Source organism: Streptomyces sp. NPDC002888, assembly GCF_042888465.1.
In the GTDB taxonomy this organism is placed as follows: Bacteria; Actinomycetota; Actinomycetes; order Streptomycetales; family Streptomycetaceae; genus Streptomyces.
Map to the genome: position 1 here is coordinate 1 of NZ_JBIAPU010000038.1, position 56,185 is coordinate 56,185.

A 56,185-nucleotide genomic window follows, 5' to 3' on the forward strand; every position below is an offset into this window, starting at 1 on the left:
GAGAGCACGCTCCCCCACTCTCGGCTTCGCTCGAGCGGGAGGGACCCCCACGACGCCGCTCCTTGACGGGCAAACGTTGCCTGCCGGGGCACTAGAGCTGGAGGGACTTGGTCTGGAGGTATTCGGCGAGGCCGTGCGCGCCGAGTTCTCGGCCGACGCCCGACTGCTTGTAGCCGCCGAACGGGGCGAGGGGGTTGAAGCGTCCGCCGTTGATGTCCACCTGGCCGGTGTCCATACGGCGGGCGAAGGCCACCGCCTCGACCTCGTCCCCGGCCCAGACCGCACCGGCCAGCCCGTACACCGTGCCGTTGGCGATCCGCAGGGCGTCCTCCTCGTCCTCATAGCGCAGGATCGACAGGACGGGGCCGAAGATCTCCTCCTGCGCGATGGTCATGTCGGGGGTGACGTCGGCGAAGACCGTGGGGCTGATGAAGTAGCCCTGCTCGCGCGGAGATTCCGTGCCGCCCGCGACCAGACGGGCGCCCTCGGAGAGGCCCTTGTCGATGTAACTCAGCACCCGGGCCCGCTGCTTGGCGTTGACGACGGGGCCGATGCGCTCGCCGTACTTGGCGGCCGCGGCGGCGGCGATCCCGACCGCCTCCTCGTACTGGGAGGTGTGCACCAGCATGCGGGTCCAGGCGCTGCACGTCTGGCCCGAGTTGGACATGACGTTGGCGACGCCGACGTTGACCGCCTTCGCGAGGTCGGCGCTCGGCAGGATGACGTTGGCGGACTTGCCGCCCAGCTCCAGGGCCACCTTCTTGACGGCCGCGCCCGCGGTGGCGCCGATCTGCCGGCCGACGGCGGTGGAGCCGGTGAAGGAGACCAGGTCGACGCCGGGGTGTTCGGCGAGGGCCTGCCCGGCGATCGGACCGAGGCCGGTGACCAGGTTGAACACACCCGCCGGGACGCCCGCCTCGTGGACCGCCTCGGCGAAGAGCTGGGCGACGAGCGGGGTGTCCTCGGCCGGCTTCACCACGATCGTGCAGCCCGCGGCGAGCGCCGGGGCGACCTTCGCGACGATCTGGTGGAGCGGGTAGTTCCAGGGCGTGATCGCGCCGACCACGCCGATCGGCTCGTGCAGGACGGTCGAGTTGCCGACCTTCTCCTCGAACTCGTACGTCGCCGCCAGTTCGGCGTACGAGCCGGCGACCGCGATCGGCACACCCGCGTGCACCGCCTGCGCGAAGGGCAGCGGTGAGCCGAGTTCGGCGGCGACGGTCTCGGAGATCTCGTCCTTGCGGGCCACGAGGACGTCCCGCAGAGCGGCGAGGCGCGCGGCCCGCTCGGCGGGCGGGGTGGCGGCCCACGCCGGGAGGGCGGCACGGGCGGCCCGTACGGCGGTGTCGACGTCCATGGCGGTGCCGGCGGGGACCCGGCCGATCACCTGCTCGTCGACCGGGTTCACGACCTCGATGACCTCAGGGTCGGCGGCGGGGCGCCAGGCGCCGTCGATGTACATGCCGTCGTGTGCCTTCATCGTGTTCCTTCCGGCGTGGCTGCGTCGTCCGGCACACAAACTAGCGATGTTAGTTTTCCGGCGCCAGACGCTTCCCGCCAAGCTCACCCGGTCGTGGCAGGCGTCACTCCCCCAGGTCCGGCAGGTGCGCCGGGGCCGGGCAGATGCGTTCGCCGCGCTGGTCGAAGACGAAGAGGTGGGCGAGGTCGACGAGGAGGGGGACCTGCATGCCCTGGCGGAGCTCGATGTCGGGGTTGGTGCGCACGACGAGGTCGCCGGGCAGGCGCGCCTCGGAGGTCGCGGGTCGACGGTCGCCGTCGGCGGGTTCGTCCAGGACCGCCACCGGACCCCCGCGCAGCGCGCCCGCCCGCTCCCGAAGACGGTCGAGGACCGTTCCCGCACGGCGCGTCCGCACGCGCCGGGCCGCCCGGGCCCCCGGCCGCGGGGCCTCCAACTCGGGTACGACGGCGGGCCGGGAGCCGGTGTTGAAGTGCACGATGACCTCGTGGCCCTGGAACTCCAGGTGCTCCACCAGACCGGTGATCACCACCTCGCCGGGTCGAGCGGCGGCGGGCTTGGCGATGCGTACGGCCTCCGAACGCAGGCCGACGATGACCTCGCGGCCCTGCTGGACGCGGAGCAACTGGTGGTCCAGGGAGAGGGGTTCGGGCAGGCGCAGGGCCTGCTTGCCGAGGCTGATGGTCATCGCTCCGTCCAGCGGGGCCCTGACCACACCGCGGATCAGGTTGATGCGCGGGGTGCCGATGAAGGCGGCGACGAAGACGTTGCGCGGCAGCGCGTAGACGGCTCGCGGGGTGTCGACCTGCTGGAGGACACCGCCGCGCATGACGGCGACCCGGTCGCCGAGCGACATGGCCTCGGCCTGGTCGTGGGTGACGTACACCGTGGTGACGCCCAGCTCCCGGGTGAGGCGGGAGATCTCGGCGCGCAGGTGGCTGCGGAGCTTGGCGTCGAGGTTGGACAGCGGCTCGTCCATCAGGAAGACGGAGGGGTGGCGGGCGATGGCCCGGCCCATGGCGACGCGCTGGCGTTCGCCGCCGGAGAGCTGGGCGGGGAAGCGGTCGAGGAGGTCCTCGATGCCCAGCATGCGGGCGGTGGTGTCCACGCGCGGGCTCGGGTCCTCGCCCGGGGCCTCGATGCGCAGGGGGAAGCCGATGTTGTCGCGGCTCGTCATGTTCGGATAGAGGGCGAAGTTCTGGAAGACCATCGCGATGTCGCGGCCGGACGGCGGCAGATGGTTGGCGTACTCGCCGTCGAGCAGCAGCTCGCCCTCGTCGATCTCCTCCAGGCCGGCGATCATCCTGAGCACGGTGGACTTTCCGCAGCCGGAGGGCCCGAGGAGGACCAGGAACTCCCCGGGGGTGATGTCCACCGACAGCCGTTCCACCACGCGGACGCCCCGCGTGTAGGACTTGCTCACGTCGTGCAGAGAGATGGCGCGTGTCATGGCAGTGCCCCCGGGGGCTCACTCGGCGCTGGCGTTCCGCGGTTCGGAAGTCCCGTGCGGGTCGTACGGGGCTCGTGGGTCACGGAAGCTAACGGACGGTGTGCGGCCGGGGGAAGGGACCGGGCGGGACAGGGCGCTCCGGTCCACCTGGTGAGAAAGCGGACGGTCGGATTCAGTGGGCGCGGGAGCGTTTGTCCGGTTCGCGGATCTCCTTCAGGTGGGCGAAGACGACGACGTTGCCGGAGTAGCCGGTTCTGCGGTGGTAGTCACCGCCGCACGTGATGAGCCGTAGCTCGGGACGGCCGCGGGGGCCGTACACCTCCTTGTTGGGAAAGTGCGCCTTCTCGAACGTCCTGACGGCGTCGACGGTGTAGACGGCGGTACGGCCGTCCGCGCGCAGCACCTCCACGAGGACGCCCCGCTTCAACTCGGAGAGCCCAGCGAAGACGGCGGGCCCGCTGTCCGTGTCCAGATGCCCGACCGCCACAGCGGTCCCCCGCTCCCCCGGCGTCGGCCCGTCCGCGTTCCACCCCACGAGGTTCGCCCTGTCGTCGGGGGGCGCGGGCAGCCGCCGCTGCCGGTCGAGCCGGAGGTCCATGATCGGGGCCTTGAGACTCAGATACCGGATGAGGAGTGTGGTCGCCCGGGAACGCGGCAGGGGGCGGGGCCGTGGCTTGGCGGGCGGACGGCGAGGGGTGGCGGGAGGCGCGGGGCGACGGGACTGAGCGGTGTGGTTGTCGGGGCTGGCGGGGTGACGGGGTTGTGCGCCGGGAGCGGCGGGGCGGGGCCGCTGCGCGCCGGGCCCGGCAGGCCGAGGCGCGGGCCGCTGAGGCTGCGCCCTGCCCACGCCCGCACCGGGCTGGTGCGGGCGCGCCACGCCGGGCCTTTCGCCGGGCCCTGGGCGCTGCGGACGCGCACCGTCGGGGGCCGGACGGGCTCCGGGCCCCCGCGGCCGGGCCCCATCGGCACCAGTTCCGATCCGCTGCGGCCGCGCCGCGCCAGGACCCGCACCCGGCCCGGGCCGCCGCCCCTCAGCCCTGCCCGCGCCCGCAGCAGCTCCGGGCCGCTGAGGCCCAGCCACGCCAGGACCCGCACCGGGCCCCGGCCGCCGCCCCTCAGCCCTGCCCGCGCCGACAGCAGCTCCCGGCCGCAGCGACCGCGCGCCATCGGAACCCGGACGAGCTCCGGGCCCCTGCGACCCAGCCACGCCAGGACCCGCACCGGGCCCGGGCCGACGCGCCTCAGCCCTGCCCGCGCCGACAGCAGCTCCGGGCCGCTGCGGCTGAGCTCTGCCCGCGTCGGCGCGGGTGCCCGGTCGGCCCGGCTGCCCGCTTCCCGGCTGCTGCGGCAGCGCATCTCTCGCATCGGCACGGGCCCCGGGCCCGCCGGGCCGTGCCCGGCCGGGGTCGGTGGGGGCCCCCGGCCGACCCGGGTGCCCGGGGCGACCCGGCGGCACGCCGCCGCCGGCGGCGGCCCGGGCGCCGGGCGGCTCACTCCTCGCCTGATCCACGCTCACGCCAGGGCCGGGCCGACCCGGCTGTACGCCTCCCTTGCCGACCCTGGCGCCGGGCGGCTCACGCCCTGCGGCGGCCGCAGGCCCATCTGGTCGCGCCTCGCCCGCGCCGGCGCGGGCGCCTGACCCACCTGGCCGGGCTCGGCCCGCGCCCGCAGGGGCACCAGGCCCACCCGGACGTACGCCTCCGCCCGCGTTCGTCGCGGTTCCGGGCCCACCCGGACGTACGCCCCCGCCCGGCCGGGCTCCGCCCGCGTCCGTCGGGGTGCCGGGCCCACCCCGCCGTACGTCGCCCGCACCGGCGGACCGCTGCCCGGACCGTCCCGGCTCCACGGTGCCCGGCCTCCCGGTCGGCGCCCCCGCATCGGCCCCGGTCGGCCTCGTCTGCGCTCCGTTCTCGCCGCCGACGGCCCACGCGTCCCGCTCCGCCACCGCTCCCCGCGCGTCGACCCGAGCCCCCGAGGAGCCCGGCGGACCGGCGGTGGCCGGGCCCGGTGGCTCCTCGTCCTGGGCGCACCAGACGCCGCCCGCCACCAGGGAGGCGGCCAGTACGGCCGTTCTCGCGAGGCGGTAGGCGCGCGTCCGGTACCAGGGCCTGCGGGTTCGCCTACGCGGCGCCATGGGGACGGCGCCGGCGCCGGAACCAGACCGTTCCGCCGACCGCGGTCAGCCCCACCGCGGCCGCACCGGCGACCGGCGTGAAGGCGTCGGCGCGGGCGAGGCCGCCGCCGCCCGCGGGCGGACCGCCGTTGGGCACGCCGATCGAGTCGGGGCACGCCGACGTGAACGCCTTCTCCTTGGGCGCACCCGTGCCGCCGACGACCGTCCACTCGAGCCGGTACTGCCCCGCGGGCAGCATCATGTTCTCGGTCACCCCTTCGCCGTTGGCGAGCGTGATGACGCCCGAGAGCGTAGCCCCCGTACCCGCCTGTGCGGACTGCGGCTCGATGGTCCAGTTGACGCCCTGGGCGATGTCGAAGTTGAACGCGTCGAGGTAGAACCTGCAGACCTTGGGCTGGTTGGCCCGGGCCTCCACGGCGGTGCCCGCCATGTGGATCTTGATGTCTCCGTTGTCCCCGGGGGCGGCCACGGCGGCCGGGGCTCCGAGGAGCAGGGCTCCGCCGACGGTGAGAGCCGTGAGTGCGGCGGCTCTGCGCGGACGGGACGAGGTCGGCATACGAGACCCTCCGAATCAGGTGATTTTCATACAAATCCGACTGCACCTGATTCGATGTCACATTCCGCCCCGGGAGTGTGGGAGGAGCGCCCCGCAGTCCCTCAGATATCGCTCTTCCGGCGCAACGGCGGCCGGGACCGCCGCCCCCGCCCCGCCCCCACGGAGCCGTCCTCGGCTTCCGCGGGCTTCTCCGGCGACCGCAACGCGATCCCCGACGACAGCAGCAGCAGCGCCCCGAGCATCACGAACGGCGCCGCCACCCCCGCGACTCCGGCGACCAGCCCCGCCGCGGCCGGCGCGGCGACCTGGCCGAGCCGGTTGCCGGTCAGCCGCAGGGCGAGGGCCGTGGAACGGGCCCCGTCGGGAGCGGCCTGGACGACCGTCGTCATGGACAGCGGCTGGCCGACGCCGAGACAGAAGCCGAGGACGGCGAGCATCAGCCCGAGCCCCCACACCGGCACCGGCACCGCGATCCCCGCGCACAGCAGCGCCGCCAGCAGACAGGTCGCGGTCAGCAGCCACGCCCGCCCGAGCATCCGCAGCAGAGGCGTGAGCACCAGTCGGCAGGCGATGGTGGCCGCCGCCCGCAGGCTGAGCAGGACGCCGATCACGGACGGCGCGATACCACGGTGTTCGCCGACCACCGGCAGGTAGGCGGTGAGGATGTCGGTCGCCGACAGCACGGCGAGGCTGATGAAGATGCCGGCGGGCACACCCCGGGCCCGCAGGATGCGCCGCACCGGGACCCGCTCGCCGCGCCCCGTACGGGACTTGGCCGCCGTAGGGCTCTCTATCCGCCACAACGACGTGAACGCGACCGCCGCCCCCGCACCCGCGACGACGAGAGCCAGCGCGCTGGTGCCCGCCCGGTCGGGGCCGCCGATCACCGCGCCGGCCGCGATCGGGCCGACCAGTTGGCCGAGGGAGGCGCCGATGGTGAAGTGGCCGAAGTTGCGGTCCTGTTCGTCCGGGGCGGACTGGCGGGCCACGAGCGACTGGGCGCCGATCACGAAGCAGAGGTGCCCGAGGCCCATCACACCGCTCCACAGGGCCATCGCCCACAGGGAGCCCGCGAGGCCGCTGAGCGCGCAGCCGCCGGATATCAGCACCACGCCGACGGGCAGCAGGGGCGCGCAGCGGCCGTGGTCGGTACGGCGGCCCAGCGGGACGGCCGCGAAGAGGGGCAGCAGCGCGTACACGCCCGCGATGACACCGATCGCCCGCTCGTCCGCGCCCAGCGCGAGGGCCCGGTAGGAGACGGCGGGCCGGGCCATCGACACCGCCCCCTGCGCGAAGCCGAAGGCGATGACGAGGCGAAGCAGCCAGCCGCGGTTCCCACCGGGCCTCACGATGACGTCCTCCAAGACGGTGTCGTATTCAGATGATCCCGAGGGTCAGATCGTCTCGAGGATCAGATCGTCCCGAGGATCAGATGATCCCGAAGAGCATGCCCGACGCGAGGATCACCAGGCAGGTGAGCGCCGCCCACTTGACCACGAACCGGGTGTGGTCGCCGAACTCGACCTTGGCCATGCCGACGAGGACGTACACGGCGGGGACGAGCGGGCTCGACATGTGCAGCGGCTGTCCGACCAGCGAGGCGCGGGCGATCTCCAGCGAGCTCACGCCGTGCGCCTGACCGGCCTCGGCGAGGACCGGCAGGATGCCGAAGTAGAAGCCGTCGTTGGACATGAAGTAGGTGAGCGGCAGGCTCAGCAGGCCGGTCACGAACGCCATGTGCGGGCCCATGGAGTTGGGGATGACGTCGACCAGCCACTTGGCCATGTGGTCGACCATGCCGGTGCCCTGGAGGACGCCGGTGAAGACCGCGGCGGCGAAGACCATGCCGGAGACGTTGAGGACGTTGTCGGCGTGGGCCGCGAGACGGGCCTTCTGGTCCGGGATGCGCGGGAAGTTGACGGTCAGCGCGAGCGCAGCACCGATCAGGAAGAGCACCGGGATCGGCAGGTACTCCATGATCATCGCGGTGAGCAGGGCCACCGTGAGCAGCGCGTTGAACCAGTACAGCTTGGGGCGCAGCGTGGCACGGTTCGGGTCGAGGCCCTGCATGTCGTCGTCGGACTCGTCGTCACCGAGGGCGACGGCGCCGGCGCCGGTACCGCCGGTGCGGGCGGCACTCTTGTCGGAGCCGGAGGTGCCGGAGCCGCCGGCGCCCACGAGCACCGTCTCGGTCTCCTTCTCCTCGACCTCCTCCTTGGCGTGGCCCTCGACCAGCGCCTCGTCCAGCGTCAGCACGCCGAGCCGCTTGCGCTCGCGGCGGCCGAGGACGTACGAGAGGGCGATCACGAAGACCAGGCCGACGGCGAGGGCCGGGATCATCGGGACGAAGATGTCGCTGGCGTCGAGCTTCAGCGCGGTGGCGGCTCGGGCGGTCGGACCGCCCCACGGCAGGGTGTTCATCACGCCGTTGGCCATGGCGGCGACACCGGTCATCACGACCAGGCTCATCTTCAGGCGCTTGTACAGCGGGTACATCGCCGAGACCGTGATCATGAAAGTGGTCGAGCCGTCACCGTCGAGCGACACGATCGACGCGAGCAGGGCCGTGCCGACGACGATGCGCAGCGGGTCGGCCTTGCAGAACTTGAGGATGGCCCGAACGATCGGATCGAAGAGGCCGACGTCGATCATCACACCGAAGTAGACGATCGCGAACATGAGCATCGCCGCGGTGGGGGCGAGGCTGGTGACGCCGTCGATGACGTAGTCACCGAGCTTGGCGCCCTTGCCGACGAACACGCAGAACAGCGCGGGGATCAGCACGAGCGCCGCGATCGGCGACATCTTCTTCAGCATGATCAGGACCAGGAAGGTCGCGATCATGGCGAAGCCGAGGATGGTCAACATGAGTGGATACCTAACGTTCGCCCTTGAACTCCCACCAGGGCCGGCGGTTCGATGACGTTAGGTCCGTTCGTTTGGCGTTAACAAGACGTTGACGTGCGAGCAATAAGCGCAAAACTGCTGGTCACGGCTTTGCTCAGGTCAGCGGCATGACCATTTCGGCCACGGGACGCATATTTTTCACGTCACCGGGGCCAGTTCGACGGGTACGCCGTTGAGGACCGCGTTGCCCGACAGCGGGTCGAGGAGGCTGCCGTCGAGGAGCTGGTTGACGTTGACGCCGGGGTCGGTGGCCGCGTGGCTCATCCGGGTGCCGGGCCGGTCGTGACCCCAGCCGTGCGGCAGGCTGACCACGCCCGGGCGCACGCGGTCGGTGACCTCGGCCTTGACGATCACCTCTCCCCCGGCTCCCTTCACGCGCACCGGCGCCGCGGTGCGCACGCCGAGCCGTTCGGCGTCCTCGGGGTGGATGTGCAGGGTGCAGCGGTTGCTGCCGCCGGTGAGGGCGGGGACGTTGTGCATCCAGCTGTTGTTGGAGCGCAGGTGCCGGCGGCCGACGAGGACGAGTTCGGCGGGGCGCTGCGCCAACGCCTCGCGCAGTCGCGGCAGGTCGTCCGCGATCGGCCGCGGCAGCAGTTCGACCTTGCCGCTCGGGGTCTTGAGCGGCTGCGGCAGGCGGGGCCGCAGGGGCCCGAGGTCGATGCCGTGCGGATGGGCCAGCAGCTTCTCCAGGCTCAGCCCGTCCGGTCGTACGCCGAAGCCGTCGCCGTAGGGGCCGAGGCGCAGCATCATGTCGAGCCGCCGCTCGGGGCCGTTGTCGCCCGTGAGGAGGGAGGCCAGCTCGCGGGGATCGCGGCCGTGCACGGGTGAGTGGGGTTCCTTGACGGCCTTGCCGAGGGTCTGGTCGACGACGAGTGTGTCGACGGCGGACGGGTCCGCGCCGAGCATGCCCGTCGCCGCGAGGATCAGCCGGGCGAAGATCTCGGTCTCGGCCATCCGGCCGGGCTCCAGCGGGAGGGCGGGAGGGGTGTAGCGGACCTGGTTGCGCACGGCGAGGGTGTTGAAGGCGAAGTCGTGGTGGGGGCTCTGCGAGGGCGGGGGCGGGGGCAGGACGACGTCCGCGTGGCGCGAGGTCTCGTTGAGGTACGGGTCGACGCTGACCATGAAGTCCAGGGAGTCCAGCGCCTTGTCGAGGCGGTCGCCGTCGGGGGCGGAGAGCACCGGGTTGGCGGCGACCGCGATCAGCGCCCGGATCGGCTCGCCCTCCTCGGTGGCGGTGTCGATCTCCTCGGCGAGTACGGAGAGCGGCAACTCGCCCTTCGCCTCGGGGTGCCGGCCCACCCGGGAGTGCCAGCGCCCGAGCGCGAAGCCGCGGCCGGGTCCCGCGGGGCGGGGCGTCCTGTCGGTCGCGGCCAGTGGGAAGAGGGCGCCGCCGGGCCGGTCGAGGTTGCCGGTGAGGACGTTGAGGACGTCGACGAACCAGCTGGCGAGGGTACCGTGCGGGACCGTGCAGCTGCCGATGCGGCCGTATACGGCGGCGGTGGGTGCGGCGGCCAGTTCGCGGGCCAGGGCACGTGTCACAGGGGCCTCGACGTCACAGGCCTCGGCGACGGCTTCGGGCGTGAACTCCCGGACGGCGGCGCGGACTTCCTCGACGCCCTGGACGTTCGGGCCCAGATCACCGAGGTCGACCAGGCCTTCCTCGAACAGCACGTACGTCATCGCCGCGAGCAGCAGCGCGTCGGTGCCCGGCCGGATCGCGACGTGCCGGTCGGCGAGCTGAGCGGTGCGAGTGCGGCGCGGGTCGATGACGGTGAGGGTGCCGCCGCGGGCCTTGAGCGCCTTGAGCCTGCCGGGGAAGTCGGGCGCGGTGCACAGACTCCCGTTGGACTCCAGGGGGTTGGCGCCGATGAGGAGCAGGTGGTCGGTGTGGTCCAGGTCCGGTACGGGGATGGCGTTGGCATCGCCGAACAGCAGCCCGCTGGAGACGTGCTTGGGCATCTGGTCGAGCGTGGACGCGGTGAAGATGCTGCGGGTGCCGAGGCCGGCGAGGAGCACCGCCGGGTAGAGGCCGCCGGCCACGGTGTGCACGTTGGGGTTGCCGAGGACGACCCCGACGGAGTGCGGCCCGTACTGCTCGACGACCGGCCGGACGCCCGCCGCGACCGCGTCGAACGCCTCCTGCCAGCTCGCCTCCCGCAGCTCGCCGTCCCTGCGCACGAGCGGCGCCCGCAGCCGGTCGGGGTCGCTGTCGACGGCCCCGAAGGCGGCGCCCTTGGGGCAGATGAAGCCCTTGCTGAACACGTCGTCCCGGTCGCCGCGGGCGCCGGTGACCTTCGTCCCCTCGACAGTGAGCGTCAGCCCGCAGGTGGCCTCGCACAGTGGACAGATACGGAGAGCGGTGCGGGACACGGGTCCTCCCGGAGGGTGGCGGCGACGATGACGCACGGGCTGGGGCCGAGCATACCGACCGGTATGGACGGTGGGGAGGTCTCGCCCGAACCGAAACCGATGCCGCCGATGCCGCCGGGGCGGCCCGCGGGGTCCCTCAGTCCAGCACCCGCGCCAGATACGCCCGCAACAACTCCCGCGTCTCCCCGATGATCTTCTCGTCGCCCTCCGGGTCCACCCGGAAGGACAGGTGCACGAGGGTGTCCGCGGTTTCGACGGCGACGAGGAAGGTGCGCCGCACGTCCTCGTCGGGCTCGCGGCCGAGGTAGCCGGAGAGGAGATCGGTGAGTCGGTCGGCGACCCGGTGGTTGGGTTCGCCGTCCCGGGCGCCCACCGGGATCTGGTTGCCGAAGTCGACGAGGGAGAAGCCGGGCGCGGTGCGCTTCATCGCCAGGTACTCGTCGAGCACGGCGTCCATGGCGGCCCGCCAGCCTCCCCCGCCGCCGTCCCCCTTCAGGCGCTCGGCGACACGCTCGGTGTAGCGCTCCAGGTTGCGCTGGGCGAGCGCGTCGGCCATCGCGCGCTTGTTGCCGAAGAAGCGGTACACCGAGCCGATGGGGACACCGGCACGCAGCGCCACGGCACGCGTGCTCAGGGCGTCGTAGCCGACCTCGTCGAGGAGGTCGGCGCAGGCGTCGAGGATCCTGGTCAGACGTTCTGCGCTGCGCCGCTGCACGGGCGCACGGCGTAGCGATGTCGCGTGGGGCACGGGCTTCATGATGCCTCTCCGCCGCGGTCCGGTGAACCTCGCCCCCCAGTACGCGGCGAAGCGCTCCCGGCACTCACCGTGGGCGCGGGTTCGGGAGCCGACGCGGTGATGTCCGCCGTGCACTCGACCGGCTTGCCGTCGACGGCCCAGACCGTGTCGTCGTCGGCGTACAGGCGCGCGGTGACATGGTGGGTGCCGTGCGGGAGGTAGCCGGCCGCGAGGCGGTGGTCCGGGCCGCGCAGGGCGGCGACGGCGCGGCCGTCCACGAAGAGGCGGGCGACCCCCCGGCCGGCCACGGCCCGCGCCGCCGTACCGTCCGGTGAGAACCGGAAGCCGGTGACGGTCAACCGGACGTCCCAGCTGCCGTCGCTGTCGGGCGCGACCTCCATGGCGACCCGGGGTGCGCCCTCCTCGTCCACCTCCCGCAGGCGGTGCCCCTCCTGGTCGGTGTCACCGATGAGCTCACCCACGGGCGCGGACGACTCCCCGCCCCCACCCTGCCCGTACGCATCGCCCGAAGCGCAGCCCGCGGATCCGGTCAACAGCAGGACACAGACCGCCAGTGCGGCGACGAACCCCCTCTTCCACGACATGCCGGGGAGCGTAGAACAAACATCCGACAGTGCGGATCCCCCTGTGGTCGGGTTCTCAACCGCGCCCCCTCGTCCTCCGTGAGGAGGTCGCACGGGCCTCTTGCGCCGGAGAAACCGCAATCCTACGGTGATACATAGGAATCAGAACACAGGGAGCGATCATGGGCAGCGGGGACGCACGCAAGACCGCCGAGGGGCTGACCTACCTCTCCGGTTTCGGCAACGAGCACAGCTCCGAGGCCGTCCCGGGCGCCCTCCCCGAGGGCCGCAACGCACCCCAGCGCGCGCCCCTCGGCCTGTACGCGGAACAGCTCAGCGGCACGGCGTTCACCGAGCCCAGGGCCCACAACCGCCGCTCGTGGATGTACCGGATCCGCCCGTCGGCCGCCCACCCGGCGTTCACGCACACGCACAACGGCTGGATCCGCACCGCTCCCTTCACGGAGTCGGTCCCGGACCCGAACCGGCTGCGCTGGAACCCCCTGCCCGAGCCACCGGCCGGTACGGACTTCCTCGCCGGCCTGTGGACCCTCGGCGGCAACGGCGACGTCACCCAGCGCGCCGGCATGGCCGTGCACGTCTACCACGCCGACTCCTCGATGGACCGCGTCTTCAGCGACGCCGACGGCGAACTGCTGATCGTCCCCGAGCGCGGCGGTCTCCTGCTGCGCACGGAGTTCGGCCTGCTGCACGCCGAGCCGGGCGAGGTGGCCCTCGTCCCGCGCGGAGTCCGCTTCCGCGTCGAACTGCTCGACCCGGTGGCCCGCGGCTACGTCTGCGAGAACTACGGCGCCCCCTTCCGTCTCCCCGACCTCGGCCCGATCGGCGCCAACGGCCTCGCCAACCCCCGCGACTTCCGCGCGCCGGTCGCCGCGTACGAGGACGTCGAGGGCCCGGTGGAGGTGGTGAACAAGTTCTGCGGCAACCTCTGGACGGCCCATTACGACCACTCCCCGCTCGACGTCGTCGCCTGGCACGGCAACCACGTGCCGTACGTCTACGACCTGCGCCGCTTCAACGTGATCGGGACGATCTCCTACGACCACCCCGACCCGTCGATCTTCACGGTGCTGACGTCGCCCTCGGACACCCCCGGTCTGGCCGGCGTCGACTTCGTGGTCTTCGCGCCACGCTGGCTGGTGGGCGAGGACACCTTCCGGCCGCCGTACTTCCACCGGAACGTGATGAGCGAGTACATGGGCCTGATCGAGGGCGCCTACGACGCGAAGACGGCCGGAAAAGGGGGTTTCGTGCCGGGCGGCGGCTCGCTGCACAACATGATGTCGGCGCACGGACCGGACCGGGAGACCTTCGACCGGGCGAGCGCCGCCGAGCTGAGGCCCCAGAAGGTCGACGACGGCCTCGCGTTCATGTTCGAGACCCGCTGGCCGATCACGCTCACCTCGCACGCGGCCCGCGCGAACCACCTGCAACAGCACTACGACGACGTATGGCAGGGCCTTCAGCGCCATTTCCGCCCCTTGCCCTGAGGACCCCCTGCCGGTACGGATGACCCCCGTGACCTCCTTCGCCCCCGACTCGATCGTCCTCAACCGCAAGCTGCCGCTCTGGTACCAGGTGTCGCAGTCGCTGCGTGCCTCGATACTCGGCCGCTCACCCCGGGACCCGCTGCGCCTGCCGACGGAGGAGCAGTTGGCGGGCCACTACGGGGTGAGCGTGCTGACCATGCGGCAGGCGCTGAAGGAGCTGGAGGACGAGGGGCTGATCTCCCGCCACCGCAGGCGCGGCACGTTCATCGAGCCGGGCGTGCGACGCGGCGCCCCGGTACGGCTCCTCGGCTCGGTGGACGCGATCGTCGCCCAGCAGTCCGGCATGACGACGCGGCTCCTCGACCACGGCAGGGCCCCCGTCCCGACCGAGCTCGCCGAGTACTTCCCGGACCTCGCCGAGGTGGCGACGTACCACCGCCTGCGCAGCGACGAGAAGACCGGCGAGCCGACCAACCACGCCCGCAACTACGTCCGCCCCGAACTCGCCGCCCGCGTCGACCCGGACGACCTGGCCCGCTGGCCGATGACCAAGGTGCTGCGGGACGTCGTCGGGGCGGACATCAGCCGCATCACGGACACGGTCGAGGCCCGTCTCGCCGACCCGGAGACCGCCCAGCTGCTCCAGGTCCCGCTGCTGAGCCCGATCCTGCACTACACGGGCGTGACCTACGACGCCGACGGGCGCCCGCTGGACGTGGCCGTCATCCACTACCGGGGCGACCGTTTCTCCTTCACGGTCACGCTCGACGCCACGTGACCCGCCACGGGCGGCCCGTCGTACGATGCCCAGCGTGACGCACGACGACGCTCCGCCGCTGGCGGACCTCATGCCGTGGTCCGTCGCACCGCCGCGGCTCGGCCGGGGCTGGCCGACGGACGCCGACCCGGCCTCGCTCAAGGCCCGCTGGGACGCCCTGCTGAAGGCGGAGGGCCCCGACCGCGAGGCCCTGTTCGAGCCGACGCGCGCACGCACCCTGCACTCGGCGGTGGGGCAACTGCCGGGCCGGTCCGGCGCCGGCACGGAGAAACTGGCCCGCGCCTTCGGCCCCTGCCCGGATCCGGTACGGGTCCTGACCGCCCCGTTCGACGAGCAGTGGCTCATCCCCGACCACCGCCTGATCGACGCGGCCCGCCCCGAGCTCTGGCGGGTGGCGGACGAGCACCAGGTCTTTGTACTGGAGACCCCGGGGTCCCCCCTCCTGGCGACCTCCCTCATCCCTCTCCTGCGCCCCGGCCGCGTCCGACCGCTGTACCGCCGCCCCGGCGCCGAGGAACCCAACCTGGCCCCGGGCCTGCTGGACCACCTGGGCCACTCCCCCGATCCGGTGGACTTCCTGGCCTGGACCCTGACCGCCGCCCGCCCCGACCTCACCGTCCCCCTCACCCGGGACCCCGGCCTCTGGTCGCGGGGCGTCGAGACGGGCCGCCGCATCCTCTGGCTGCTGCGCCGCAACGGCGACCGCCCCAAACTCCCCGGCGGCCGCCGCCCCTACGTCCGCGCCCCTCTCCCCGCCCTCCCCCGCACCCTCCACTACGACCCCGACGAGGAAACCCTCCACCTCGACGAGGGCCGCATCTCCCCGGTCCCACCGCAGGCCTGGGACTTCGAGGCGGCCGGCAACAGGGTCCTGGAGCAGTGGTTCGCGACCAGAACGGCCGAGGTGGCACCCGGCACACTCCAGTCGATCCGCCCGACGACTTGGCCCCAGGCATGGACATCGGAACTCCTGGAACTGATCACGGTCGTGGCCCTCCTGGCAGAGCTGCGCCCTCAGCAGGAGGAGGAGTTGGAGCTGCGAGACCCCATCACGTCAGCAGAGCTGCGCGAGGCGGGCGTGCTCCCGCCCCCGGAGTCGACCCGCCACCCCGCAACCGTCCTGGACCACCACGAGGAGGGCCCGGAGGGACAGTTCGCGTTGATCTAGGACCTGTCCGGCCGGACAGGTCCTAGCCGCGCGGCTGGAAGCCGTCGAGCACCCGCTGGAGCATCCGCGCGAAGACCGCCTCCAGATCGATGGGCCCGGCATCCTCCATGAAGGCGGCGGCCAGCCGGGGATAGGTCCCCGAGGCGATCTGGGAGCCCAGGTAGGCGATCCGCACCGCCTGCTCCTGCTCGTCCGACCACGGCAGTGACCGCGTGCGCTCGGCGGTGGACAGTTCGTTCGAGACGTAGACCGTCACGCACCCGTTGAGCATCGCGAGCAGCTCCATCTTCGTGCCGAAGGGCGCGTCGAACGGGTCGAGGCAGGCCATGCAGTGCTCGAGATAGCGCATGGCGTTCGGACTGAAGCCGTAGACCGGGGACATCAGCCGGGGCACCCAGGTGTGGCGGTGCATCAGGGCCCGCGTCTGGTGGGCGACGCGGACCATGTCCGCCCGCCAGTCCCCACTCGGCTCCCACCTCTCATGCTCCCCGCTGACCGCGTCCACCATCAGCTCGTGCAGGTCCTCCTTGCGGGGGACGTAGTTGTAGAGGGACATCGTCCCGCACCCCAACTCCGCCGCGACGTGCCGCATCGACACCGCGTCCAGCCCCTGCGCGTCGGCGATCCGCACCGCCGCCGCCGCGATGTCAGCCCGCGTGTACGCGGGCTTCGGCCCCCGGCCCGTCCGCTCGGGACGGGCCCAGATCACTTCGGGTACGGCCGCTCGGCCAGCCATCGATCATCACCTCGGCCACCATCCTAGTTACGTACAGCGTACGTAGTGCGCTATGGTCGACCCATGACTTCTACGTACGCTGTACTTAGTGAAGGTCTGGAAAAGCGTTTCGGCGAGGTGCACGCCCTCCAGGGCCTCGACCTCGCCGTCCCGCAGGGCACCGTCTGCGGCCTGCTCGGCCCGAACGGAGCGGGCAAGACGACAGCGGTACGCCTGCTGACGACGCTGCTGCGGCCCGACGCGGGGTCGGCCCGGGTCGCCGGGCACGACCTCGTCCGGGAGGCGGCCGCCGTCCGCGGGGCCATCAGCGTGACCGGGCAGTACGCGTCGGTCGACGGTGACCTCACCGGCCGCCAGAACCTGCGCCTGTTCGCCCGCCTGCACCGGATGCGTGACCCCGGCGAAAGGACCGCGGAGCTGCTGGACCGCTTCGGGCTCACCGAGGCAGCCGACCGGCCGGCGTCCACCTACTCGGGCGGCATGCGGCGCCGCCTCGACCTCGCCGCGAGCCTGATCCGCCGCCCCGAGGTGCTCTTCCTCGACGAGCCCACGACCGGCCTCGACCCGGCCAGCCGCACCGGCATCTGGGACGCTGTCCGCGAGCTCAAGCAGGACGGCACGACGGTCGTGCTGACCACCCAGTACCTGGAGGAGGCCGACCAACTCGCCGACGACATCGCCCTGATGGACCAGGGCAGGGTCGCGCACACCGGCTCACCCCGCCAGCTCAAGGCCCTCATCGGCTCCTACGCCGAGGTGGTCGTCGCGGACCCGGACGTCCTCCCGAAGGCGGCCGGCGTCCTGGACCAACTGACCGGCACCGAGCCGACGTTCGACCACGAACGCGCAGCCGTGGGCGCGGTCACCCGGGACTCCACGCTCACCCTCCCCCGCCTGGTGCGCGAACTCGACGCGGCCGGCGTGCCGTTGCTGGACGCGACCTTGCGTCCCCCGACCCTCGACGAGGTGTTCCTGCGCCTCACCACCGACCAGGAGGTCGCCGCATGAGCACCCTCGCCTTCGACGGCACGGCGATGCTGGGCCGCCAGCTGCTGCGTGTGCGCAACAACCCGGCGCTGGTGATCCTCACCCAGACCATGCCGATCACCATGCTGCTGTTCTTCGGCTACGTCTTCGGCAGCGCCCTCGCTATGCCGGGCGCCGAGTACCGGGCGTTCCTCGTGCCGGGTCTGCTGGTCGCGACCGCCGCCAACGGGATCATGACCGGCATGTTCCAGGCGGCGCAGGACGTCCACCGCGGGGTGACGGACCGGCTGCGCACCCTGCCGGTGAGCCGGGCGGCCGTGCCGCTCGGGCAGGCGGTCGCCGACCTCGTCGTCACGGCGGCCGGGACGGTGCCGTTCCTGCTGGTCGGGCTGGCGGTGGGCTGGCGTGTCGACGGCTCGGCCCTGGCGGCCACCGGTGCCCTCGCCCTGTTGCTGCTGTTCCGGTTCGCCTGCACCTGGATCGGGATCTTCCTCGGGCTGCTGACCAGGAGCGAGGAGGCGGCCGGCCAGCTGGGCAGCGCGACCTTCATGCTGCCGCTGCTGTCCAACGCCTACATCCCCACCGACAACCTTCCTGGCTGGCTGCGCACGCTCGCCGAGTGGAACCCGCTCAGCGCGCTGTCCACCGCCCTGCGGGACCTCTTCGGCAACGCACCCGTGCCCGACGGGGCCGCCTGGCCGGTCGCGCATCCGGTCGCCGGGTCGCTGGCCTGGTGCGCGGTGCTGCTCGCGGTGTTCGCCCCGCTCGCCGTGCGCCGGTACGCGCGGCCATGACAGAACGGGGCGGCGCGGGTCATGATCCACCCCATGGATCTGCTCCCGCCGCCCCTGGAGGGCATCACCGTCGTCGCCGTCGAACAGGCCGTCGCGGCCCCCTTCGCCACCCGGCAGCTCGCCGATCTCGGAGCCCGGGTCATCAAGGTGGAGCGGATCGACGGCGGCGACTTCGCGCGCGGCTACGACACCGCCGCCCGGGGCCTGGCCTCGCACTTCGTGTGGTGCAACCGGGGCAAGGAGTCCGTCGCGCTCGACCTGAAGGACCCGCGGGGCCTGGACGTCGTACGACGGCTGGTCGCCGAGGCGGACGTGTTCGTGCAGAACCTCGCGCAGGGGGCCGCCGCCCGGCTCGGCCTGGACGCGGCCACCCTGTGCGCGGCGCATCCGCGGCTGGTCGCCGTGGACATCTCGGGGTACGGGGCGACGGGTCCGTACGCGGACAAGCGGGCGTACGACATGCTCGTGCAGTGCGAGGCGGGCCTGGTGTCGGTCACCGGGACGCCCGAACAGCCCGTCAAGGCGGGGATCCCGGCGGCCGACATCGCGGCCGCCATGTACGCCTTCTCGGGGGTGCTGGCGGCGCTGGTGCGGCGGGGGACGACCGGGCGGGGCGGCCCGGTGGAGGTGTCGATGCTGGACGCGCTGGCGGAGTGGATGGGGCATCCGCTGCACCACGCGATGCACGGCGGGACCGCGCCGGCCCGCACGGGCCTGGCGCACGCGGTGATCGCGCCGTACGACGCCTACGCGACCGCGGACGGCGGGCGGGTGCTGCTGTCGGTGCAGAACGACCGGGAGTGGCGGCGGCTGGCGGAACAGGTCGTCGGACGGCCCGAGTTGGGGACGGATCCGGCATACGCGACGAACGCGGCGCGGGTGGCCAACCGGGAGCGTACGGACGCGTATGTGGCCGAGGCGCTGGGCGCGCTGGGCACCGAGGAGGCGCTGGCCCGGCTGGAGAGCGCGGGGCTCGCCTGCGCGCGCCTGCGGGACGTGCACGAGGTGGCGGAGCATCCGCAGCTGGCGGCCCGGGAGCGGTGGCGGGAGGTGGGGACGCCGGTCGGGCCGCTGCGGGCGCTCCTGCCGCCGATCACTCTGCCGGGCGGGGAGGAGGCGCGTATGGGGGACGTGCCCGCGCTCGGGGAACACACCGAGGCATTGCTGCGCGCCGTGGGGATGACGGACGACGAGGTCGCAGCACTGCGCCGGGACGGTGTGGTCGCCTGAGCGCGGACCTCTAGTTCCCGCCGAACAGCGAGCGGCGCAGCCGACGCAGGGGTGCGAAGAGGGAGACGCGGCGGACCCGCGCGCCCCTGTCACTGCGCCGCTGTGTGGTGTCACGAGCGGTGAGCTCACGCATCAGTGAGGTCGCCTCGGCCGTCTCCCGCTGTGGCACGGCGGGACCCGCCAGTACCGAGAGATGGCGGTCGAGGCGCGAACTGGTCGCGCTGCTTCCGCAGGTGATTGCAGGGACCCTCGCCCTGCGCGCTGTTATCTGTTCCATGTCACTCCCCACCCGTACGAGTCCACCCGGCCCGGGCAGGTTAACCCTATCGCCCCGCTCGGGCACTCGTGTATCCCGGTCACAGGATTCACCTTCCCCACAAGGAGGTTGACGATTACTCTCCGAATCCGACAGTTTTCAGGGCGAGTTGGACAATTGGCTGAGTAGTGGGCTGCGCTGATCCCCCGTCGGGCTCGACGGTTACGGCGAGTGATGTCGCGGCGGTGTCGAGACCGGTCGCGACCAGGGGCGTGTCGCCGTCGAACAGCCCGAGGGAGCGTGGTTGCACGTCGGGGCGCATGAGCCACAACTGGTGCACCTGCCCGCTCGGCAGGTCGTCGTATCCGCTCAGGGTCACCACCGCTTCCTTCCCCGACGCGGAGGCGATCACTCCGATATTTCTGCCCTCGGTGTCCTTGCCGGTCGTCGCGCGGGCGTCCGGAGCCGCCAGAACGTGGGCGATCTCACGTGACTGGGTCCGCTCGGCGTCCAACTGGTCCTGGGCGCGGTTGGCCTGGACGGCGAAGAGCGAGGCGACGACGAGGGCCGCGGCGGCCGTGGCGGTGGCGAACGGCACGAACAGGGGGCGGCGCGCGCGGGGCGCACGGGCGCGCCCCGGCGGCGGCTGGGTACCCCACACGTGCGGGGGCAGTTGAGGAGCGTGCTCCCGCACCGGCGCCCGCTCCTGCGGAGTGGCCCGTGCGGCGGCCAGGACCCGGTCGCGCATCGCGGCCGGCGCCGGGGCGGCCGTCGACCAGGCCAGCCGGACGGCGTCCTCGGACAGGGCCCGCACCTCGGCGGCGCAGCGGTCGCAGCCCTTGAGGTGCTTCTCGAAGCGGCGCCGTTCCTCGGGGTCGAGGGCGTCCAGGGCGTAGGGGGCGGCGAACGAGTGCGGGTCGTCGCGGCCGAAGAGGCGGTCGAACAGACTCATGCGGCACCTCCCAGGCATTCGCGCAGCCGCGTGAGCCCGTCGCGCATCCGCGTCTTGACGGTGCCCAGCGGCAGCGAGAGTCGCTCGGCCACTTCACGGTACGTGTAGCCGTCGTAGTAGGCGAGGGTGACGGACTGGCGTTGCAGGGTGGTGAGGCGGTCCAGGCAGCGGCGCACGTACTCGCGCTCCAAGCCGGCCTCGACCTCTTCGGACACCTGGTCGAAGGCGGGGTGGTGGGCGCGCTGGGCCTCACGCTGCTCGCGTTCGCCGGCCGCGCGGGCGCTGCGCACCCGGTCGACGGCGCGGCGGTGGGCGAGGGTGAGGATCCAGGACAGGGCGCTACCGCGGCCGGGGTCGAAGCGGGCGGCGGAGCGCCAGAGTTCGAGCAGCACCTCCTGCGACACCTCCTCCGACTGCGCCGGATCCCTCACGACTCGCCTGACGAGTCCGAACACCGGTCCTGACACCAGTCCGTACAGCTCCTCGAACGCCCGTTGGTCGCCACCTGCCACGAGCACCAGCAGCTCGTCCGCCTCCACGCGGTCCCCCTCTCTGCGGCCGCACCCGCCCCGTCCTCCCGTCACACCAGGCATTCGCAACGAACACACCTCCGGACGGGGTTACGGATCAGCGTGCCCCAAACGCGGGTGGAGGAAAGAAAAAAAGTTTTTCGGCTCGGACCAATCCGATTGGCCTTCCGCTGCGTATCACTGTCCGTCAGGCAAGTTGGCACTGAGGACGGACGGCATGACACCTACTTCCAAGCGCGGCGCGGGACGCCGGAGCGTCGCAACTCTCATCTCCGGTGCGCTGGCCGCCGGAGGCATCGCGGCCGCCGGCGTCTCCGCGCTGGAACCGCAGGCGGCCTCCGCCTCCAGCCACCGCGAGGCACCGCTGATTTCGGGGACCCCGCAGTACGACAACACGGACGTGTACGCGTTCGTGAGCCCGGACAAGCCGGACTCGACGACGATCGTCGCGAACTGGATCCCCTTCGAGGAGCCGGCCGGCGGCCCGAACTTCTTCCCGTTCGCCGAGGACGCCCAGTACGACATCCACATCGACAACAACGGTGACGCCAAGGGCGACCTGCTGTTCCGGTACACGTTCAAGACGCACGTCAAGAACAAGAAGACCTTCCTGTACAACACGGGCGCGGTCGAGAGCCTGGACGACCCCGACCTGAACGTGACGCAGACGTACGACCTCGAGCTGATCAAGTTGAAGAAGGGGTACGAGGTCTCGAAGACGAGGGTCGCCTCCGACGTCCCCGTGGCGCCGTCGAACGTCGGCAAGGCGTCGATGCCGGACTACAAGAAGCTGCGCGACCAGGCGATCTACAAGCTGCACAACGGCACGCAGACCTTCGCCGGGCAGGCCGACGACCCGTTCTTCCTGGACCTGCGCGTCTTCGACCTGCTGTACGGCGGGAACCTGTCCGAGGTCGGCAACGACACGCTCAAGGGCTACAACGTCAACTCGATCGCGCTCCAGGTGCCGACCGAGCTGATCGCCGAGTCGATGCACCAGCCGATCGTGGGCATCTGGTCGACGACGCAGCGCCAGAACGCGCGCGGTGAGTACAAGCAGGTCTCGCGCCTGGGCAGCCCGCTGGTCAACGAGGTCGTCAACCCCATCAAGGACAAGGACAAGTTCAACGCGTCCGAGCCCAAGGACGACGGCCAGTTCCTGAAGAACGTCACCAACCCCGAGCTGCCGAAGCTCATCGAGGCGATCTACAAGATCAAGGCGCCCGCCGAGCCGCGCAACGACCTCGTCGACGTGTTCCTGAAGGGCGTGAAGGGCCTCAACCAGCCTCCGTACGTGACTCCGTCGGAGCAGCTGCGGCTGAACACCTCGATCAAGCCGAGTGCCGACCCCAAGCGGCTCGGTGTGCTGGACGGCGACAACGCGGGCTTCCCGAACGGGCGTCGGCTGACCGACGACGTGATCGACGCCTCGCTCCAGGTCGTCGAGGGTGAACTGCTGGGCGCGAAGAACGACCTGGGCGACGCGGTCGACAAGAACGACAAGGAATTCGAGAAGTCCTTCCCGTACGTCGCGCTGCCGACGGAGGGTTCGCGCGGTGCGGTCGCCAAGGGCGAGGCCGAAACCCGCAGCCAGCTCGGCGACGCGCTGACCCCGGCCGGCGAGGACACCACGCTGATCGCCGCCTCGGCGGGCGTCGGCGCGGCCGGGGTCCTGCTGATCGGCGGTGGCCTCATGTGGTGGCGTCGCCGGAACAGCGCCTACTAGAGCCGGGCTCGGAACCCGGCCCCCTGAGCCGGCTCCGCACGCCCATCGACTGGCGCGGCCCGCACATCCAATCCCCCACGGTGCGGGCCGCGCCGCAATCCCCCCACACAGCAACCCAGCTCGTTGATCCACCCCAGGCGACCGAGGAGAGGGCATGCCCCCGCGCACCAACGACGACACGCCGGAGAAGGCCGACGGCACACAGCCGGCTGCCACGGAGAGCGTCGACATGCCGTCCCCGGAGAACGCCGACGAACACCGCACCGAAGAGCCCACCGCCCACCCCGACGAACGCGTCGCCGCCGTGCGCCGGGTTGCCGCGGCCGGGCGGCGTTGGCGGCATGCTCAGCTGCTCGGGTGTGCGGCGCTGCTGGCCGTGGCGCTCACCGGGGGAGCCATCGCGGTCGGTGCGGCGCGGGACGGTGGGGGTGCTGTGCCCGTGTCCGCTGCCGGAGCCGTCTCGCCCGCGTTGCTGGGCAGCGGGGACCTGGACGCGAGCATCACCGCGCTGCAGAAGCATCTCAAGGGCCAGCCGCGCGACTTCGGCGGCTGGGCCACCCTCGGTCTCGCGTACGTCGAGCAGGCCCGCACCAAGGGCGACCCCTCGCGCTACCCGCAGGCGGAGAAGGCGCTGAAGCAGTCCCTGGAGCTGCGGTCCGACAACGACCAGGCCCTGGCCGGGCGCGCCGCGCTCGCCGCCGCCCGCCACGACTTCGACGGCGCCCTGAAGTACGCCGATGAGGCCCTGAAGCAGAACCCCTACAGCGAACGCGCCCTGTCCTCCCGTGTCGACGCCCTCGTCGAACTCGGCCGCTACGCCGACGCCGCGAAGGCCGCCGACACGGCCGACGAACGGCGCCCCGGCGTCCCGGTCTTCACCCGGTACGCGTACGTGCGCGAACTGCGCGGCGACGTGAAGACGGCCCAGCGGGTCCTGGAGCGGGCGCTCTCCAGCTCCACGACCCCGGGCGACATCGCCTACGTCGCCTCGCAGCTCGGCCAGCTCGCCTGGAACCAGGGCGACTACGACACGGCCCTCACCCACTTCGCGCGGGCTCTCGCCGCCGACGAGAACTACCTCCCCGCCCTCGAGGGCCGCGCCCGTGCGCAGGCCGCGAGCGGCGACCGTGCGGGGGCGATCAAGGGCATGGAGCAGGTCGTCTCCCGCTTCCCGCTCCCCGGCCCCCTCGTCGTCCTCGGCGAGCTCTACGAGGAGCGGGGCGCCGCCGGCGACCAGGCCAAGGCCCGCGACCAGTACACCCTCGTCGACGCCTGGACGGCCCTCGCCCGCGCCAACGGCGTCAACGCCGACCTCGACACCGCGCTCGCCGCCGCCGACCACGGCGACAAGGCGGTGGCGCTGCGCGCGGCCCGCGCCGACTGGGCCCGCCGCCACACCGTGCACACGGCGGACGCCCTCGCCTGGGCCCTGCACGTCAACGGCAAGGACGAGGAAGCCCTCCCCTATGCCCGGCAGGCCACGGCCACCGGCTACCGCAACGCCGCGTTCCTCTACCACCGCGGCATCATCGAACGCGCCACGGGTCACACCGAGGACGCCCGCACCCACCTCAAGGCGGCCCTGAAGCTGAACCCCGGCTTCTCGCCCCTGGGTGCCCGCGACGCCCGCGGCGCGCTGAAGACGCTGGAGGCGGACAAGTGAGCCCCCGTCGTCTGTTCGCCTCCTGCGCGGCCGTCCTGACGGCCGGGTGCGCGCTCGTGCTCGTCCCTTCCACGACCGCGAGCGCGCACCCCTTGGGCAACTTCACCGTCAACCGCTACGACGGACTCGTCGCCGCCCCCGGACAGCTGCGCGTCGACCACGTCGAGGACCTCGCCGAGATCCCCGCCACCCAGGCCCAGCCGGACATCAAGCGGCTCGGCATGACCGAGTGGGCGAAGCAGCGGTGCGCGAGCGCCGCCGAGGGCAGCAAGGTCACCGTCGACGGCCGTCCCGTCGCCCTCACCGCCGCGAGCAGCAAGGCACAGGTGCGTCCGGGCCAGGCCGGCCTGGACACCCTGCGCGTGGAGTGCCGGATGACGGCCCCGCTGCCCGAGGACGACACCGTCGCCCTCGGCTTCCACGGCGCGGGCGCGTCCTCGGGGCCGGGCTGGCGGGAGATCACCGCGCGCGGCGACCGGATGACGCTCACCGCGTCGGACGTACCGGAGAAGTCGGTCTCGCGCGAACTCACCTCCTACCCGGAGGAGTTGCTCTCCTCCCCCGCCGACACCGCGTCCGCGTCCCTGCGCCTGCGCTCCGGCGGCCCGGCCCTCGCCCAGGAGGACGGGGAGGCACCCGCCGCCTCCGTCCTGCCGCGCGGCGCCGACCGCTGGACCCGCGCCCTCGACGACCTGGTCTCCCGGCAGCACCTCACCGTCGGCTTCGCCGCCCTGGCCCTCCTCATCGCGATCGGCCTGGGCGCGCTGCATGCGCTGGCCCCGGGCCACGGCAAGACCATCATGGCCGCGACGGCGGCCGCCCGCGGCGGCCGGGCCCGCCTCAAGGACGTCCTGCCGATGGCCGCGTCGGTGACGGTCACCCACACCCTCGGCGTGGTCGCCCTCGGCCTCCTGGTGACGGCCGGTTCGGCGGCCGCCCCGTCGGTCATCGCCTGGCTGGGCCTCGCGAGCGGCGCCCTTGTCCTCGTGGCGGGCGCGACCCTCGTACGCCGGGCCTGGCGCAACCGCAGCCACGGACATGGGCACGGGCACGGGCACACGCACGGACCCGACGGGCACGGGCACACACACGACCACGGTCACGACCATTCCCATGGGCACAGCCACGGTCACGACCACCCCCACCCGCACGACCACAGCCACGACCACACCCACGCCCACAAGCCCGCCGACACCCCCGAACGCGACCTGGTCCTCGTCGGCTCCCACCCCCAGCCCACCCCCGCACCCGGCCTCGCGGAAGCCCCCGACCACGAGCACCACCACGATCACGACCACAGCCACGATCACGACCACAGCCACGACCCCCACACCATCGAGCACAGCCACGGCGGCTTCACCCACACCCACGCCACCGCCCCCACCCTCCGCGGCACGATCCTCCTCGGCTTCGCCGGTGGGCTCGTGCCCAGCCCCTCCGCCGTGGTCGTGCTCGTCGGTGCCGCCGCGCTGGGCAAGGCGTGGTTCGGGCTGCTGCTCGTCCTCGCGTACGGCGTCGGTCTCGCCCTCACCCTCACCGCGGCCGGAGTCGCCGTGGTGAAGCTGGGAACCGGGATGAACCGCCTGCTGGACCGGGGCTCGCGCTGGACCGCCGGCCGGACGGTGACGCTGCTGCGCACGGCCACCCCCCTGGTGTCCGCGCTGGTCGTCGTGGCACTCGGGGTCGGATTGGTGCTCAAGGGGGCGGCATCCGTACTCGGCTGAGCTACTTTTGTGGAGGTATTCGCCGGGATGCGAGCCGTTATGCGAATGGGGGACGCCGGTGTCCGAAGAACCGGGCAGTGAACGTCTGATCGCGGGCCGCTACCGCCTCCTCGCCCCGCTCGGCGAGGGCGGCATGGGGACGGTGTGGCGGGCCCACGACGAGGTGCTGCACCGCGAGGTCGCCGTCAAGGAGGTCCGGGCCCCGGCGGGGCTGCCGACCTCGGACGTCGAGCGGCTGTACGCCCGCCTGGAGCGCGAGGCGTGGGCCGCGGCCCGGGTCGCCAACCGCAACGTGGTGACGGTGTACGACGTGGCCATGCAGGACGGCCGCCCGTGGATCGTCATGGAGCTGGTCCGCGGCATCTCGCTGGCCGACCAGCTGGACGCCGAGGGCCCGCTCAGCCCGGAGCGCGCCGCGTACGTCGGCGCCGAGGTGCTGGCCGCGCTGCGCACCGCACACGAGGCCGGGGTGCTGCACCGGGACGTGAAACCGGCCAACGTGCTGATCTCGAACGACGGCCGGGTGGTGCTCACCGACTTCGGTATCGCGACGGTCGAGGGCACCTCCGCGTTGACCATGACCGGGGAGGTCATCGGCTCCCCCGAGTTCCTCGCCCCGGAGCGGGCGCTGGGTCGCACGCCGGGTCCCGAGTCGGACCTGTGGTCGCTCGGCGTGCTGTTGTACGCGACGGTCGAGGGCAACTCCCCGTTCCGGCACGACACCCCGCTCAGCACGCTGCGCGCGATCGTCGACGAGGAGTTGCCGCCGCCGCGCCTTGCGGGCCCGCTGGCCCCCGTCATCGAGGGGCTGCTGCGCAAGGATCCGGCCGAGCGCCTGCCCGCCGACCGGGCGGAACAGGAGCTGCGCGTGGTCGCCGCGGGCGGGCAGCCGCGTGCGGACACGGCCCGGACGGTGCCGGCGTACGCGCCCACGATCGCGGGCCCCTCCACCACACGGCAGGGACCGCCGACGCCACCCCGGCCGGTCCCCGCGGTCCCGCCGGACCGGCCGGACCGCAACCGCCGCTCCGCCGTCGTGCTGGTCGCCGGGGTGGCCGCCCTGGCGCTGGCGATCGCGGGGCTGACGTACGCGCTGCTGAACCACGACGGCGACGGCGACAAGCGCGAGGCCAACACCAACAGCCAGAGCGGCGGGGTCGTCTCGCCCACCCCGAGCCCGGAGAAGAGCACGGCGGACACGGAGAAGCCCAGTCCCACCCCCAGCCCGACCAGGAGCAGCGACTCACCGGCGCCGCAGAGCGTGAAGGTGAGCCTCGCCGGAACGCGTACGGACTACTCGGGCACCTGTCCGCCCCCGAGCAGTGAGGCGCCGTCGTTCACGGCCACCTTCACGGTCGGCCGGCTGCCCGCGGAGGTCGACTACCGCTGGGTGACGAAGGACGGCGAGGTCTCCGACCCGGGGTGGAAGACGCTGTCGTTCCCCTCGGGCGGCGGGACGTCGCAGCAGGACACGGTGATCGTGACGCCGTACGTCGAGAGCGGGACGTACCGCAACGAGATCAGTGTCGAGGTGCGCAGTCCGGTGCACACGACGTCCTCGTCGGTGCCGTTCTCGGTCACCTGCGAGACGGAGACCCCGACGGACGGGGCCTCCCCCTCGACGTCGCCCTCTGAGTGACGGTCAGGCGGCGTTGGTCAGGACCGGCAGGTAGCCGCCCGACTGCCCGGCGGCGGTCGGGTGGTAGGACTCACCGATGTTGAGCCAGCTGACGCTGTGCAGCCAGGAGCTGCCCGAGCAGATCTCGTGCCCGGTGAAGGTGGTGCGCACGTCGCCGAAGGTGAAGCCGTGGTCGGCGGCGCGCTTGGCGACGGCGGTGTCGAGGAGATCGGCCGCGTCGTTGATGGCCTTGCGCTTGGTTTCGGACAGACCGAGGCAGGTGGTGCCGAGCTTGTAGAAGCGGGGGTAGCCGATGACGACCACCTCGGCGTTGGGGGCTTTGGCGCTGATCGCGGAGTAGACCTTGTCGAGTTTGCCGGGCAGCGTCGAATCGACGTACGCCCGGGCGGTGTTGATGCGGGAGATACAGGCGCTGTCGGACTGCAGGACGCAGGTCGTCATGACGTCGGCGAAGCCGGCGTCGTTGCCGCCGATGGTGACGGAGACGAGGCCGGTGGTGGAGTTGAGCCCGCCGAGCTGACTCGCCAGAACATCATCCGTTCGGGCGCCCGAGCATGCGGCGAACGTGAACGACGAGGGTGAGTGGGCGGCGTTCCAGAGGTAGGGGTACGCCTTCGTGCTGCGCTTGCAGTCGCCGCTCGAGCTGATGTAGCTGCCGGCGCCGACTCCCGAGGAGTATGAGTCGCCGAGCGCCACATAGCCACCGGATACGGCGAGTTGGGATGCCTGCGCCGAGGCCGCCCCGGTGAGGGCGGTGCCGGCGGCGAGGAGGATCGAGCCCAGGAACAGGGCAAGTCGGGAACGTCTCATGGAACCTCCCTTAGCAGGATCTCTGCCACAACTTTCGTAGCAACTACGCGTGTTGACGGGAAGTGTCCATGCCAAAACTTTCAGTATGAACCGATGACCGGCAGCGGGACTGCCCACCCCGGGGCGTCTTGACGCCCGCCGCGGGGCTGCGCGACATTGAAGCCCGGCATCCGGCGCTTCAGGGGGCAAAGTCGCCCATGCAGACCATACGGCTCAAGACAGGTTCAACAGCTCCGACAGACGGTGCCGCGAGGGCGCGACCAGGGCCGGGGAGGGACCTGTCGCCGCTGCTCGCGGGTGCCGCGACGGCCGTGGGGGTGGTCGGCGCGATCCTCGCGCTCACCGGCTCGGACTCTCCCCTGCGCGGCCCCTTCACCCTGTTCTTCCTGCTCGCCGCCCCGGCGGCCGCCCTTGCCGCCGCCCTGTCCGGGCTGGATCCGTTCGGCCGTCTGCTCGCCGCCGTTGCGGGCGCGGTCGTCGTCAACATGCTGGTGGCCCAGGGCATGCTGGCCGTGCACCGGTGGTCGGTACACGGCGGGATCGCGGCGGTGACCTCGATCAGCGCGCTCACTCTCCTGCTGGTTCTGGTGCGGCGGCTGCGCGGCCGTACGGTGAGAAGACAGGGCTCCTGACGTGGACATCAGCGTGTACCGCGCCGGCGAACTGGGCGCCGCGGACCGGGCGGCGTGGACGGCCATGCAGTCCAAGGCCCATCTGCACGGCTCGCCCGAGCTGGCGAACCCCTTCCTGTCCCCCGAGTTCACGCTCGCGGTGGGGCGCTGCAGACGCGGCGTGCGCATAGCGGTGGTCCGTGAGGACGGCGAACCCGCGGCGTTCTTCCCGTTCCAGCGATCCGCCGCCGGGGTCGGCCGGGCCGTCGGCCTCGGCGTCTCGGACGCGCAGGGCCTGGTGCACCGGCCCGGATTCACCTGGGACGCCAGGGAACTGCTGCGGGCCTGCGGGCTCGCCGTATGGGAGTTCGATCACCTGACGGAGGGCCAGGAGCCGTTCGAGGCGGGGGCCTCCGGCACCTTCCCGTCCCCGGTCATGGACGTCGACCGGGGCTACGAGGCGTATCTGAGCCAACTGCGCGGCCGGTCACCGAAGTTCACCCGCTCGACGCTCGCCAAGGAGCGCAAGCTGGGCCGGGACGCCGACGGCGTGCGCTACGTCCATGACGAGCGCGATCCGGCCGCCCTGGGCACCCTGATGGACTGGAAGTCCGCGCAGTACCGCCGGACGGGGCGCAGCGACCGCTTCGCCCACGAGTGGATCACCCGGCTGGTGCAGCAGCTCTTCCACACCCGCTCCGAGCCGTTCGCCGGGATCCTGTCGGTGCTGTACGCGGACGGCCGGCCGGTCGCGGCCCACTTCGGACTGCGCACGGAGCGGGTGCTCGCCTGCTGGTTCCCGGCGTACGACCCGGCGTACTCGAAGTACTCGCCGGGGCTGGTCCTGCATCTGCGCATGGCCGAGGCGGCCGCCGCCGACGGCATCGCGTACCTGGATCTCGGCCGGGGCCAGAAGGAGTACAAGGACTCCCTGAAGACACGCGAGATTTCCGTGTCCGAGGGGTGGGTGACGCGGCGTCACCCGGTCGCGCTGGGACACCGGGCACGCCGTGCCCCGGTCCGGGCGCTGCGCAACACGGTGCTGTCCCGTCCGGAGCTGTTCGAGCCGGCGGACAGAATGCTCAAAAGGCTCGGAAAGATCCGTTCTCGGAACTGATCGACAAGTCAACCAAATCATGCAAAACCGTGAGGCCTGGTTCCAGGTCTTGCTATAAAGGTTAAATCAGTACCATCGCACATCTCACCCGCATCGGACGGTCATCACCACGGCTCAGGGGAGGGAAACCAAGGGCCGCGATGGCTTCTTCGGCGCGGGGCGCGGTAGGGGGGTGCCGTGCTCGGTGACCGCACATGGTGACCGGGCCGTGCCGCGCGACCGGCTGCCGTTTTTCAGGGGCCGGTTAGCTTTGCCACCCCTTTCGAACCGGACACAGAACCGGACCGCCCGGGGGCGGGCGGTCCACCGGACGAGAGGGACCAGACTCATGAGCTCCGTTCTGCACCCGGCCGGTCCCGGCCGGGATCCCATGGCCGCCGGTCAGTACCGGCCCATCTCCTCGCACCTGGCCATCACTCCGCCGGTGAGCGTGGTGATCCCGGCCATGAACGAGGCGGAGAACCTTCCGTACGTCTTCAAGACCCTTCCGGACTGGATACACGAAGTGGTCCTGGTGGACGGCAACTCCACCGACGGCACCGTCGAGGTGGCGCGTGAGCTGTGGCCCGGCGTCAAGGTGGTCGGGCAGCTCGGCAAGGGCAAGGGGGATGCCCTGATCACCGGGTTCGAGGCGTGCAGCGGCGACATCATCGTGATGGTCGACGCGGACGGCTCGGCCGACGGCAACGAGATCGTGTCGTACGTCTGTGCCCTCGTCTCGGGCGCGGACTTCGCCAAGGGCTCCCGCTTCGCCAACGGCGGCGGCACCGACGACATGACCTTCATCCGCAAGCTGGGCAACCGCGCCCTGTGCGCGGTCGTCAACCGCAAGTTCGGCGCCCGTTACACCGACCTCTGCTACGGCTACAACGCGTTCTGGCGGCACTGCCTCGACAAGATCGACCTGGACTGCACCGGCTTCGAGGTCGAGACCCTGATGAACATCAGGGTGGTCAAGGCCGGGCTGAAGGTGCAGGAGATCCCCAGCCACGAGTACCTGCGCATCCACGGCGCCAGCAACCTGCGGGCGGTGCGGGACGGCCTGCGGGTGCTCAGGGTGATCCTCGCGGAGCGCTCGAACCGGCGGGCCCTGCGCCGACAGGCCCGCCAGGCGCGGATGCTCGACTCGGTCCGGGGAGAGCTGTCTTGAGCGATCCCGACATCTCCGTCGTGATCTGCGTCTACACCGAGGGCCGCTGGGAGGACATCCTCGCGGCGGTCTCCTCGGTGCGGGCGCAATCGCATCCCGCGCTGGAGACATTCCTTGTCGTCGACCACAACGCGGCGCTCCTGGACCGGCTGGCGATGGAGTACAAGGAGGCCGGCCAGGTGCGGGTGCTCGCCAACGCGGGCCCCCGCGGCCTGTCCGCCGGCCGCAACACCGGCATCGCGGCCGCGCGCGGTGACGTCGTCGCGTTCCTCGACGACGACGCCGTCGCCGAACGGGACTGGCTGCGCCACTTCGCCGAGGGCTACGCCGACCCGCGCGTCATGGCGGTCGGCGGCCGTACGGTGCCGATCTGGGCGTCGGGCCGCCGGCCCGCCTGGTTTCCGGAGGAGTTCGACTGGGTCGTCGGCTGCACCTACCGGGGCCTGCCCCCGGGCCGGGTCCGGGTCCGCAACGTCCTGGGCGGCAACGCCTCGTTCCGGCGTACTGCGTTCGACGCGGCGGGCGGCTTCGCCACCGGGATCGGCCGTGACGGCGACAAACGGCCGCTGGGCTGCGAGGAGACGGAGCTGTGCATCCGCCTCACCCGCGCCCGGCCCGACGCGGTCCTGCTGATCGACGACCGCGCGGTGATCCACCACCGGGTGCCCGAGGCGCGCGAGCACTTCGGGTACTTCCGCACCCGCGCCTACGCCGAGGGACTGTCCAAGGCGCTGGTGGCCCGCAGCGTCGGCGCCGACAAGGGCCTGGAGTCCGAGCGTCGGTACACCACCCGCGTACTGCCGGCCGGGGTGGCGCGCGGACTGCGGGACGCGCTGCTCGCGCGGCCGGGGGGCGCACAGCGGGCCGCTGCCATCGTCACCGGGGTGCTCACCGCGGCCGGTGGGTACGTCGTGGGAAGTGTCCGGGCCCGCCGGGGCGGGGCCACGTTCTCCGTGGCGCGGATCGAGGGGGAAGCGGTCGCGGACCAGGGGAGAGCCGAGCGAGGGGGACGCACATGACTGACGCGCGGGTGCCGATTCTGATGTACCACTCCGTCGCCGCCGACCCGAACGACGCCACCCGCGTCCTGTCGGTCGCGCCGGAGGCGTTCGCCGAGCAGATGGCGCTCATCGGCGATCTGGGGCTCACCCCGCTGACCACGGCGGACCTGGCCGCACGCTGGCGCTCCGGGCGGCCGCTGCCCGCGCGCCCGGTGCTGATCACCTTCGACGACGGCTACCAGGGCGTGCACCGGCACGCCCTGCCCGTCCTCGCCGAGCACGGCTTCCCGGCCACCCTGTACGTCTCGACCGGCTGGCTGCGGGGCGAGCACGACATGGGCGGCGGCCTGGACACCATGCTCGACTGGGACCAGGTGCGCGACCTCGCGGGCGCCGGCGTCGAGATCGGCGGGCACAGCCACACCCACCCACAGCTCGACCAGCTCGGAGACGAGACCCTGGGCGCCGAGCTGACCCGCTGCCGGGACCTCGTCGCCGACGAACTGGGCGCCCTGCCCGTGTCGTTCGCCTACCCCTACGGCTACTCCAGCCGCCGGGTGCGGCGGGCGGTGCGCGCGCAGGGGTTCGCCCAGGCGCTCGCCGTCGGCAACGACCTCGCGCGGCGCCGCCAGGGACCGTACGCCCTGCGCCGGGTGACGGTGCGCCGCACCACCGGAACGCAGGAGTTCGAGCGGCTGGTCGAAGGCCGTTCGATCGCCCGCGCCTTCGCCCGGGACCGTGCCCTCACCCAGGGGTACGCCGTGGTCCGCAGAGCCCGCCAGATCCGCCGGAAGGCCGACCGATCCCGTGTCTGACACGACGACCACGCCCCAGGCGCCGACCGTGACCGAGGCGCCCGAGCAGCGGCCGGGACGCCGGCTGCGCCTGCCCGGCCGGGGGAAGTCCCCGGACGGCGGCAACCAGTTGTTCCGCAACGCCTACGCCCTGATGCTCAACACCGGCATCTCGGCGGTCCTGGGTCTGGGCTTCTGGCTGGCCGCCGCCCGCTACTACTCCGAGTCGGCGGTCGGCCAGGGCTCCGCCGCGATCGCCGCGATGAAGCTCCTCGCGGGCCTGACCGCGGTGACCCTGACCGGCGCGCTGGCCCGCTTCATCCCCATCGCGGGGCGGGCCACCGGACGCCTGATCTACCGGACGTACGCCGGGAGTTCACTGGTGGTGGCGCTGGCGGCGGCGGGCTTCCTGCTGACGCTGGACGCCTGGGGGCCGTCGTACCGCTTCCTGCACGGGCCGGTCAACGGGCTCGGCTTCATCCTCGCGATCGTCGCCTGGAACCTGCTCACCCTCCAGGACGGTGTGCTGACCGGGCTGCGCAGCGCGCTGTGGGTGCCGGTCGGCAACACCGTGTTCTCCGCGGTGAAGCTGGCGCTGCTGGTCGCCTTCGCGGTGGCGATCCCCACGACCGGCGTCTTCGTGTCGTGGGTCGCGGCGATCGCCTTCTCCGTGGTGCCGCTGGGCTGGTTGGTCTTCCGGCGCCTGGCGCCCCGGCACGTCGAGGCGACCGAGGGTCATGCCGAGCCGCCGTCCCTGAAGGAGATCGGCCGGTTCCTCGCGGGCGACTACACCGGCTCGCTGTTCTCGCTCGCGGTGGTCTACCTGGTCCCGGTGATCGTGGCCGCGCAGGTCAGCTCCGAGGACAACGCGTACTTCTACATCACGACCACCATCGGCGGCACGGTCAATCTGCTCGCCATCAACATGGGCGCCTCCCTCACCGTCGAGGGCTCGCACGACCCGGGACGGCTGGCCGCCAACACCCGGGCGGCCCTCAGACGCATGGCGCGGATCATGCTGCCGGTCGCCGGGGTGCTGTTCGTCGGGGCGCCGTGGATCCTCGGTGTGTTCGGCGCGGGCTACGCCGACGCGGCCACCCCGCTGCTGCGCTGGTTCGCGGTCGGCGCGGTGCTGCGGGTCGTCATGGAGACGTACTTCGCGGTGCTGCGCGCCCAGAGCCGCACCGCCGGACTCGCCTGGCTCCAGGGCCTGTTGTGCGTGCTGGTGCTCGGCCTGACGCTGCTGCTGCTCCCCCGGACGGGTCTGACGGGTGCGGGCGTCGCCGAGATCTCCTCGCTCGCGGTGATCGTCGCGCTCGCCGCACCCAAGCTGTACCGGACCGTCCGGGCCGCACCGGCCGTCCCCGAGGACGCGCCGCCCGACGGTGACCTCGCCGACCTGGGGGCACGCGAGGTCCCCACGGGCCGGTCCGCCTGGACGCCCGACGGCGACACCCTCGCCCTGGGCGTCCACGTCGACTTCGAGCACCTGGAACGACGCCCCGACGTGCGTCCCGGCCCGGGCACCCCGCCCACCGGCGTGCCCGTGGTGCCCACCTGGGCACGCAAGGCCGAGCAGGGGCGGGCCCAGGAGGAGGTGGACGCGCCGTTCGAGGGTGAGCGGGAGGTCGTACGGGAAGAGGTACAGGTGTCCGAGGAGCCGCCGCTCTCCTCGCGTGAGCGTCTGCTGCCCACCCGGCTCGGCGTGGTTCTCGGCTGTCTGCTGGCCGCCGGACTGTTGCTGTACTGGGTGCCGGCACTGCGTCTGAGTGAGGCCGACCTGGACGGGATGGGCGGGCTGGGCCTGATCTCGGTGCTGCCGCTGCCCACGCTGGTCGGGGCGGCACTCCTGGTCGTGGTGTTCGCCTCGCTGCTGTGGCTGCGCCGGGAGCACCGGGCGCTGCTGCTGCTCACGCTGCTCACGACCGTGGTGTCGCTGCACGCGCTGCCCGCCGTCATCGAGACCGAGCCGCGCTTCGCGACCGCCTGGCAGCATCTCGGGTTCCTCGACTACATCGACCGGACCGGGTCCGCCGTACCGGACCTGGACGCCCGCTGGAGCTGGCCGGGCTTCTTCGCGGCGGCCGCGTTCGTGCTGAAGGCGTGCGGGGTCACCGACCTCACCGAGGTGATCCGGTGGTGGCCACTGACCATCCAGTTGCTGTATCTCGCCCCGATGTTCCTCCTGGTGCGCTCGATGCGGGCGAGCTGGCGGGCGAAGTGGACCGGCATCTGGGTGTTCGTGCTCAGCGGCTGGGTCGGCCAGGACTACTTCTCCCCGCAGGGCTTCACCTACCTGCTCTACCTGGCGTTCGTCGCGATCCTGCTCGTCTGGTTCCGCGCGCCGGGCGTGATCTGGACGAAGCGGCGGCCCGGCGAGGTCGAGGCCGAGCCGACGGACCGGCGTCAGAAGGCCGTGCTGCTCGGCGTGGTGATCGGCCTGTTCGCGGCGAGCGTCCCGGCCCACCAGCTGACCCCGTTCGTGATGCTGGGTGTGCTGGCGGTCCTCGTCCTGGTCGGCCGGTCCGAACTGCGCGGCCTGCCCATGCTGTTCGGGGTGCTGGTCGCGGCGTGGGTGGGCTTCATGGCCGAGCCGTACTGGTCAGGGCACTTCGACGAGCTCTTCGGCGGGGTCGGCGGGGTCGGCGGCAATGTGTCGTCGTCGGTGTCCGGGCGTATCGAGGGCGGCAGTTCCACCCACAAGCTGGTGCTGTACACGCGCGTGCTGCTGGCCGGCGGTGTGATGGCCTTCGCCTGCTGGGGCTGGTGGCGCCGCCGCTTCCACAGCTACCGCGAGCGGTCGCTGCTCGTACTGACCTTCGTCCCGTTCCTGGGCTTCGGCATGCAGTCGTACGGCGGCGAGATGGCCCTGCGCGTCTTCATGTTCGCCCTGCCCGGCGCGGCCCTGCTCGCCGCCCTCGCGCTCTTCCCGCGCACCGGTGTCACCGCCGAGGAACGCGACAAGGACCGGGTGAGCCTCGCCCCGCTGGCCGCCCTCATGGCCGGTCTGATCCTCATGGGCGGCTTCCTGGTCGCCCGCTGGGGCAACGAGCCCTTCGAGCGGATCCGGCCCGGCGAGGTCGCGGCCATGGAGTACGTGTACGCCCACGACGACCCGACCGTGCGCCTGCTGTGGCTGAGCAACGACACGGTGAACAACGTGACGCCGGCGATGCCGTGGGGCGCGAAGGACATGGAGAAGGTGCAGTACGTGCCCACGCTCGCCCCCAGCGACCCGGTGCTGGTGTCGGGCCTGGTCAAGGCGCTCAAGGACGCCGGGCCGAACTCGTACCTGATGGTCAACCGCAGCCAGGTCACCTACCTCCAGCTGGACGTGGGCTACTCGCAGACCTGGGAGCCGCGCCTGGTGCGGAACCTGGACAAGCGGCAGGAGCTGAAGAAGGTTCTCGTCAACGACGACGTGACCATGTACGCGTTGAGGAAGCGGCCCGAGGGAAAGGTCGCGAAGGCCGACCCCGGCCCGATCGGACCGCAGGTCACGTGGACGCCCTGGTCGGTCGTCGGGGCGCTCGCCGCATGCGCGCTGATCGTGCTGCTGACGGCGCGTGAGGTGGTCCGGGTGGCGGCGCGGCCGGGCGTCAGGCAACTGCGCCGGCTGCAGAGCAGCTTCTGGTTCTCACTGCCGCTGCTGGCGGTGCTGTCGGCCTCGCTGGTGCAGCGGTTCCTGACGATGAAGTAGCCGGGTGGCTCACCGGTTCATCTGGTGAGCCACTTCACCTCGTAGGCCTGCATCTCGAACCGCTTGCCGTCGATGTTCGCGCTGATCGGCCGGTCCAGGGTGTTGACCACCAGCACCACCCTGTCCGTCGCGAGGACCCGGACGTTGGGCACGTCGTCCGCGGCGACGGAGACCGTCTCGTAGTCCGTCTCCGGCGGGAACTCCGCACCGAACCGCGAGAGCAGGTCGTACATCGCCAGCTTCTTCCCGCCGTCGCCACCGTCCGTGGGTGTCCAGAGGCAGCCCGGGCAGGCGGGGCCCTTCTCCTCCTCCGGGTTCCAGTAGAAGCCCGAGGTGGCCCCGCCCTTGACCATGGCGATCATTCCGGCGGCCTGGACGGCGACGCGGCGGGACTCGGACCAGCCCTTGCGGTCGTCATTGCCGTCGGCGGGCTCGACGTAGTACTCCGCCCACCACAGCGGCAGGTCGCCCGTCTGCCGCCGCACCCACCGGCCGACGGCCGTGAGCTTGTCGGTGGCCGCGAACTCGTCGGGCAGCAGCTCGTCGTCCTTGGTGTAGCTGGAGCCGTCCACGACGACGAAGTCGGCGCCCGCCTTGTTCCTGTTCCAGTGGGCGAAGGCGTCGAGGACCCGCTGGTCCATGGCTCCCCAGACGCCCTTGAAGGTCTTCGACGCCTCGGGCGCGCGCGGGTCGAGGCTGTCCATCACCAGGTACGGCCCGCCGACGAGGATGTCGGGGTTCACCTTCTTCAACGCCCGGTACACCAGGTTGTACAGCCGGGTGTAGCCCTCGTAGTCCCAGCGGCCCGCCGCGTTGTTCCAGAAGCCCTTGAACTCGTTCCAGACGATGAAGTGGCGTACGTCCGGATAGCGTTTGGCGACGGTCGCGGCGAGCGCGGCGAAGTCGGCGTAGTGCTCGGGCTCGGGTGCGGTCTCCAGCGCTGCCTTGCTCCAGTCGGTACTGCCGACGCCCGACCTGCCGCCCTTCATCCAGTCCGGTGCGCAGCACAGGGTGATGACCGGGGTGCCGCCGGAGGCCCGCATGAAGTCGATGCGGCGGTCCAGAGCGGCGAAGTCGTAACGCCCCTTCACCGGCTCCGGGTTGTCGGCGCCCCAGCCCATGATGTGCTGGTTCTGCGGCAGCGGGATCTTCTTCAGCAGCCCTTCGGCCCGCTCGGTGGCGGCGGAGCTGCCCTCGTCGGCGCTGAACTGGGTGTGTGTGAAGCCCCAGCCCACGTCGGGTTCCGCCAGGTCGGTCGACGGGGTGACGGGCGTGCCGTGCACCTTGTCGCCGTCTCGTGTGGTGCCCGCGGTGCTGCCGTCGCCGGGCAGCGTGTTGAGCAGCGTCACCAGCAGGGCGAGAGCGGCCACGCCGACACCGAGCAGCGCGGTGAGCCGCCACCGCCTGTCCCCCGAATTCCACCCATGACGTCCCATCATGGACAACAGTAGCGGCGGGGGTCGGCCGGGGGCAGGGTGCGTGGGCGCACGGGTCGGTAACAGGGGCAGTAGGCCGGGCGCACGACCCGGCGGACGGGAGGGGCGCGTCCTCGGCGCCCGGGAACACACCCGACACGCCACACGCACCCTGGAAACCGGGTGCACACGGGGCCCGCGTGCCGGATCATGTGCGCATGTCCGCGCTCCCACACGACGCCCTGCCGATCCGGCTCAACGTCGACGACTCCGACTCCCCGTCCGACGTCGTCGACGCGCTGTTCCTCGGCCGCTTCGCGACGGGTGAGCAGCCGTTCTCGCACGCGGCGAACATCGACCGCGTACGCTCCGGCGCGACCCTGCTGCCCCCACAGGCGCGCGTGCTGCGCGTCGCCCGTGACGACGACCGCAGCGCGACACTGGCGGAGGGCGACGGCTGGACGCTGCTGATCTCCCGCTGGAACCGGGGCGCCGACGTCACGGTGACCGCGACCAGCGCCGAACTCGCGGCCAAGGTCCTCGACGAGGCGACGGACGGCGCGGTCGACGAGCCCGAACCGCAGCCGGAGAACGTGACGATGGGCTTTTGGTACGTGTCCCCGAGGCGGGGCCCGCACCGCACGACGCGTCAGATCTCCGCGGGTACGTGGGACGATGTGCGGCACAACTACACCGCCCCCGTCGCCGACGCGATGGACCGCCTGATGGGGACGACCCCGGAGGACATCGCCGGCCGGCTGCTCCTGCTGCACGGCCCGCCCGGCACCGGCAAGACGTCGGCGCTGCGCACCCTCGCCCGCTCCTGGCGGGACTGGTGCCAGGTGGACTGCGTCCTGGACCCCGAGCGACTCTTCTCCGACGTGGGCTATCTGATGGACATCGCGATCGGCGAGGAGGACTCGACGGGCAAGGGCCGCTGGCGGCTGCTCCTGCTGGAGGACTGCGACGAACTGATCCGCGGCGAGGCGAAGCACACGGCGGGCCAGGCCCTGTCACGCCTGCTGAACCTGACCGACGGCCTGCTCGGCCAGGGCCGCAACGTCCTCGTCGGCGTCACCACCAACGAGGACCTGGAGCGCCTGCACCCCGCCGTCGTCCGCCCCGGCCGCTGTCTGGCCCGTATCGAGGTCGGGCCGCTGACCCGCCGGGAGTCGGTGGACTGGCTCGGTACCGAGGAGGGCGTCGGCCCCGAGGGCGCGACCCTGGCGGAGTTGTACGCGCTGCGCAGGGGCACGTCCCCGACGTCGCTGCCGGAGCCGCGGGGCCGGGCGGACGCGGGGCTGTACCTGTAGGGGCCGCCGTACGGTGCTTTGATGGACGTATGACCCTGTTCGTCGGTACGTCGGGGTGGCAGTACAAGGACTGGCGGGACGTCCTGTACCCGGCCGGGACGCCCCTGCGGCTGTGGCTGGAGGAGTACTCGGCGCACTTCGCCACGGTCGAGATCAACAACGCGTTCTACCGGCTGCCGTCCCACGAGACGTTCGAGTCCTGGCGGGACCGGGTGCCCGGTGACTTCGTCGTCACGGTCAAGGCGAGCCGCTACCTCACCCACATCAAACGGCTGCGGGACCCCGAGGAGCCGGTGCACCGCCTGATGACCCACGCGGCGGGCCTCGGCGACCGCCTCGGCCCCGTCCTGCTGCAACTCCCACCCACCCTGCGCGCGGACGCCGAGCTCCTCGACAGCTGCCTGTCCCACTTCCCGTCCGGCACACGCATCGCGGTCGAGCCACGGCACGAGTCCTGGTGGACACCCGAGGTGCGGGCCGTCCTGGAGTCCCGTGGCGCGGCCCTGTGCTGGGCCGACGTCCTCGCCCGGCCCGCGACGCCCCTGTGGCGCACCACCGACTGGGGCTACGTCCGCTTCCACCAGGGCCGCGCCCAGTCCTGGCCCCGCTACGGCCGCCGCTCCCTGGAAACCTGGACCGACCGCATCGCCACGGCCTTCCCCAGGACCTGCGACGTCTACACGTACTTCAACAACGACCCCCATGGCGCGGCGGTGGCCGACGCGATGATGTTCGGGAGGACGGCGAGGAAGGCGGGCTTGACGGTGACGAGGACACCGGAGTCGGTGCCGGCGAGGGGTTGAGCAGTTCCTCTCGGCCGGGCGACGTCAGCGGTCGCACTCCCCTCACTCCCCGTAAGCCGCCCGCAGGGCATCCCGCACAGCGGCGAGCGCCGCATCCTCACCGAGCCCCAGACGCCGGACCCGCTCGGCATACCCCTGTGCGGCCAGCGCGGCTTCACGCTCGGCCGCCGATCCCGCAGCCGCGACGAACGTTCCGTTGCGCCCCCGCGTCTCGATCACCCCGTCGCTCTCCAGTGCCCGATACGCCTTGGCTACCGTGTTCGCCGCCAGCCCCAGCGACTCGGCCAGCCCCCGCACCGTCGGCAACCGGTACCCGACCGGCAGCACCCCCGACCGCGCCTGCTCGGCGATCTGCGCCCGCACCTGCTCGTACGGCGGTGCGCTCTCATTGATGTGGATCTTCAAGGTCACGCGCCGATTGTCCCGTACCCGCGGGAAAATGGGAGGCATCCGTGCACGCCCCCGACGTAACGTGCGCCCCCATGACCGTCATCGTGCGCGACCTGCGCCCCGAGGTACCGGCGGACGCCGAGGACTTCGTCCGAGTCCGGCGGCTGGCCCTGCCCTTCATGGTGTCCACCCCGGAGTCCGTGGTCCACGCCCTCACCCATGCCCACCCCGACGCCCGCTTCCGCCAGCTTCTCGCCGAGGCGGACGGCGAGATCATCGGCACGGCCCAGGTCGGCCTCGCCCATGACAGCCCGGAGCCGGGCCGGGGCTTCGTGAACGTGTACGCGCACCCCGGGCACACCCGGCGGGGCGCGGGCACCCTCCTGGCCCGCGCCGGCGAGGAGTACCTGGCCGCGCTCGGGGCGACCGAGCTGTTCGCCTGGGTCCTGGACGAGCCGGACAACCGCGCCTTCGCCGAACGGCGCGGCTACAAGGCAAGCCGCTCCGCCCACTTCCTCCGCCTCGACCTGACCGACGGCACACTGCCGCCGCTCCAGGACCCCCCGCCCGGTGTCGAGCTGCGCACCGCCGCCGACTTCGCGGACGACCCGCGCCCGCTGTTCGAGCTGGACGCGGAGACGACCGCGGACGAACCGAGCGACGTCGGCGCCGAGTTCACGGACTACGAGGTCTGGCTCGAGGAGACCTGGAACGCCCCGCTGTTCAACCTCGACCTGACCACGGTGGCCGTCGTCGACGGCCGTCCCGCCGCCTTCACCGCGGCCCGGACGGACGGCGTCACCCGCTACACCACCGGCATGACCGGCACGGCCCGCGCCTTCCGCGGCCGGGGTCTGGCCAAGCTCGCCAAGACCCACTCCCTGCATCGCGCCCGCGCCCAGGGGTACACGGACGCGTACACGGGCAACGACACCGGGAACGGCCCCATGCTGGCGATCAACACGTGGCTCGGCTACGAGATCTGTGCGACCGAGGTGCGCTATGCCCGTGAACTCGCCTGACCCCGCCCGGCTCGTCGACGTCGTCCTCGTCAAGGCCGGCCGTACGAAGATCCGCTATCCCGCCGAACTGCTCAGGGACGACGGCACGCGGATCGTCGTCCGCGCACCCTTCGCGGGCGGCACCGTCCGCGACTTCGGCTTCGTCCGCTTCGAGCCCGGTGACGTCTTCACGGAGTACTACTGGCGGGACCGCTGGTACGCGATCATGGAGGTGCGCGGCCCCGACGGTGTGCTCAAGGGCTGGTACTGCGACATCGCCCGCCCCGCCACCCTCTCCGGCACGGAGCTGGTCGTCGAGGATCTCGACCTGGACCTGTGGCGCTCCGCCGACGGCGCGGACATACGACGTCTGGACGAGGACGAGTTCGAGGAGAGCGGCCTCACCGAGAAGGATCCGCAGGCAGCGGCCGAGGCGGTGGCCGCCCTGAACGAACTGGAGGCGCTGGCACGCGGGAGGGACTTCGAGGCGCTGCTGGCGTGACGCCCGGTCTGGGGCCGTCTCACAGCTGGGCCACGACCGCGTACCGCTCGTCGTCCACCGCTCTCCCCCACAACCGCGCGTCGTCCGTCAAGGACTCCACGCGCACGTGCGGGGCGAGCGGGGTGAGCAGTGCGGTGAGCCGGCCGGCAGGTATGCCGGCCGGGCTGACCGTCCCCCACACCCCCTCGACCAGGACGAGCCGCCCTCCCGGGCGCAGCAGCTCGCGCCAGTGCCGCAGCACACGGCCGGGGTCCGGCAGCGTCCACACCACATGCCGTACGAGCACCACGTCGAAGCGCTGCTCGCCCACCGGGGGCGCCGCCGCGTCACCGTGCAGGAACACGGCGTCACGGCCGGCGAGCTTGGCGCGGGCGAGGTCCACCATGGCGGGCGACAGATCCACTCCCGTCACGCGGTGTCCCCGCTCGGCGGCGAGGAGCGACAGGCTGCCGGTGCCGCAGCCGAGGTCGAGGAGGTCGCAGGGGCGCTCGGGCAACCAGGCATGGAGCCGGTCCGCCCAGGCGGCACGCACGATCGGATCGCGCAGGCCGTGGTCCGGCTCGTCGTCGAAGGCGGCGGCCTGGGCGTCCCAGTCCACACGCACCGCACCCGTTGCGTCACTGTCGTTGCTCATGCGGCCAAGGATGACAGCCACCACTGACAACCCGATTCCGACGGAATCCAACCGAATCCACAGCCTAATCGTGACAACCGCCACTGACAGAACAGTGGTCGATGAGGAACCCTCCCGGAAAGGGTCTACCTCCGTGAAAGCGCGGAACCCGGTAGCCCCTGAAGGAGGCAGCCATGCGCCGCATGACAGTGCAGAAGCCCCTGAAGAAGGCGGAGACCCGCCGGGTCCGCGAGGAGGCCGACGAGCGTCCTGCCGGGCGCCCCGAGGTGCGCAAGGACATCGCACGCACCTGGTGGCCGGACGGCTGACCCGTGCGACGGGTCAGCCCAGTCGCTTGCGGTAGTGGATCCGGTCGTATGCCCCGTCCACGCGCCGCTCCACGACCTCGTAGCCGTACTTCGGGTAGATCTTCTGGTTTTCCCACATCATCGCGTTCGTACAGAGCCTGACTTCAGACACCCCCGACGCACGCGCCCGCTCGTCCACGAACCCCAACAGCCGCCGCCCGACGCCCTTCCCGTGGGCGTCGGGCCGAACGGCCACGCTGTCGAGGAACAGATGGTCCTCGCGCACCTCGACCACGACGAGCCCGACCACCCGCCCGGTCGCGGCCTCCTCGGCGACGAACACCTTCCCCGCCGCCACATTCGCCGCGTGATCCGCCTCCATGGGCTGCGGCACGACCCCGATACGCCCGATGTAGTGCCGGTAGGCGGCGTCGGTGACGTCCTTCACCTCCGCCACGTCAGCGTCAACCGCCACGCGAATCTCCACGAACGGGTGCTCTTCTGCATCGGTCACACCCTGAACGCTATCGACACCTGCCCGCGGGCGGGAGCATGGCGGGCCCGGGTCTGAACCCACGGTGGGCTCGACCACGCATCCTGAGCCCCCGGTTAGCCTTTCCTTAACGCGACCATAAGGATCTCCTCCACCCGCCCCGAGCAGGCGATTTCGCGGTTGGGCGCGGCTAGGTTCGTCTCGCCCCTCCCGTACCGGAGCCGTCGAGGAGTTCCCCCATGTCCGCATCCCGCAAGGTCGCCGCTGTCACCGTGCTCGGTGTCGCCCCGCTCGCGCTCGGCGCGTTGGCCGCCGGGCCGGCGTCCGCGCATGGGTCGATGGGGGATCCGGTGAGCCGGGTTTCGCAGTGTTATGGGGAGGGGCCGGAGAGTCCGAAGTCGGATGCGTGCAGGGCGGCGGTCGCGGCCGGGGGGACGCAGGCGCTGTACGACTGGAACGGGGTGCGGATCGGTGACGCGGGCGGGCGGCATCAGTCGCTGATACCGGACGGCAAGCTGTGCAGCGCCGGCAACGCCGAGTTCAAGGGGCTCGACCTGGCCCGCGCGGACTGGCCGGCGACCGGCGTGCGCAAGGGCTCGTACACCTTCAAGTACCGCGTGACCGCCCCGCACAAGGGCACCTTCAAGGTGTACATCACCAAGGCCGGTTACGACCCTGCGCGGTCGCCGGCCTGGGACGACCTGGATCTGGCGCACCCGGTGGCGACGGCCACCGACCCGGTCGCGGCGGGCGGCTTCTACACGTTCTCCGGCACACTGCCCGAGCGCTCCGGCAAGCAGCTGCTGTACGCGATCTGGCAGCGCTCGGACAGCCCGGAGGCGTTCTACTCCTGCTCCGACGTGAGCTTCGGCGGGACCGACCCGGCGGGCAACGGCTCCGGCACCAGTTCCTCCACGCCTGCCCCTTCCGCCTCCGCTCCCTCCGAGGAACAGATCGAGGAAGGCGCCGGCAAGTCGACGATCGAGCACGGCGGTCACGGCGACGACGACGCCCGTACGTCGGCGAAGCCGGCGCCGGCCGCGACCGACGCCCCGAGCACGGCCAACGAGCCCAGGGCCACGGCCGCCACCTCCGGCAACCTCGCGGAGACCGGCGGCGACGGCAGCACCCCGTACCTCGCCGTCGGCGGTGCGGCCGCGCTCGCGCTCGGCTCGGCGGCGTTGTTCGCGTCGGTGCGCCGGCGCGCGGCGGTCGGCGGCCGGCGCGGTCGCTGAACGGACTCCGGGGCCTGACCGGCGGCTCAGGTCGGTCAGGCCCCGGCGCTACACACCCGTCGGTCAGTCGACCGCCGACACGCAGGTGGTGGGGGTGGCGTGGGCCGGGTCGAGGGCGTTGGCCACCTCGTGGAAGGCGATCCGGTCGGTCAGCCCGAGCAGGGCGTGTTCGGACAGGTCGAGCGGGCACAGGTCCTGGATCAGGACGTTCTTCACGTCGGCCCCGCTCAGGAACTGCGTCCGGTACGGCGTTACCACCTCGTCGTACTTGGTGGCGATGACCGTGTAGTGGACGCCGGGCACGGTGTCGCCGCCCGCGTTGAGTCTGGTCATGAAGTCGGATCCGACGATCTGCTGGGCGAGGGCGGGGGTGGCGGCGGTGAGCAGGTCCTCGGCACCCGGGAAGTACGGCAGCAGGTTGGTGAGGCCGGACAGGGTGGTGCCGTGGTTGTTGGGCGCGATGCCGACGAGGGCGTTCACCTTGGCGGCTCCGCCGAGGAACTTGAGGTAGTAGCGGGGCATCATGCCGCCCTGCGAGTGTCCTACGACGTCGGCCTTGGTGGTTTTGGTGGCGGCGAGCACCTTGTCGACGAAGGCGGACAGCTGCTCCGCCGACTTGTCCATGGGACCGAGGGCGTGGAAGAACGGCACGCCGGGCAGTTGGCCGTAGTCGAGGGAGAAGACGCAGTAGCCGCGGTGCTCCAGGTACGGCGCGAGGACGAGCCAGTTGTCGACGGAGTTGGCGAGGGTGCCGTGGACGAGGACGACGGGGCGGGGGTGGGCGGCGGACGGCTTGCAGGAATAGTCGTTCCAACCTCCCCCACTCTCGGCTTCGCTCGAGCGGGGGGACCCCCAGCTCGTGGTGGTGGTCGCGTGGGCGGCGGTGGCGGGGACGGTGACGACCGCGGCAGCGGTCAGCAGCAGCGCGGCCAGGGATCTGAGCGCTCTTTTCCAGGGCAGCATCGGGTGATCTCCTTGCGGCTCAAGGGGAGTACGACGGCTCTACGCCCTGTGATCCGGATCACGAGGATGCTGTTCTCTCGTCAAGTTACGGACGAGTAGCTGACGGGGGAAGTTACGCGTCAGTAAAAACTTCCAGCGGTAGGCCGGGGCACCCGGGACCGCCGACGAGCCGTCACCAGGTGGGCCTGATGGGCCCGTAGGGCGCGATGCGCAGCAGATGGTCGCGCAGCATGCGCACTTCACCCTCCCCGAGCACCTCGACCCACCCCCGCACCGCCTCCGCGGCCGCCTCCTCCGCGGCTCGCGTACAGGCCCAGCCGCGCTCGGTCAGCACGATCAGCCGGGCCCGAGCGTCACCGGGGTGCGGCCGCCGCTCGACGTATCCCTTGCGCACGAGTTCGTCCACGAGCTGACTCGCCGCCTGCTTGGTCACCCCGAGATGGGTGGCGAGGTCGGTGACCGTCGCGCCACCGGGGGCCAGCCGCGCGAAGGCGTATCCGTGCGCGGGCCGCACCTCGAATCCACGGGCCACGACACCGTCGTTGATGCGTTGCGTGAGCTCACCGGCGGCGGCGAGCAGGGCGGCGGTCAGGGCCAGGGCCTCGGAGTTCTGCACGCCTGCATTGAAACACTCTTGACGTATTGGTCAAGCACCTTGACCATATAGTCAACCTGCTTGACCATCTGATCCCAGGAGGCCTCACCATGCCCGTCGTCCGCTCGTCCGAAGCCGTCGTCCACGAGATCCACGGCGCCCGCTTCGTCGCGTACGCCACCCCCCTCACCGGCAGCAAGGAACTGTGCGCCTGGCGCGGCGAGATCCCCCCGGGGACGAAGGCCCCCGTGCACACCGTCAACCGGGAGGAGATCTTCCATCTGCTCGTCGGCGAACTGGTCCTCACGCTCGACGGCCACCCCGAGCGGATCGGTGCGGGCGACACGGTGATCGTCAACCCGGGAACGGCCCTCGGTGTCGAGAACCCGACCGATCACACGGCGCTGTCCTGGGTCACCACGTCCATCGGCCTGGAGGCGGAGCTGGCCGACGGAACGCGAATCACTCCCCCGTGGGCCAACTGACCCTGTCGGCAAGGAGTTCGGCGCGGGTCAGCTCAAGGAGCCGGCCCGTCCAGTTGCGGCCGCGGTCGTCGCGGGTGTCCCTCCAGTACGGGGACTCCGCGTAGCCGGTGTAGCTGAGTCTCGCGTCGCCGGTGGCGAGGAGTGTTTCCGCGAGCTCGGGGTGCTGGGTGAACTTGGCACGCAGCAGGCCGGCCATGACGGCGAGGCGTACGGCCGGCCAGTCGTCCCGTCGTGCGGCCCGGCCGCCCCACTCATGGGCCTCGTCGGCGGTCGGGGCGTCGCGGACGGCGGTGCGGTCGGCCTCGTCGGCCGTCGACAGGGCCCAGTAGCCGTGCAGGACGGACGGGTAGGTGTCGCCGGCGTAGCGGACCGGGGCGGGGAAGTCGTTGCGCAGGGCGGAGAGGCCGGGGTCGGCGGGGAGGCCGTTCGGGAAGTGGGTCTGGTGCAGGACGACGGCCGGGTGCCCTGCCGTGGTGGGGTCGTCCGCGTGCCGGACGGCCTGCTGTTCCCGCTCGCGGGCGACGGCCTCGTCCCCGTGCCGGAAGTAGTCCAGCGCTTCCTGGTGCATCTCGGCCGTCACCGTCGGTCCGTCCCCGTCGGCCGGTTCGCCGATCTCGGTGAGCAGGATGCGCAGGGGACGGTCCTGGAGGTCCATGTCGCCGAGGCAGTAGACGCGTCGGTGCGGCGGAATGGCCAGGTAGGCGTCCCGGAGCAGGGCCCGGTTGGCCTCGGTGGGCGCCTGCCGGAAGCGGCGGACCGCCTCCCAGCAACGCTCGTCGGTCCTCGGGCGGCCGGCCAACTCCTCGATGCGGTCGGCGACTTCGAGGAGGAAGCCCGCCGGGGTCAGCGGTTCCGGGTAACGGGAGCGCCATCTGTTCTCGGGCGCCTCGTGAGGAGGCTGCCCCGGATCCGTGACCGCGATCCGGCCCGACTCCAGCATCCGCTCCAGGCCCGCCAGGTCGGTCGGCCGCCCGCACGAGATCGTGCCGTCGGCGAAGACGACCAGGTCCTCGACGAAGTACGTGTCGGGCAGCAGTTCGTGCCGCCTCCAGACATGGCACCACGTACCGCTGATCTTCTCCCCGTCCACCGTCCGATGAGTCGGCCCCCGCCATGTCATGGGGGCACCCTATGTCACTCACGAACGACGACACGCACCCCGGGAAACCCTCACGCCGCCAACGCCCCCGGCTTCACCGCCCCCGGCCCGAACCTCGCTCGTGCGCGGTCCGCGGCCTCCTCGATGCGGCGGAGCTTGTCGTCGGTGGGGTCGAAGGTGAGCTGGTGGGTGGCCTGTTCGGCGGGGGCCAGCCCCTCCGCGCGCAGGGCGATCGCGCGGACGCGGGCGCGCTGGAGGCCGAGGGCCTCGTACATGCCGTAGGCCGTCCTGGTCAGCGCGGCGGAGTGCGCGGTCGGTTCCTTGAGGGTGCGGCTGCGGGTGGTGGAGGAGCGGTCGGCGTAGCGCACGGTGAGGGTCAGGGTGCGGCAGACCTTCTCCAGGGCGCGCAGCCGGGCGCCCAGCTCCTCGGCGGCGGAGAGCAATGCGCGGCGGTGCCGGTCGTGGTCCAACTCGTCGCGGGGGAAGGTGCGTTCGGCGGCCAGGGAGCGTGAGACGGCGTTCGGTACGACCCGGCCGCGGTCGATGCCGTTCGCCTTCTCGTGCAGTTCGCGGCCGGCCTTCGCGCCGACCAGGCGCTGGAGCGTGGACAGGGGTGCGGCGGCGACCCGGCCGAGGGTGTCGAGGCCGTACTCGCCCAGCGTGCGGGCGGTCGCGGTGCCGACTCCGGGCAGCGCGGCGACGGACTTGTCGGCGAGGAACTCCGCGACGGCGTCCTCGGGGACCGCGCACGTCACGCCGGGCCGGGCGTCGCGCAGCGCCACGCGGGCCAGCAACGGTCCGGGACCGGCGCCGATCAGGCAGTCGACGCCGTACAGCGCGAGCGACCGCACCCGGATCACGGACGCCAGCTCGACGGCGTCGCGTCCGAAGTACCGCTCGGCGCCGCGCAGATCGGCCAGCGCCCCGTCCGGCGGCAGCGCCTCGACGACGGGCGTGAAGTCCTCCAGGAGCCCGAGCAGTCTGGGCAGGGCGGCCTCGTACAGCGGAGGCAGCTGGAAACGTACGCAGAGGATGGTCATCCCGCACTCCCCGGACTCTGGTGCCACAACTTCCGTACCTTGGCGGGCTCTTCGCCCGCCGGACGCAGATCGGCCCAGGGGTGCATCTCGTACCCCGTGGGCATGCGAATCGTTCGAGCGGCCTCCAAAGCGCCGTCCCCGGAACTCTCCGGGACGGGCTCCGCGAGCCGCGCCGCCACCTCGTCGAGCCCGCCCTCGACGCGCAGTTCGACCAGTTCGGCGAGGTTCCAGGCCGCGGACCCGACCACGCTGAGGCTGCGCGGGCCCCGGCGCTGCACGACCCCGCGCACCAGGAGCAGCCAGGAGTGGAAGACGGTGTGGGCGCAGGTGTCGTGGGAGTCGTCGAAGAAGGCGAGGTCGACCAGGCCGGTGCCGTCGTCCAGGGTGGTGAAGATGACCCGCTTGCCGGAGCGGATCGGCGGGGTCTGGGTGGCCGCCTTGGCGCCCGCGACCAGCACTGTCTCCCCGTGCCTGGCCTCGCGCAGCCGCCGCGCCGAGACCACGCCCAGCTCGTCGAGGAAGCCGCGGTGGTCGTCCATCAGGTTGCGGGAGGCGTCCATGGACAGCACGCCCAGTTCGGCGCTGAGCCGCTCGGCGCAGGACAGGTCCGGCAGCCCGGCGGGAGCCGTCTTCCGCCCGCCCGCCAGTGGCAGTTGCCCCCCGCCGCTGCCCACGGCCCGGGCGCCCCGGTGCAATTCGGTCAGGTGCAGTTGCAGATCACGCCGGTTGGCGCCGAAGGCGTCCAGCGCGCCGACCTGGGCCAGCCTTTGAGCGAGCGGACGACTGGGCCGCGCCCGCTCCCAGAAGTCGAGCAGCGAGGCGTACGGCTGTCCGTCGGCGATCCGCGCGGCCTCGGCCTCGCTGATGCCGTGCACGTCGGAGAGGGCCAACCGGAGCCCCCACACCCTTGATTCAGACACCAGTTCGATACGGTGGGCGACGCCCGACTCGTTCACGTCCAACGGCAGGATCGGCACCCCGCGCCGCCGCGCGTCCGCCAGCAGCAGCCGCTTCGGGTACATCCCGGGGTCATGCGTGAGCAGGCCCGCGTAGAAGGCGGCCGGGTGATGCGCCTTCAGCCACGCCGACTGGTACGTCGGTACGGCGAAGGCGACCGCGTGCGCCTTGCAGAAGCCGTAGCTACCGAAGGCCTCGACGATCCCCCAGGTCCGATGAATCGTTTCTGCGTCGTATCCGTTCGCCGCCGCGCGCTGCGCGAACCAGACCTTGATCCGCCCCTGCGACTCCGGGTCGGCCAGTCCGCGCCGCACCCGGTCCGCCTCGCCGCGTCCGCAGCCGGTCATGATGGCGACGATGTCGATGATCTGCTCGTGGAAGACGACGACCCCGTACGTCCCCTTCAGCGGCTCCTTCAGATCGGGGTGCGGGTACCTGACGGGCGCCCGCCCGTGCCGTGCCTCGATGAACGGCCGCACCATGTCGGCGGCGACCGGACCCGGCCGGAAGAGGGAGATGTCGACGACCAGGTCGTGGAAGGTGGCCGGCTGGAGCCGCCCGACCAGGTCGCGCTGGCCCGGCGACTCGATCTGGAAGCAGCCCAGCGTCTCGGTGGAACGGATGAGCCGGTACGTCGCCGGGTCGCCCTCCGCGACCGAGTCCAGGTCGATCCGCTCGCCCGTCGCCCGCTCCATCTCCGCGACCGCGTGCGCCATCGCCGACTGCATCCGCACCCCGAGCACGTCCAGCTTGAGCAGCCCGAGGTCCTCCACGTCGTCCTTGTCGAACTGCGACATGGGCAGCCCTTCGCCGCTGGTCGGCACGACCGGCGTACGGGCCAGGAGCGAGGCGTCGGAGAGCAGGACTCCGCAGGGGTGCATAGCGACCCCGCGCGGGAGCGCGTCCAGGGCCTCGACCAGCTCCCACAACCGGCCGTACCTCTCCTTCTCCCCCGCCAGTTCCCTGAGTTCCGGCAGCTCCTCCAGCGCCGCGCGGGCATCGCGGGCGCGGATGTGCGGGAAGGACTTGGCGATGCGGTCGATGTCGGCCGGGTCCAGGGACAGGGCCGCGCCGACGTCGCGGATCGCGTGGCGCACCCGGTACGTCTCCGGCATCGCGACCGTCGCGACCCGCTCGGTGCCGAACCGGTCGATGATCGCGCGGTAGACCTCCAGGCGACGCGCGGACTCCACATCGATGTCGATGTCGGGGAGCACGACCCGTTCCTTGGACAGGAACCGCTCCATCAGCAGCCCGTGTTCGATCGGGTCGGCGTGCGCGATACCGAGCACGTGGTTGACGAGGGAGCCCGCGCCGGAGCCGCGCGCGGCGACCCGGATGCCCATCCCCCTGACGTCGTCCACGACATGAGCGACCGTCAGGAAGTAGGAGGCGAAGCCGTGGTGGGCGATGATGTCCAGCTCGTGGTGCATCCGCTCCCAGTACGCGCGCCGCCCTCCGTAGCCGAGCAGCACCATCCCCGCCGCGACCCGTGAGGCCAGCGCCCGCTGGGCGGTGCGGCGGCCGGCGCCGACGAGGTGCGGCTCGGGGAAGTGGACGGTGCCGATGCCGAGGTCGTCATCGGGGTCGACCAGGCACGCGGCGGCCGTCGCCCGGGTCTGCTCCAGCAGGCGGTGGGCGGTGTCGCGCCGGTAGCCTGCCGCCTCGACGACCCGCTCGGCCACGTGCAGCATGGCGCCCGCGTCCTTCAGCCAGGCCTCACCGGAGTCCAGCTCCTTGGTGGGGTCGACGGGGACCAGTCGGCGGGCGGAGTCCAGCACGTCGGCGACCGGTCCGAGGCCGGGGTCGGCGTACCGGACGGCGTTGCTGAGCACCGGCCGGACCCGCTGCTCGGCCGCGAAGCCGACGGTGCGGGCGGCCAGGCGCAGGGAGCCGGGGCCCGTTCCCTCCCGGCCGTGCCAGACGGCCTCCAGGCGCAGGGCGTCACCGTAGACCTCGCGCCAGGGGGCGAGGAGCCTGGCCGCGCGGTCCGGACGCCCTGCGGCCAGGGCCCGGCCCACGTCGGAGTCGGGACCGAGCAGGACGGTCAGGCCGTCCCCTCTGTTGGCCGTCCAGGGCAGCAAAGGCGTGCCCTCACCCGCGTGCGCCGCCGTGACGATCCGGCACAGGTCGGCCCAGCCCCGGGCGCCGTCCCGGGCGAGGAAGGTGACGCGGGGTGTCGACTCGTCGATGAAGGCACCGCCGCGCACGGGAGTCCTTCGGCGCCTTTCTCCCCGTATGTCCCCTCGGGCGTCCCCTCGTACGGACTCGCCCCGCCGGGGTTCCTCCACCGCCAGCTCCACGCCGAACAGCGGGCGGACGCCGGCCTTGGCGCAGGCCTTGGCGAAGCGGACCGAGCCGGCGAGGGTGTCGCGGTCGGTGAGGGCGAGGGCGTCCATGCCGCGCTCGGAGGCGCGCTCGGCGAGGCGCTCCGGGTGCGAGGCGCCGTATCGCAGGGAGAACCCGGAGACGGTGTGCAGATGCGTGAATCCCGGCACACGCACCTCCCGTACCCATGAGCCCCGCCGGACTCTCGAACATCAGTTCCCTACCCTCTCACCCCCACCATAGACCAATTCCCGAACATCTGTACGACAACCATTCGGGCGCTTCCCACCTGCACAAACGCCCGGTGCCCCGGACCGTGGGGGCATGACGCAGACCGCCGGCGCCAGTACGCCCCGCACGTCATTTCTCGACGAGGTGAAGGACGCCGTCACCCCGCGGGCCACGTTGCTGGTCCTCGGCGTGGTCGCGCTCAGCCTGCTGTTCATCGCCTCCTATGTGGGGGCGCTGCACGACCCGAAGCCCAAGGACGTGCCCTTCGGGGTGGTGGCGCCCGGGGCCGCCGCCCAGCAGGCGGTGGCCCGGCTGGAGAAGCTGCCCGGCGAGCCGCTGGACCCTCGCGCGGTGGCCGACGCGGCGACGGCCCGGCAGCAGATCCGGGACCGGGAGATCGACGGCGCCCTGATCATCGACCCGGCCGGCACCACCGACACCCTCCTGGTCGCCACCGGCGGCGGGCGGGTCCTGGCCACGACCGTGGAGGCGCTCACCGCCGGCCTGGAGAAGGCGCAGGGGCGCACGGTGCGGACCGTCGACGTGGCCCCGGCCGACAAACAGGACGCCAACGGTCTTTCGTCCTTCTACGTGACCGTCGGCTGGTGCGTGGGCGGCTATCTGTGCGCGTCGATCATGACGATCAGCTCGGGCGCCGGCCGCTCGAACCCGAAGCGGGCGGTGATCCGGCTGCTCGCCCTGGTCCTCGTCGGAATCGTCGGCGGACTCGGCGGCGCCCTGATCGTCGGGCCGATCCTGGGCGCCCTGCCCGGCTCCTTCGCGGCCTTCTGGGGACTCGGCGCGCTGATCGTCTTCGCGGTCGGCGCGGCCACGCTCGCGTTCCAGGGCGTCTTCGGGCTCGCCGGCATCGGGCTGGTCATCCTGCTCGTGGTGATCCTGGGCAATCCCAGCGCGGGTGGCGCGCTGCCGCCTCCCCTGCTCCCGCCGTTCTGGAGGGACATCGGCCCCGCACTGCCGCCGGGCGCGGGAACGTGGTCGGCACGCTCGATCGCCTACTTCGAGGGCAACGACATGACCGCCTCGCTGCTGGTGCTGTCGGCGTGGGCGGTGGGCGGGGTGGTGGTCACGCTGCTGGCGGCGGTACTGCGCGGCCGACGGCGGGCAGGACGGCACACAGCCTGAAGTCCCGCCCCTCGCGCGCGGGGCGGGACTTCACACAAACCGTGGGGGGAAGGATCAGCCGATCTGCGTGCCCGTCGCCGACAGCGCCTCCGTCACCGGCTGGAAGAAGGTCTCCCCGCCGGAGGTGCAGTCGCCGCTGCCGCCGGAGGTGAGGCCGACGGCGCTGCTGCCCGAGAAGAGGGAGCCGCCGCTGTCACCGGGCTCGGCGCAGACGTCGGTCTGGATGAGGCCGTTGACGATGTCGCCGTTGCCATAGTTCACGGTGGCGTCCAGACCGGTGACCTTGCCGGAGTGCACCTGGGTCGTGGAGCCGCTGCGGGTGACCGCCTGGCCGACGGTGGCCGCGGCCGCGCCCGTGATCTTCTGCGAGGAGCCGTTGTAGAGGTTGACCTCGCTCGGGTGGTCGACGTCGGCGGTGTACTTGACGAGGCCGAAGTCGTTGTCCGGGAAGCTGGACGTCTCGTTCGTGCCGATCTCCTTGCCGGAGGAGTCCGTCCAGGTGGAGATGGCGTCCGTGCAGTGACCGGCGGTCAGGAAGAAGGGCTGACCGCCCTTGACCACGTTGAAGCCGAGCGAGCAGCGCCCGCCCGAGCCGTTGATGGCGTCGCCGCCGGCGACGAAGGGCCTGAACTCCCCCTTCGTCCGCTGGACCTCGGCGACGGGGCCGAGACCTTCGACGACCTTGGTGAGCTTGGCCCACTCGGCCTTGGAGACGGTGCGGTCGGCGGTGACGACGACCTTGTTGGTCGTCGGGTCCGTCACCCAGGAGGTGCCGGGGATGGTCGCGTCGTCCTTGAGCGTCGTGCGGGCGCTCTTCAACTGGGCGAGGGAGTGTTCGACGATTCTGGCCTTGGCGCCGGCCGCCTCGACGGTCCTGGCGGCCCTCTCGTCGAGCACGTTCACGACGAGGGCCTTGGCCTTTGCGTCGTAGTACGTTCCCGCCGCTTCGGTGCCGAGGTCCTTGCCGAGCGTGGAGGCGAGCTTTCCGGCCGCCGTGATCGACAGGGTCTCGGGCGTGGCGGCCTTCACGGGCTCACTGGCGTTCGCAGTCTGGAAGGTGACACCCGCGGCGACCAGTGCGGCGATGCCCGCACCTGCCATGGCTGCACGGCGCCTGGATATGCGTCGGTGCTTCAACTCTCGTCCTCCTGTGGGGGGTCGGCCCGGGAGATTGTGGGGATCTCGGGGACCGGAAGGCTGGTTGACGAGCGCCTACTCTTCCGAACCCCACAGGGAGCACACAAGGGTGACTTCCGGACGCGCGTAGAACGGGAGTTGCGCGCCCCCTTCACCTTGACTGTCCACGGTCACACCAGGGGCCTTCACATCGCAAACACTACGTGTGGGTAACTCTTCACCGGTCGCCGAGGATCCGCGAGGACTAGTCCTGTCTTGAAATCGCCCCTTGCGCACCGGTGTTTGCGTGAGGCTCGACCGACGGGAGTTGCTGCTGCACCGGTTGCTGCACCACGGGCGACGTCTGCACCTGCTGCGCCTTCTCCAGGAACCGCAGCAACTCCACCGGGAACGGCAGCACCAGCGTCGAGTTCTTCTCTGCGGCCACCGCCACCACCGTCTGCAACAGCCGCAGTTGCAGCGCGGCGGGCTGGTCCGACATCGCCTGCGCCGCCTCGGCCAGCTTCTTCGACGCCTGGAGTTCGGCGTCCGCGTTGATGACCCGGGCCCGCCGCTCCCGGTCGGCCTCGGCCTGCCGGGCCATGGACCGCTTCATGGTCTCGGGCAGGGAGACGTCCTTGATCTCGACGCGGTCGATGGTGACGCCCCACTCCACGGCCGGACTGTCGATCATCAGCTCCAGGCCCTGGTTGAGCTTTTCGCGGTTGGCGAGCAGATCGTCCAGCTCGCTCTTGCCGATGATGGAGCGCAGCGAGGTCTGCGCCATCTGCGAGACCGCGAACCGGTAGTCCTCCACCCGCACGATCGCCTCGGCCGGCGCGGTCACCTTGAAATAGACCACGGCGTCGACCCGCACCGTGACGTTGTCCCGGGTGATGCCCTCCTGCCCGGGCACCGGCATCGTCACGATCTGCATGTTGACCTTCCGGAGCTTGTCGACCCCCGGAACGATCATGGTGAACCCCGGACCGCGCACCTCGGGGCGGAGTCTGCCGAGGCGGAAGACCACGCCCCGTTCGTACTGTTTGACGACCCGCGCCGCC

49 protein-coding genes (1 of these 49 cut by a window edge) are annotated in these 56,185 nt (G+C 71.9%); 24 read left to right on the top strand and 25 right to left on the bottom strand.

The window, feature by feature from the left end; all coding sequences use genetic code 11:
* Positions 1 to 91 precede the first annotated feature (91 nt).
* From ACFYWX_RS41715 to ACFYWX_RS41755, 9 genes are all read right to left on the bottom strand, one after another.
* Positions 92 to 1,480 carry an aldehyde dehydrogenase family protein gene (locus ACFYWX_RS41715; RefSeq protein ID WP_389430423.1) on the bottom strand — a complete coding sequence of 463 codons (1,389 nt, stop codon included), beginning with the start codon at positions 1,478 to 1,480 and terminating at the stop codon, positions 92 to 94.
* A gap of 103 nt (positions 1,481 to 1,583) precedes the next feature.
* Entirely contained in the window at positions 1,584 to 2,927 is a 1,344-nt protein-coding gene (locus ACFYWX_RS41720) for an ABC transporter ATP-binding protein (RefSeq protein ID WP_389430425.1), read from the bottom strand.
* A 172-nt stretch (positions 2,928 to 3,099) separates the two neighbouring features.
* The gene (locus tag ACFYWX_RS41725) at positions 3,100 to 5,061 is read right to left on the bottom strand and encodes a class F sortase (RefSeq protein ID WP_389430427.1); all 1,962 of its coding nucleotides are present in this window, start codon (positions 5,059 to 5,061) and stop codon (positions 3,100 to 3,102) included.
* On the bottom strand, positions 5,048 to 5,617 hold the full coding sequence (locus tag ACFYWX_RS41730) for a hypothetical protein (protein WP_389430429.1): 570 nt from the start codon (positions 5,615 to 5,617) through the stop codon (positions 5,048 to 5,050). The genes ACFYWX_RS41725 and ACFYWX_RS41730 overlap by 14 nt, the downstream gene beginning before the upstream one ends.
* A 101-nt stretch (positions 5,618 to 5,718) precedes the next feature.
* Positions 5,719 to 6,966, bottom strand: a complete 1,248-nt coding sequence (locus ACFYWX_RS41735) for an MFS transporter (protein WP_389430431.1) — start codon at positions 6,964 to 6,966, stop codon at positions 5,719 to 5,721.
* Between the two features lie 79 nt (positions 6,967 to 7,045).
* Positions 7,046 to 8,485, bottom strand: coding sequence for a CitMHS family transporter (locus ACFYWX_RS41740; RefSeq protein ID WP_389430432.1), 1,440 nt, complete (start codon positions 8,483 to 8,485; stop codon positions 7,046 to 7,048).
* A gap of 177 nt (positions 8,486 to 8,662) precedes the next feature.
* Positions 8,663 to 10,894 (bottom strand): molybdopterin oxidoreductase family protein, encoded by a 2,232-nt coding sequence (locus tag ACFYWX_RS41745; RefSeq protein ID WP_389430433.1) that lies wholly within the window; start codon positions 10,892 to 10,894, stop codon positions 8,663 to 8,665.
* 136 nt (positions 10,895 to 11,030) lie between these two features.
* Positions 11,031 to 11,651: a TetR family transcriptional regulator gene (locus ACFYWX_RS41750; RefSeq protein WP_389430434.1), complete on the bottom strand. Its 621-nt coding sequence runs from the start codon at positions 11,649 to 11,651 to the stop codon at positions 11,031 to 11,033.
* On the bottom strand, positions 11,648 to 12,235 hold the full coding sequence (locus tag ACFYWX_RS41755) for a hypothetical protein (RefSeq protein ID WP_389430435.1): 588 nt from the start codon (positions 12,233 to 12,235) through the stop codon (positions 11,648 to 11,650). Before ACFYWX_RS41755 ends, ACFYWX_RS41750 begins: the two co-directional genes overlap by 4 nt.
* A gap of 161 nt (positions 12,236 to 12,396) precedes the next feature.
* Here ACFYWX_RS41755 and hmgA point away from each other — a divergent pair, with 161 nt between their 5' ends.
* From hmgA to ACFYWX_RS41770, 3 genes are read left to right on the top strand one after another with little or no spacing between them, the layout of a single operon-like run.
* The gene (gene hmgA / locus ACFYWX_RS41760; RefSeq protein WP_389430436.1) at positions 12,397 to 13,725 is read left to right on the top strand and encodes a homogentisate 1,2-dioxygenase; all 1,329 of its coding nucleotides are present in this window, start codon (positions 12,397 to 12,399) and stop codon (positions 13,723 to 13,725) included.
* A 28-nt stretch (positions 13,726 to 13,753) separates the two neighbouring features.
* Positions 13,754 to 14,503, top strand: coding sequence for a GntR family transcriptional regulator (locus tag ACFYWX_RS41765; protein ID WP_389430437.1), 750 nt, complete (start codon positions 13,754 to 13,756; stop codon positions 14,501 to 14,503).
* Positions 14,504 to 14,528: 25 nt separating this feature from the next.
* Complete coding sequence (locus ACFYWX_RS41770) at positions 14,529 to 15,671, top strand: type ISP restriction/modification enzyme (RefSeq protein ID WP_389430439.1); 1,143 nt, start codon at positions 14,529 to 14,531, stop codon at positions 15,669 to 15,671.
* Positions 15,672 to 15,693: 22 nt separating this feature from the next.
* Here ACFYWX_RS41770 and ACFYWX_RS41775 read toward each other — a convergent pair whose 3' ends face one another.
* Entirely contained in the window at positions 15,694 to 16,407 is a 714-nt protein-coding gene (locus tag ACFYWX_RS41775) for a TetR/AcrR family transcriptional regulator C-terminal domain-containing protein (RefSeq protein WP_389430440.1), read from the bottom strand.
* Between the two features lie 63 nt (positions 16,408 to 16,470).
* On the opposite strand from ACFYWX_RS41775, the gene ACFYWX_RS41780 reads away from it, so the two are divergent.
* From ACFYWX_RS41780 to ACFYWX_RS41790, 3 genes are read left to right on the top strand one after another with little or no spacing between them, the layout of a single operon-like run.
* Positions 16,471 to 17,415: an ATP-binding cassette domain-containing protein gene (locus ACFYWX_RS41780; protein WP_389430442.1), complete on the top strand. Its 945-nt coding sequence runs from the start codon at positions 16,471 to 16,473 to the stop codon at positions 17,413 to 17,415.
* The gene (locus tag ACFYWX_RS41785; protein ID WP_389430443.1) at positions 17,412 to 18,188 is read left to right on the top strand and encodes an ABC transporter permease; all 777 of its coding nucleotides are present in this window, start codon (positions 17,412 to 17,414) and stop codon (positions 18,186 to 18,188) included. The genes ACFYWX_RS41780 and ACFYWX_RS41785 overlap by 4 nt, the downstream gene beginning before the upstream one ends.
* A gap of 33 nt (positions 18,189 to 18,221) precedes the next feature.
* Positions 18,222 to 19,418: a CaiB/BaiF CoA transferase family protein gene (locus ACFYWX_RS41790; protein WP_389430444.1), complete on the top strand. Its 1,197-nt coding sequence runs from the start codon at positions 18,222 to 18,224 to the stop codon at positions 19,416 to 19,418.
* 10 nt (positions 19,419 to 19,428) lie between these two features.
* On the opposite strand, the gene ACFYWX_RS41795 is transcribed toward ACFYWX_RS41790, so the two are convergent.
* The 3 genes from ACFYWX_RS41795 to ACFYWX_RS41805 form a co-directional block, all read right to left on the bottom strand.
* The gene (locus tag ACFYWX_RS41795) at positions 19,429 to 19,695 is read right to left on the bottom strand and encodes a hypothetical protein (RefSeq protein WP_133929279.1); all 267 of its coding nucleotides are present in this window, start codon (positions 19,693 to 19,695) and stop codon (positions 19,429 to 19,431) included.
* A 115-nt stretch (positions 19,696 to 19,810) separates the two neighbouring features.
* Positions 19,811 to 20,626 (bottom strand): anti-sigma factor domain-containing protein, encoded by an 816-nt coding sequence (locus tag ACFYWX_RS41800; RefSeq protein WP_389430446.1) that lies wholly within the window; start codon positions 20,624 to 20,626, stop codon positions 19,811 to 19,813.
* Positions 20,623 to 21,165 carry a sigma-70 family RNA polymerase sigma factor gene (locus ACFYWX_RS41805; RefSeq protein ID WP_389430447.1) on the bottom strand — a complete coding sequence of 181 codons (543 nt, stop codon included), beginning with the start codon at positions 21,163 to 21,165 and terminating at the stop codon, positions 20,623 to 20,625. The genes ACFYWX_RS41800 and ACFYWX_RS41805 overlap by 4 nt, the downstream gene beginning before the upstream one ends.
* A 208-nt stretch (positions 21,166 to 21,373) precedes the next feature.
* Here ACFYWX_RS41805 and ACFYWX_RS41810 point away from each other — a divergent pair, with 208 nt between their 5' ends.
* From ACFYWX_RS41810 to ACFYWX_RS41825, 4 genes are all read left to right on the top strand, one after another.
* A complete protein-coding gene (locus ACFYWX_RS41810) occupies positions 21,374 to 22,882 on the top strand; it encodes a DUF4331 domain-containing protein (RefSeq protein ID WP_389430449.1) in 1,509 nt (502 codons plus the stop codon).
* 154 nt (positions 22,883 to 23,036) lie between these two features.
* The gene (locus ACFYWX_RS41815) at positions 23,037 to 24,545 is read left to right on the top strand and encodes a tetratricopeptide repeat protein (protein WP_389430451.1); all 1,509 of its coding nucleotides are present in this window, start codon (positions 23,037 to 23,039) and stop codon (positions 24,543 to 24,545) included.
* A complete protein-coding gene (locus ACFYWX_RS41820) occupies positions 24,542 to 26,269 on the top strand; it encodes a nickel transporter (protein WP_389430453.1) in 1,728 nt (575 codons plus the stop codon). The genes ACFYWX_RS41815 and ACFYWX_RS41820 overlap by 4 nt, the downstream gene beginning before the upstream one ends.
* 58 nt (positions 26,270 to 26,327) lie before the next feature.
* Entirely contained in the window at positions 26,328 to 27,908 is a 1,581-nt protein-coding gene (locus tag ACFYWX_RS41825; protein ID WP_389430455.1) for a protein kinase, read from the top strand.
* Positions 27,909 to 27,911: 3 nt separating this feature from the next.
* Here ACFYWX_RS41825 and ACFYWX_RS41830 read toward each other — a convergent pair whose 3' ends face one another.
* The gene (locus ACFYWX_RS41830) at positions 27,912 to 28,718 is read right to left on the bottom strand and encodes an SGNH/GDSL hydrolase family protein (RefSeq protein WP_389430457.1); all 807 of its coding nucleotides are present in this window, start codon (positions 28,716 to 28,718) and stop codon (positions 27,912 to 27,914) included.
* Between the two features lie 197 nt (positions 28,719 to 28,915).
* Here ACFYWX_RS41830 and ACFYWX_RS41835 point away from each other — a divergent pair, with 197 nt between their 5' ends.
* The 6 genes from ACFYWX_RS41835 to ACFYWX_RS41860 all read left to right on the top strand — a co-directional run bounded on the left by ACFYWX_RS41835 (position 28,916) and on the right by ACFYWX_RS41860 (position 37,091).
* On the top strand, positions 28,916 to 29,350 hold the full coding sequence (locus ACFYWX_RS41835) for a hypothetical protein (RefSeq protein ID WP_389430459.1): 435 nt from the start codon (positions 28,916 to 28,918) through the stop codon (positions 29,348 to 29,350).
* A gap of 1 nt (position 29,351) precedes the next feature.
* Positions 29,352 to 30,446 carry a GNAT family N-acetyltransferase gene (locus ACFYWX_RS41840; RefSeq protein ID WP_389430461.1) on the top strand — a complete coding sequence of 365 codons (1,095 nt, stop codon included), beginning with the start codon at positions 29,352 to 29,354 and terminating at the stop codon, positions 30,444 to 30,446.
* Between the two features lie 328 nt (positions 30,447 to 30,774).
* Positions 30,775 to 31,596, top strand: coding sequence for a glycosyltransferase family 2 protein (locus ACFYWX_RS41845; protein ID WP_389430462.1), 822 nt, complete (start codon positions 30,775 to 30,777; stop codon positions 31,594 to 31,596).
* A complete protein-coding gene (locus tag ACFYWX_RS41850) occupies positions 31,593 to 32,615 on the top strand; it encodes a glycosyltransferase family 2 protein (RefSeq protein ID WP_389430463.1) in 1,023 nt (340 codons plus the stop codon). The genes ACFYWX_RS41845 and ACFYWX_RS41850 overlap by 4 nt, the downstream gene beginning before the upstream one ends.
* Positions 32,612 to 33,412, top strand: a complete 801-nt coding sequence (locus tag ACFYWX_RS41855; protein ID WP_389430465.1) for a polysaccharide deacetylase family protein — start codon at positions 32,612 to 32,614, stop codon at positions 33,410 to 33,412. The genes ACFYWX_RS41850 and ACFYWX_RS41855 overlap by 4 nt, the downstream gene beginning before the upstream one ends.
* The gene (locus ACFYWX_RS41860) at positions 33,405 to 37,091 is read left to right on the top strand and encodes a lipopolysaccharide biosynthesis protein (RefSeq protein ID WP_389430467.1); all 3,687 of its coding nucleotides are present in this window, start codon (positions 33,405 to 33,407) and stop codon (positions 37,089 to 37,091) included. The genes ACFYWX_RS41855 and ACFYWX_RS41860 overlap by 8 nt, the downstream gene beginning before the upstream one ends.
* A 17-nt stretch (positions 37,092 to 37,108) precedes the next feature.
* Here the strand turns inward: ACFYWX_RS41860 and ACFYWX_RS41865 are convergent, their stop codons facing one another.
* Positions 37,109 to 38,527 (bottom strand): xylan 1,4-beta-xylosidase, encoded by a 1,419-nt coding sequence (locus tag ACFYWX_RS41865; protein ID WP_389430469.1) that lies wholly within the window; start codon positions 38,525 to 38,527, stop codon positions 37,109 to 37,111.
* A gap of 197 nt (positions 38,528 to 38,724) precedes the next feature.
* Between ACFYWX_RS41865 and ACFYWX_RS41870 the strand changes: the two genes are divergently transcribed.
* A complete protein-coding gene (locus ACFYWX_RS41870; RefSeq protein WP_389430471.1) occupies positions 38,725 to 39,819 on the top strand; it encodes a DUF5925 domain-containing protein in 1,095 nt (364 codons plus the stop codon).
* 29 nt (positions 39,820 to 39,848) lie between these two features.
* Complete coding sequence (locus ACFYWX_RS41875) at positions 39,849 to 40,622, top strand: DUF72 domain-containing protein (protein WP_389430473.1); 774 nt, start codon at positions 39,849 to 39,851, stop codon at positions 40,620 to 40,622.
* A gap of 42 nt (positions 40,623 to 40,664) precedes the next feature.
* Here the strand turns inward: ACFYWX_RS41875 and ACFYWX_RS41880 are convergent, their stop codons facing one another.
* The gene (locus ACFYWX_RS41880) at positions 40,665 to 41,033 is read right to left on the bottom strand and encodes a GntR family transcriptional regulator (RefSeq protein WP_389430474.1); all 369 of its coding nucleotides are present in this window, start codon (positions 41,031 to 41,033) and stop codon (positions 40,665 to 40,667) included.
* A gap of 71 nt (positions 41,034 to 41,104) precedes the next feature.
* Here ACFYWX_RS41880 and ACFYWX_RS41885 point away from each other — a divergent pair, with 71 nt between their 5' ends.
* Together ACFYWX_RS41885 and ACFYWX_RS41890 are read left to right on the top strand one after the other, a co-directional pair.
* A complete protein-coding gene (locus tag ACFYWX_RS41885; RefSeq protein WP_389430475.1) occupies positions 41,105 to 42,034 on the top strand; it encodes a GNAT family N-acetyltransferase in 930 nt (309 codons plus the stop codon).
* Positions 42,015 to 42,515: a DUF402 domain-containing protein gene (locus tag ACFYWX_RS41890; RefSeq protein WP_389430477.1), complete on the top strand. Its 501-nt coding sequence runs from the start codon at positions 42,015 to 42,017 to the stop codon at positions 42,513 to 42,515. Before ACFYWX_RS41885 ends, ACFYWX_RS41890 begins: the two co-directional genes overlap by 20 nt.
* 19 nt (positions 42,516 to 42,534) lie before the next feature.
* Here the strand turns inward: ACFYWX_RS41890 and ACFYWX_RS41895 are convergent, their stop codons facing one another.
* Positions 42,535 to 43,149, bottom strand: coding sequence for a class I SAM-dependent methyltransferase (locus ACFYWX_RS41895; protein ID WP_389430479.1), 615 nt, complete (start codon positions 43,147 to 43,149; stop codon positions 42,535 to 42,537).
* 173 nt (positions 43,150 to 43,322) lie between these two features.
* Between ACFYWX_RS41895 and ACFYWX_RS41900 the strand changes: the two genes are divergently transcribed.
* A complete protein-coding gene (locus ACFYWX_RS41900) occupies positions 43,323 to 43,457 on the top strand; it encodes a hypothetical protein (RefSeq protein WP_389430480.1) in 135 nt (44 codons plus the stop codon).
* A 13-nt stretch (positions 43,458 to 43,470) separates the two neighbouring features.
* On the opposite strand, the gene ACFYWX_RS41905 is transcribed toward ACFYWX_RS41900, so the two are convergent.
* The gene (locus ACFYWX_RS41905; RefSeq protein WP_389430481.1) at positions 43,471 to 43,950 is read right to left on the bottom strand and encodes a GNAT family N-acetyltransferase; all 480 of its coding nucleotides are present in this window, start codon (positions 43,948 to 43,950) and stop codon (positions 43,471 to 43,473) included.
* A gap of 218 nt (positions 43,951 to 44,168) precedes the next feature.
* On the opposite strand from ACFYWX_RS41905, the gene ACFYWX_RS41910 reads away from it, so the two are divergent.
* Positions 44,169 to 45,164, top strand: coding sequence for a lytic polysaccharide monooxygenase (locus ACFYWX_RS41910; protein ID WP_389430483.1), 996 nt, complete (start codon positions 44,169 to 44,171; stop codon positions 45,162 to 45,164).
* A gap of 63 nt (positions 45,165 to 45,227) precedes the next feature.
* Here the strand turns inward: ACFYWX_RS41910 and ACFYWX_RS41915 are convergent, their stop codons facing one another.
* Together ACFYWX_RS41915 and ACFYWX_RS41920 are read right to left on the bottom strand one after the other, a co-directional pair.
* Positions 45,228 to 46,127, bottom strand: coding sequence for an esterase/lipase family protein (locus tag ACFYWX_RS41915; RefSeq protein ID WP_389430485.1), 900 nt, complete (start codon positions 46,125 to 46,127; stop codon positions 45,228 to 45,230).
* Between the two features lie 172 nt (positions 46,128 to 46,299).
* On the bottom strand, positions 46,300 to 46,743 hold the full coding sequence (locus ACFYWX_RS41920; protein ID WP_389430487.1) for a MarR family winged helix-turn-helix transcriptional regulator: 444 nt from the start codon (positions 46,741 to 46,743) through the stop codon (positions 46,300 to 46,302).
* A gap of 89 nt (positions 46,744 to 46,832) precedes the next feature.
* Between ACFYWX_RS41920 and ACFYWX_RS41925 the strand changes: the two genes are divergently transcribed.
* Entirely contained in the window at positions 46,833 to 47,207 is a 375-nt protein-coding gene (locus ACFYWX_RS41925) for a cupin domain-containing protein (protein WP_389430488.1), read from the top strand.
* On the opposite strand, the gene ACFYWX_RS41930 is transcribed toward ACFYWX_RS41925, so the two are convergent.
* From ACFYWX_RS41930 to ACFYWX_RS41940, 3 genes are read right to left on the bottom strand one after another with little or no spacing between them, the layout of a single operon-like run.
* On the bottom strand, positions 47,185 to 48,327 hold the full coding sequence (locus tag ACFYWX_RS41930) for an NADAR family protein (RefSeq protein ID WP_389430489.1): 1,143 nt from the start codon (positions 48,325 to 48,327) through the stop codon (positions 47,185 to 47,187). The two genes, ACFYWX_RS41925 and ACFYWX_RS41930, sit on opposite strands and share 23 nt — an antisense overlap.
* Before the next feature lie 50 nt (positions 48,328 to 48,377).
* On the bottom strand, positions 48,378 to 49,346 hold the full coding sequence (locus tag ACFYWX_RS41935; RefSeq protein ID WP_389430490.1) for a hypothetical protein: 969 nt from the start codon (positions 49,344 to 49,346) through the stop codon (positions 48,378 to 48,380).
* Positions 49,343 to 52,801 (bottom strand): DNA polymerase III subunit alpha, encoded by a 3,459-nt coding sequence (locus tag ACFYWX_RS41940; protein ID WP_389430492.1) that lies wholly within the window; start codon positions 52,799 to 52,801, stop codon positions 49,343 to 49,345. Before ACFYWX_RS41940 ends, ACFYWX_RS41935 begins: the two co-directional genes overlap by 4 nt.
* A 154-nt stretch (positions 52,802 to 52,955) precedes the next feature.
* Here ACFYWX_RS41940 and ACFYWX_RS41945 point away from each other — a divergent pair, with 154 nt between their 5' ends.
* The gene (locus ACFYWX_RS41945; RefSeq protein WP_389430493.1) at positions 52,956 to 54,005 is read left to right on the top strand and encodes a DUF3533 domain-containing protein; all 1,050 of its coding nucleotides are present in this window, start codon (positions 52,956 to 52,958) and stop codon (positions 54,003 to 54,005) included.
* 54 nt (positions 54,006 to 54,059) lie between these two features.
* Here ACFYWX_RS41945 and ACFYWX_RS41950 read toward each other — a convergent pair whose 3' ends face one another.
* Positions 54,060 to 55,142 (bottom strand): S1 family peptidase, encoded by a 1,083-nt coding sequence (locus ACFYWX_RS41950; protein ID WP_389430495.1) that lies wholly within the window; start codon positions 55,140 to 55,142, stop codon positions 54,060 to 54,062.
* Positions 55,143 to 55,386: 244 nt separating this feature from the next.
* Positions 55,387 to 56,185, bottom strand: the 3' portion of a protein-coding gene (locus ACFYWX_RS41955) for a slipin family protein (protein WP_389430496.1). 65 nt of this gene lie beyond the right edge of the window; only the last 799 of its 864 coding nucleotides appear in the window; its start codon lies beyond the right edge, outside the window — the gene reads right to left on this strand; it ends in the stop codon at positions 55,387 to 55,389.

Excerpts from the sequence above, each read along its gene's own strand:
- ACFYWX_RS41890 (WP_389430477.1), top strand. The coding sequence starts at position 42,015 with ATGCCCGTGAACTCGCCTGACCCCGCCCGGCTCGTCGACGTCGTCCTC.
- ACFYWX_RS41800 (WP_389430446.1), bottom strand. The coding sequence starts at position 20,626 with ATGAGTCTGTTCGACCGCCTCTTCGGCCGCGACGACCCGCACTCGTTC.
- ACFYWX_RS41870 (WP_389430471.1), top strand. The coding sequence starts at position 38,725 with ATGTCCGCGCTCCCACACGACGCCCTGCCGATCCGGCTCAACGTCGAC.
- ACFYWX_RS41845 (WP_389430462.1), top strand. The coding sequence starts at position 30,775 with ATGAGCTCCGTTCTGCACCCGGCCGGTCCCGGCCGGGATCCCATGGCC.
- ACFYWX_RS41885 (WP_389430475.1), top strand. The coding sequence starts at position 41,105 with ATGACCGTCATCGTGCGCGACCTGCGCCCCGAGGTACCGGCGGACGCC.
- ACFYWX_RS41790 (WP_389430444.1), top strand. The coding sequence starts at position 18,222 with ATGGATCTGCTCCCGCCGCCCCTGGAGGGCATCACCGTCGTCGCCGTC.
- ACFYWX_RS41780 (WP_389430442.1), top strand. The coding sequence starts at position 16,471 with ATGACTTCTACGTACGCTGTACTTAGTGAAGGTCTGGAAAAGCGTTTC.
- hmgA (WP_389430436.1), top strand. The coding sequence starts at position 12,397 with ATGGGCAGCGGGGACGCACGCAAGACCGCCGAGGGGCTGACCTACCTC.
- ACFYWX_RS41725 (WP_389430427.1), bottom strand. The coding sequence starts at position 5,061 with ATGGCGCCGCGTAGGCGAACCCGCAGGCCCTGGTACCGGACGCGCGCC.
- ACFYWX_RS41785 (WP_389430443.1), top strand. The coding sequence starts at position 17,412 with ATGAGCACCCTCGCCTTCGACGGCACGGCGATGCTGGGCCGCCAGCTG.
- ACFYWX_RS41925 (WP_389430488.1), top strand. The coding sequence starts at position 46,833 with ATGCCCGTCGTCCGCTCGTCCGAAGCCGTCGTCCACGAGATCCACGGC.
- ACFYWX_RS41900 (WP_389430480.1), top strand. The coding sequence starts at position 43,323 with ATGCGCCGCATGACAGTGCAGAAGCCCCTGAAGAAGGCGGAGACCCGC.
- ACFYWX_RS41945 (WP_389430493.1), top strand. The coding sequence starts at position 52,956 with ATGACGCAGACCGCCGGCGCCAGTACGCCCCGCACGTCATTTCTCGAC.
- ACFYWX_RS41755 (WP_389430435.1), bottom strand. The coding sequence starts at position 12,235 with ATGTCGTGGAAGAGGGGGTTCGTCGCCGCACTGGCGGTCTGTGTCCTG.
- ACFYWX_RS41815 (WP_389430451.1), top strand. The coding sequence starts at position 23,037 with ATGCCCCCGCGCACCAACGACGACACGCCGGAGAAGGCCGACGGCACA.
- ACFYWX_RS41855 (WP_389430465.1), top strand. The coding sequence starts at position 32,612 with ATGACTGACGCGCGGGTGCCGATTCTGATGTACCACTCCGTCGCCGCC.
- ACFYWX_RS41720 (WP_389430425.1), bottom strand. The coding sequence starts at position 2,927 with ATGACACGCGCCATCTCTCTGCACGACGTGAGCAAGTCCTACACGCGG.
- ACFYWX_RS41915 (WP_389430485.1), bottom strand. The coding sequence starts at position 46,127 with ATGCTGCCCTGGAAAAGAGCGCTCAGATCCCTGGCCGCGCTGCTGCTG.
- ACFYWX_RS41795 (WP_133929279.1), bottom strand. The coding sequence starts at position 19,695 with ATGGAACAGATAACAGCGCGCAGGGCGAGGGTCCCTGCAATCACCTGC.
- ACFYWX_RS41715 (WP_389430423.1), bottom strand. The coding sequence starts at position 1,480 with ATGAAGGCACACGACGGCATGTACATCGACGGCGCCTGGCGCCCCGCC.
- ACFYWX_RS41830 (WP_389430457.1), bottom strand. The coding sequence starts at position 28,718 with ATGAGACGTTCCCGACTTGCCCTGTTCCTGGGCTCGATCCTCCTCGCC.
- ACFYWX_RS41740 (WP_389430432.1), bottom strand. The coding sequence starts at position 8,485 with ATGTTGACCATCCTCGGCTTCGCCATGATCGCGACCTTCCTGGTCCTG.
- ACFYWX_RS41750 (WP_389430434.1), bottom strand. The coding sequence starts at position 11,651 with ATGAAGCCCGTGCCCCACGCGACATCGCTACGCCGTGCGCCCGTGCAG.
- ACFYWX_RS41770 (WP_389430439.1), top strand. The coding sequence starts at position 14,529 with ATGCCCAGCGTGACGCACGACGACGCTCCGCCGCTGGCGGACCTCATG.
- ACFYWX_RS41875 (WP_389430473.1), top strand. The coding sequence starts at position 39,849 with ATGACCCTGTTCGTCGGTACGTCGGGGTGGCAGTACAAGGACTGGCGG.
- ACFYWX_RS41835 (WP_389430459.1), top strand. The coding sequence starts at position 28,916 with ATGCAGACCATACGGCTCAAGACAGGTTCAACAGCTCCGACAGACGGT.
- ACFYWX_RS41865 (WP_389430469.1), bottom strand. The coding sequence starts at position 38,527 with ATGGGACGTCATGGGTGGAATTCGGGGGACAGGCGGTGGCGGCTCACC.
- ACFYWX_RS41895 (WP_389430479.1), bottom strand. The coding sequence starts at position 43,149 with ATGAGCAACGACAGTGACGCAACGGGTGCGGTGCGTGTGGACTGGGAC.
- ACFYWX_RS41775 (WP_389430440.1), bottom strand. The coding sequence starts at position 16,407 with ATGGCTGGCCGAGCGGCCGTACCCGAAGTGATCTGGGCCCGTCCCGAG.
- ACFYWX_RS41930 (WP_389430489.1), bottom strand. The coding sequence starts at position 48,327 with ATGACATGGCGGGGGCCGACTCATCGGACGGTGGACGGGGAGAAGATC.
- ACFYWX_RS41810 (WP_389430449.1), top strand. The coding sequence starts at position 21,374 with ATGACACCTACTTCCAAGCGCGGCGCGGGACGCCGGAGCGTCGCAACT.
- ACFYWX_RS41730 (WP_389430429.1), bottom strand. The coding sequence starts at position 5,617 with ATGCCGACCTCGTCCCGTCCGCGCAGAGCCGCCGCACTCACGGCTCTC.
- ACFYWX_RS41935 (WP_389430490.1), bottom strand. The coding sequence starts at position 49,346 with ATGACCATCCTCTGCGTACGTTTCCAGCTGCCTCCGCTGTACGAGGCC.
- ACFYWX_RS41910 (WP_389430483.1), top strand. The coding sequence starts at position 44,169 with ATGTCCGCATCCCGCAAGGTCGCCGCTGTCACCGTGCTCGGTGTCGCC.